The 55530-nt window shown below is 68.9% G+C and carries 60 protein-coding genes and 1 tRNA gene (1 of these 61 only partly in view); 35 read left to right on the top strand and 26 right to left on the bottom strand.

The window, feature by feature from the left end:
• The 3 genes in view from A9X05_RS23210 to A9X05_RS23200 are tightly spaced (at most 5 nt apart) and all read right to left on the bottom strand, a layout consistent with a single transcriptional unit that may run on beyond the window.
• Window positions 1-1539, bottom strand: the 5' portion of a protein-coding gene (locus A9X05_RS23210; protein ID WP_067784270.1) for a GMC family oxidoreductase. It extends 165 nt beyond the left edge of the window; 1539 of the gene's 1704 nt are visible here — the first part of the coding sequence; the start codon lies at window positions 1537-1539; the stop codon falls past the left edge of the window.
• Window positions 1539-2285: a gluconate 2-dehydrogenase subunit 3 family protein gene (locus A9X05_RS23205; protein WP_067784268.1), complete on the bottom strand. Its 747-nt coding sequence runs from the start codon at window positions 2283-2285 to the stop codon at window positions 1539-1541. The genes A9X05_RS23210 and A9X05_RS23205 overlap by 1 nt, the downstream gene beginning before the upstream one ends.
• Before the next feature lie 5 nt (window positions 2286-2290).
• Window positions 2291-2770: a hypothetical protein gene (locus A9X05_RS23200; protein ID WP_067750440.1), complete on the bottom strand. Its 480-nt coding sequence runs from the start codon at window positions 2768-2770 to the stop codon at window positions 2291-2293.
• Between the two features lie 388 nt (window positions 2771-3158).
• Between A9X05_RS23200 and A9X05_RS23195 the strand changes: the two genes are divergently transcribed.
• Complete coding sequence (locus A9X05_RS23195) at window positions 3159-4592, top strand: HNH endonuclease signature motif containing protein (RefSeq protein ID WP_082950277.1); 1434 nt, start codon at window positions 3159-3161, stop codon at window positions 4590-4592.
• Between the two features lie 10 nt (window positions 4593-4602).
• On the opposite strand, the gene A9X05_RS23190 is transcribed toward A9X05_RS23195, so the two are convergent.
• Window positions 4603-5247 carry an MspA family porin gene (locus A9X05_RS23190; RefSeq protein WP_067750468.1) on the bottom strand — a complete coding sequence of 215 codons (645 nt, stop codon included), beginning with the start codon at window positions 5245-5247 and terminating at the stop codon, window positions 4603-4605.
• 225 nt (window positions 5248-5472) lie between these two features.
• The gene (locus A9X05_RS23185) at window positions 5473-6315 is read right to left on the bottom strand and encodes a crotonase/enoyl-CoA hydratase family protein (protein WP_082971048.1); all 843 of its coding nucleotides are present in this window, start codon (window positions 6313-6315) and stop codon (window positions 5473-5475) included.
• 61 nt (window positions 6316-6376) lie between these two features.
• Between A9X05_RS23185 and A9X05_RS23180 the strand changes: the two genes are divergently transcribed.
• The 3 genes from A9X05_RS23180 to A9X05_RS23170 are packed head-to-tail and all read left to right on the top strand — an operon-like array spanning window position 6377 to window position 10042.
• Entirely contained in the window at window positions 6377-6781 is a 405-nt protein-coding gene (locus A9X05_RS23180) for a DUF4189 domain-containing protein (RefSeq protein WP_082971047.1), read from the top strand.
• A 53-nt stretch (window positions 6782-6834) separates the two neighbouring features.
• A complete protein-coding gene (locus tag A9X05_RS23175) occupies window positions 6835-9852 on the top strand; it encodes an acyl-CoA synthetase (RefSeq protein WP_156669976.1) in 3018 nt (1005 codons plus the stop codon).
• Window positions 9845-10042 (top strand): Trm112 family protein, encoded by a 198-nt coding sequence (locus A9X05_RS23170; RefSeq protein ID WP_067784262.1) that lies wholly within the window; start codon window positions 9845-9847, stop codon window positions 10040-10042. Before A9X05_RS23175 ends, A9X05_RS23170 begins: the two co-directional genes overlap by 8 nt.
• Here the strand turns inward: A9X05_RS23170 and A9X05_RS23165 are convergent.
• The 4 genes from A9X05_RS23165 to A9X05_RS23150 are packed head-to-tail and all read right to left on the bottom strand — an operon-like array spanning window position 10026 to window position 13468.
• Entirely contained in the window at window positions 10026-10649 is a 624-nt protein-coding gene (locus tag A9X05_RS23165) for a TetR family transcriptional regulator (RefSeq protein WP_067784275.1), read from the bottom strand. The genes A9X05_RS23170 and A9X05_RS23165 overlap by 17 nt on opposite strands.
• Complete coding sequence (locus A9X05_RS23160) at window positions 10649-11467, bottom strand: ABC transporter permease (protein WP_197499178.1); 819 nt, start codon at window positions 11465-11467, stop codon at window positions 10649-10651. The genes A9X05_RS23165 and A9X05_RS23160 overlap by 1 nt, the downstream gene beginning before the upstream one ends.
• On the bottom strand, window positions 11401-12156 hold the full coding sequence (locus tag A9X05_RS23155) for an ABC transporter ATP-binding protein (protein ID WP_067784258.1): 756 nt from the start codon (window positions 12154-12156) through the stop codon (window positions 11401-11403). Before A9X05_RS23155 ends, A9X05_RS23160 begins: the two co-directional genes overlap by 67 nt.
• Window positions 12157-12187: 31 nt before the next feature.
• Window positions 12188-13468 (bottom strand): ammonium transporter, encoded by a 1281-nt coding sequence (locus tag A9X05_RS23150; protein ID WP_067784257.1) that lies wholly within the window; start codon window positions 13466-13468, stop codon window positions 12188-12190.
• 71 nt (window positions 13469-13539) lie between these two features.
• Here A9X05_RS23150 and A9X05_RS23145 point away from each other — a divergent pair, with 71 nt between their 5' ends.
• Window positions 13540-14151 (top strand): DNA-3-methyladenine glycosylase, encoded by a 612-nt coding sequence (locus A9X05_RS23145; protein ID WP_067784255.1) that lies wholly within the window; start codon window positions 13540-13542, stop codon window positions 14149-14151.
• Here the strand turns inward: A9X05_RS23145 and A9X05_RS23140 are convergent.
• The gene (locus A9X05_RS23140) at window positions 14148-15038 is read right to left on the bottom strand and encodes a bile acid:sodium symporter family protein (protein WP_067784253.1); all 891 of its coding nucleotides are present in this window, start codon (window positions 15036-15038) and stop codon (window positions 14148-14150) included. The genes A9X05_RS23145 and A9X05_RS23140 overlap by 4 nt on opposite strands.
• A gap of 127 nt (window positions 15039-15165) precedes the next feature.
• On the opposite strand from A9X05_RS23140, the gene tyrS reads away from it, so the two are divergent.
• The 13 genes from tyrS (at window position 15166) to xerD (ending at window position 28181) form a co-directional block, all read left to right on the top strand.
• Window positions 15166-16437, top strand: coding sequence for a tyrosine--tRNA ligase (tyrS, locus tag A9X05_RS23135; protein ID WP_067750360.1), 1272 nt, complete (start codon window positions 15166-15168; stop codon window positions 16435-16437).
• A 76-nt stretch (window positions 16438-16513) separates the two neighbouring features.
• Window positions 16514-16888 carry a DUF732 domain-containing protein gene (locus A9X05_RS23130; protein WP_304442282.1) on the top strand — a complete coding sequence of 125 codons (375 nt, stop codon included), beginning with the start codon at window positions 16514-16516 and terminating at the stop codon, window positions 16886-16888.
• A 28-nt stretch (window positions 16889-16916) separates the two neighbouring features.
• Window positions 16917-17705 (top strand): tetratricopeptide repeat protein, encoded by a 789-nt coding sequence (locus A9X05_RS23125; protein WP_082950208.1) that lies wholly within the window; start codon window positions 16917-16919, stop codon window positions 17703-17705.
• Window positions 17702-18712, top strand: coding sequence for an HAD-IIA family hydrolase (locus A9X05_RS23120; protein WP_067784251.1), 1011 nt, complete (start codon window positions 17702-17704; stop codon window positions 18710-18712). Before A9X05_RS23125 ends, A9X05_RS23120 begins: the two co-directional genes overlap by 4 nt.
• A gap of 23 nt (window positions 18713-18735) precedes the next feature.
• Window positions 18736-18921, top strand: a complete 186-nt coding sequence (locus tag A9X05_RS23115; RefSeq protein WP_067750365.1) for a hypothetical protein — start codon at window positions 18736-18738, stop codon at window positions 18919-18921.
• 8 nt (window positions 18922-18929) lie between these two features.
• On the top strand, window positions 18930-19733 hold the full coding sequence (locus tag A9X05_RS23110) for a TlyA family RNA methyltransferase (RefSeq protein ID WP_067784249.1): 804 nt from the start codon (window positions 18930-18932) through the stop codon (window positions 19731-19733).
• Window positions 19730-20662, top strand: a complete 933-nt coding sequence (locus A9X05_RS23105; RefSeq protein WP_082950209.1) for an NAD kinase — start codon at window positions 19730-19732, stop codon at window positions 20660-20662. The genes A9X05_RS23110 and A9X05_RS23105 overlap by 4 nt, the downstream gene beginning before the upstream one ends.
• Entirely contained in the window at window positions 20663-22420 is a 1758-nt protein-coding gene (recN, locus tag A9X05_RS23100) for a DNA repair protein RecN (RefSeq protein WP_067784247.1), read from the top strand.
• A gap of 195 nt (window positions 22421-22615) precedes the next feature.
• On the top strand, window positions 22616-23797 hold the full coding sequence (gene steA / locus A9X05_RS23095; RefSeq protein WP_067784245.1) for a putative cytokinetic ring protein SteA: 1182 nt from the start codon (window positions 22616-22618) through the stop codon (window positions 23795-23797).
• Window positions 23798-23805: 8 nt separating this feature from the next.
• A complete protein-coding gene (locus A9X05_RS23090) occupies window positions 23806-24750 on the top strand; it encodes a copper transporter (protein WP_067784243.1) in 945 nt (314 codons plus the stop codon).
• Between the two features lie 122 nt (window positions 24751-24872).
• Window positions 24873-26627 (top strand): CTP synthase, encoded by a 1755-nt coding sequence (locus A9X05_RS23085; protein WP_067750373.1) that lies wholly within the window; start codon window positions 24873-24875, stop codon window positions 26625-26627.
• A complete protein-coding gene (locus tag A9X05_RS23080) occupies window positions 26620-27243 on the top strand; it encodes an NUDIX hydrolase (protein WP_067784241.1) in 624 nt (207 codons plus the stop codon). Before A9X05_RS23085 ends, A9X05_RS23080 begins: the two co-directional genes overlap by 8 nt.
• Window positions 27240-28181, top strand: coding sequence for a site-specific tyrosine recombinase XerD (xerD, locus tag A9X05_RS23075; protein ID WP_067750376.1), 942 nt, complete (start codon window positions 27240-27242; stop codon window positions 28179-28181). The genes A9X05_RS23080 and xerD overlap by 4 nt, the downstream gene beginning before the upstream one ends.
• Window positions 28182-28255: 74 nt before the next feature.
• Here the strand turns inward: xerD and A9X05_RS23070 are convergent, their stop codons facing one another.
• A complete protein-coding gene (locus A9X05_RS23070; RefSeq protein ID WP_067750378.1) occupies window positions 28256-29008 on the bottom strand; it encodes an O-methyltransferase in 753 nt (250 codons plus the stop codon).
• Window positions 29009-29279: 271 nt separating this feature from the next.
• Here A9X05_RS23070 and A9X05_RS23065 point away from each other — a divergent pair, with 271 nt between their 5' ends.
• The 10 genes from A9X05_RS23065 to A9X05_RS23020 all read left to right on the top strand — a co-directional run bounded on the left by A9X05_RS23065 (window position 29280) and on the right by A9X05_RS23020 (window position 37163).
• Window positions 29280-30143 (top strand): ParA family protein, encoded by an 864-nt coding sequence (locus A9X05_RS23065; protein ID WP_067281774.1) that lies wholly within the window; start codon window positions 29280-29282, stop codon window positions 30141-30143.
• Window positions 30140-30955, top strand: a complete 816-nt coding sequence (locus A9X05_RS23060) for a segregation/condensation protein A (RefSeq protein WP_067750380.1) — start codon at window positions 30140-30142, stop codon at window positions 30953-30955. The genes A9X05_RS23065 and A9X05_RS23060 overlap by 4 nt, the downstream gene beginning before the upstream one ends.
• Window positions 30955-31650: an SMC-Scp complex subunit ScpB gene (scpB, locus tag A9X05_RS23055; protein WP_067750381.1), complete on the top strand. Its 696-nt coding sequence runs from the start codon at window positions 30955-30957 to the stop codon at window positions 31648-31650. Before A9X05_RS23060 ends, scpB begins: the two co-directional genes overlap by 1 nt.
• Window positions 31650-32393 carry a pseudouridine synthase gene (locus A9X05_RS23050; RefSeq protein ID WP_067750383.1) on the top strand — a complete coding sequence of 248 codons (744 nt, stop codon included), beginning with the start codon at window positions 31650-31652 and terminating at the stop codon, window positions 32391-32393. Before scpB ends, A9X05_RS23050 begins: the two co-directional genes overlap by 1 nt.
• The gene (gene cmk / locus A9X05_RS23045) at window positions 32390-33076 is read left to right on the top strand and encodes a (d)CMP kinase (RefSeq protein WP_067784239.1); all 687 of its coding nucleotides are present in this window, start codon (window positions 32390-32392) and stop codon (window positions 33074-33076) included. Before A9X05_RS23050 ends, cmk begins: the two co-directional genes overlap by 4 nt.
• On the top strand, window positions 33073-34473 hold the full coding sequence (der, locus tag A9X05_RS23040) for a ribosome biogenesis GTPase Der (protein ID WP_067750385.1): 1401 nt from the start codon (window positions 33073-33075) through the stop codon (window positions 34471-34473). Before cmk ends, der begins: the two co-directional genes overlap by 4 nt.
• A gap of 187 nt (window positions 34474-34660) precedes the next feature.
• Window positions 34661-35449 (top strand): SDR family NAD(P)-dependent oxidoreductase, encoded by a 789-nt coding sequence (locus tag A9X05_RS23035; RefSeq protein WP_067784237.1) that lies wholly within the window; start codon window positions 34661-34663, stop codon window positions 35447-35449.
• A gap of 11 nt (window positions 35450-35460) precedes the next feature.
• Window positions 35461-36291: a cyclase family protein gene (locus A9X05_RS23030; RefSeq protein ID WP_067750428.1), complete on the top strand. Its 831-nt coding sequence runs from the start codon at window positions 35461-35463 to the stop codon at window positions 36289-36291.
• Complete coding sequence (locus A9X05_RS23025) at window positions 36288-37031, top strand: IclR family transcriptional regulator (RefSeq protein WP_067750389.1); 744 nt, start codon at window positions 36288-36290, stop codon at window positions 37029-37031. Before A9X05_RS23030 ends, A9X05_RS23025 begins: the two co-directional genes overlap by 4 nt.
• 58 nt (window positions 37032-37089) lie before the next feature.
• Window positions 37090-37163 (top strand) — tRNA-Pro (locus A9X05_RS23020).
• Window positions 37164-37290: 127 nt separating this feature from the next.
• Here the strand turns inward: A9X05_RS23020 and A9X05_RS23015 are convergent.
• From A9X05_RS23015 to A9X05_RS23005, 3 genes are all read right to left on the bottom strand, one after another.
• The gene (locus A9X05_RS23015) at window positions 37291-38112 is read right to left on the bottom strand and encodes an SDR family oxidoreductase (RefSeq protein WP_067750391.1); all 822 of its coding nucleotides are present in this window, start codon (window positions 38110-38112) and stop codon (window positions 37291-37293) included.
• Between the two features lie 87 nt (window positions 38113-38199).
• Window positions 38200-38874, bottom strand: a complete 675-nt coding sequence (locus A9X05_RS23010; RefSeq protein WP_067750393.1) for a TetR/AcrR family transcriptional regulator — start codon at window positions 38872-38874, stop codon at window positions 38200-38202.
• The gene (locus A9X05_RS23005; protein WP_067750395.1) at window positions 38867-40120 is read right to left on the bottom strand and encodes a cytochrome P450; all 1254 of its coding nucleotides are present in this window, start codon (window positions 40118-40120) and stop codon (window positions 38867-38869) included. Before A9X05_RS23005 ends, A9X05_RS23010 begins: the two co-directional genes overlap by 8 nt.
• Before the next feature lie 601 nt (window positions 40121-40721).
• Between A9X05_RS23005 and A9X05_RS23000 the strand changes: the two genes are divergently transcribed.
• Window positions 40722-40919 carry a hypothetical protein gene (locus A9X05_RS23000; RefSeq protein WP_067750399.1) on the top strand — a complete coding sequence of 66 codons (198 nt, stop codon included), beginning with the start codon at window positions 40722-40724 and terminating at the stop codon, window positions 40917-40919.
• A gap of 9 nt (window positions 40920-40928) precedes the next feature.
• Here A9X05_RS23000 and A9X05_RS22995 read toward each other — a convergent pair whose 3' ends face one another.
• Complete coding sequence (locus tag A9X05_RS22995) at window positions 40929-41351, bottom strand: DUF4189 domain-containing protein (protein ID WP_067750401.1); 423 nt, start codon at window positions 41349-41351, stop codon at window positions 40929-40931.
• 258 nt (window positions 41352-41609) lie between these two features.
• On the opposite strand from A9X05_RS22995, the gene A9X05_RS22990 reads away from it, so the two are divergent.
• The gene (locus A9X05_RS22990) at window positions 41610-42512 is read left to right on the top strand and encodes an alpha/beta fold hydrolase (RefSeq protein ID WP_067750403.1); all 903 of its coding nucleotides are present in this window, start codon (window positions 41610-41612) and stop codon (window positions 42510-42512) included.
• A gap of 15 nt (window positions 42513-42527) precedes the next feature.
• Here the strand turns inward: A9X05_RS22990 and A9X05_RS31790 are convergent, their stop codons facing one another.
• The 3 genes from A9X05_RS31790 to A9X05_RS32555 form a co-directional block, all read right to left on the bottom strand.
• Entirely contained in the window at window positions 42528-42686 is a 159-nt protein-coding gene (locus A9X05_RS31790; RefSeq protein WP_197499177.1) for a hypothetical protein, read from the bottom strand.
• Between the two features lie 26 nt (window positions 42687-42712).
• Window positions 42713-43396, bottom strand: coding sequence for a DUF2510 domain-containing protein (locus A9X05_RS22985; protein WP_067784235.1), 684 nt, complete (start codon window positions 43394-43396; stop codon window positions 42713-42715).
• A 95-nt stretch (window positions 43397-43491) separates the two neighbouring features.
• On the bottom strand, window positions 43492-43626 hold the full coding sequence (locus tag A9X05_RS32555) for a hypothetical protein (RefSeq protein WP_255369262.1): 135 nt from the start codon (window positions 43624-43626) through the stop codon (window positions 43492-43494).
• 145 nt (window positions 43627-43771) lie between these two features.
• On the opposite strand from A9X05_RS32555, the gene A9X05_RS22980 reads away from it, so the two are divergent.
• The 3 genes from A9X05_RS22980 (at window position 43772) to A9X05_RS22970 (ending at window position 45869) form a co-directional block, all read left to right on the top strand.
• Window positions 43772-44080 (top strand): hypothetical protein, encoded by a 309-nt coding sequence (locus A9X05_RS22980; RefSeq protein ID WP_231969347.1) that lies wholly within the window; start codon window positions 43772-43774, stop codon window positions 44078-44080.
• 76 nt (window positions 44081-44156) lie between these two features.
• Window positions 44157-44921 carry a cutinase family protein gene (locus A9X05_RS22975; RefSeq protein ID WP_067750412.1) on the top strand — a complete coding sequence of 255 codons (765 nt, stop codon included), beginning with the start codon at window positions 44157-44159 and terminating at the stop codon, window positions 44919-44921.
• A 111-nt stretch (window positions 44922-45032) separates the two neighbouring features.
• The gene (locus A9X05_RS22970) at window positions 45033-45869 is read left to right on the top strand and encodes an isocitrate lyase/phosphoenolpyruvate mutase family protein (RefSeq protein WP_067750430.1); all 837 of its coding nucleotides are present in this window, start codon (window positions 45033-45035) and stop codon (window positions 45867-45869) included.
• Here A9X05_RS22970 and A9X05_RS22965 read toward each other — a convergent pair.
• From A9X05_RS22965 to A9X05_RS22930, 8 genes are all read right to left on the bottom strand, one after another.
• A complete protein-coding gene (locus A9X05_RS22965) occupies window positions 45866-46300 on the bottom strand; it encodes a DUF4383 domain-containing protein (RefSeq protein WP_067784233.1) in 435 nt (144 codons plus the stop codon). The two genes, A9X05_RS22970 and A9X05_RS22965, sit on opposite strands and share 4 nt — an antisense overlap.
• An 81-nt stretch (window positions 46301-46381) precedes the next feature.
• Window positions 46382-46960 (bottom strand): cyclic nucleotide-binding domain-containing protein, encoded by a 579-nt coding sequence (locus tag A9X05_RS22960; protein ID WP_067784231.1) that lies wholly within the window; start codon window positions 46958-46960, stop codon window positions 46382-46384.
• A gap of 97 nt (window positions 46961-47057) precedes the next feature.
• Complete coding sequence (locus tag A9X05_RS22955) at window positions 47058-48614, bottom strand: succinic semialdehyde dehydrogenase (RefSeq protein WP_067784229.1); 1557 nt, start codon at window positions 48612-48614, stop codon at window positions 47058-47060.
• Window positions 48615-48803: 189 nt separating this feature from the next.
• Window positions 48804-49271, bottom strand: coding sequence for a GreA/GreB family elongation factor (locus tag A9X05_RS22950; protein WP_067784227.1), 468 nt, complete (start codon window positions 49269-49271; stop codon window positions 48804-48806).
• Window positions 49268-49804: a GreA/GreB family elongation factor gene (locus A9X05_RS22945; RefSeq protein WP_082971046.1), complete on the bottom strand. Its 537-nt coding sequence runs from the start codon at window positions 49802-49804 to the stop codon at window positions 49268-49270. The genes A9X05_RS22950 and A9X05_RS22945 overlap by 4 nt, the downstream gene beginning before the upstream one ends.
• A gap of 270 nt (window positions 49805-50074) precedes the next feature.
• Window positions 50075-50671: a hypothetical protein gene (locus tag A9X05_RS22940; protein ID WP_067784225.1), complete on the bottom strand. Its 597-nt coding sequence runs from the start codon at window positions 50669-50671 to the stop codon at window positions 50075-50077.
• 126 nt (window positions 50672-50797) lie between these two features.
• Window positions 50798-52321 (bottom strand): CdaR family transcriptional regulator, encoded by a 1524-nt coding sequence (locus A9X05_RS22935; protein WP_067784223.1) that lies wholly within the window; start codon window positions 52319-52321, stop codon window positions 50798-50800.
• A gap of 95 nt (window positions 52322-52416) precedes the next feature.
• On the bottom strand, window positions 52417-53199 hold the full coding sequence (locus A9X05_RS22930) for a GAP family protein (RefSeq protein ID WP_067784221.1): 783 nt from the start codon (window positions 53197-53199) through the stop codon (window positions 52417-52419).
• 636 nt (window positions 53200-53835) lie between these two features.
• Here A9X05_RS22930 and A9X05_RS22925 point away from each other — a divergent pair.
• A complete protein-coding gene (locus A9X05_RS22925; RefSeq protein WP_067784219.1) occupies window positions 53836-54057 on the top strand; it encodes an MbtH family protein in 222 nt (73 codons plus the stop codon).
• Between the two features lie 52 nt (window positions 54058-54109).
• The coding region (locus A9X05_RS22920) for a condensation domain-containing protein (protein WP_231978456.1) at window positions 54110-55530 on the top strand (1421 nt) is incomplete at its 3' end.

Below are 55530 nucleotides of genomic sequence, written 5' to 3'. Positions count from 1 at the left end.
CGGCACGCCCCACACCCGGTGATCGGAGTCCACCACCGAGTTGTCCGGGCGGGTGCCCATCCGGGCGCCGCCGATCAGGTGGGCGAAGCGCTGGATGGTGAGCACGTCCTGGGCGCCTGCGGCCTGCAGGATGTCGCCGATCACCTCGGTGGAGTAGGCCATATTGGCCTTGTCGTTGTCGCACAACGTGTAATCGAACCGTGCCACCGGGAGGCCGTAGCGGTCCGTCTCTTCGACGAGGGTGACCCGGTTTTCCGGCAACGGCAACAACTCGTTGAGCACGCCGATGGTCGCCCAGTGGTTGTAGTCGCGCATGTACTCCCGCAACGCGCGGCCCCAATGCCCGTCGGCCAGCACGTGTTCGGCCCATCCGATGGGCAGCGGCGAGACGGTCTGGATGGAGAAGCCGCGGGCGAACCCGCGCGACGCGTCGGTCTCGTAGAACTGCTCCGAGGACACCTCGGGGGGCGGGGCCTTGTACATCCGGATTTCTTCGGGCCACCGGCCCGCCGACTGCGTGGCGCCCTGCACCATCACATAGCGGCCGACCTGGTCGTCGTTGTTGCCCAATCCATTCGGGAAGCGTTCGCTCGCCGAGTTCAGCAGCAGGCGTGGCGTTTCAATGGAATACCCGGCGATCGCGACGGCCTTGGCCCGCTGCAGCCGTTCGGTGCCGCCGGCCTCGTCGTAGTAGACGACCCCGCGGGCGGCGCCGGTCTCGTCGAGCTCGACGCGCGCGGCCATGCAGTTGGCGCGGATCTCCACCGCGTGGGCCAGCGCGTCGGGCAGGTGCGTGACGTACGGGCTGGCCTTGGCGTTGACCTTGCAGCCCTGCAGGCAGTAGCCGCGGTAGATGCAGTGGGGGCGGTTGCCGAAGGTGCCGTTGACGATGCCGACGGGCCCGACCCGCATCTCGATGCCCAGCTGCATCGCGCCCCGCCACAGCTTGGCGGCGGCACCCGAAATGGGGTGTGGCGAGAAGGAGTAACGGTGCGGGTAACCCCACGGCCAGTTCTGTCCGGCCACCGGCAACTCGAGTTCGATGCGCTCGTAGTGGCGGCGGATGTCCTCGTAGCCGATCGGCCAGTCCGCCCCGACCCCGTCGAGGGTGTGGGTGTGAAAGTCGCTGGGATGGAACCGCGGGGTGTAGCCGGCGTAGTGGACCATCGAGCCGCCCACCCCGCGCCCGGAGTTGTTCTTGCCCAACTCGATCGGGTCGTCGCCGCCGATGATGCGCTTCTGCGTCCAGTACAGGGAATGGGAGCCCGCCTCGTCGGACACCCAGTCCTCGTCCGGGTGCCAGAACGGGCCCGCCTCGATGATCACCACCCGCCAGCCGGCGCGCGCCAGCCGTTGCGCCAGCACCGATCCGCCGGCGCCCGCCCCTACGACCACCAGGTCGACCTCGTCGTCGTCGCGGTAGCGCCGCATCGTCTTTTCGCCGGGCAGGTCGCGCGCGTGCACGTCGAGCAGGAACCGTGATTCGTTGTCCTTCGGCCCGATCGCCCCCCTCAGCAGCCCACGGAGCCGGTCGCCCATCACACCTCACCCCGCTGAACCACGCGGACCGGGTCCTCGTCGGTGGCGCCCGGGGTCTCGAAGGGCTCGCGAGCGGCGGCCGGGCCGGTGGCGCCGCCGAGGCGCATGAACCCTCGCGGGTAGGCCGGTCCGCCGAACCCGATCTCGTTCCACGCCCACGGATGGGAGTAGAAGCCGGACAACACCATTCGCATGCACACCGACCAGGCGCGTTTGACGTTCATGCGCTCCCAGACCCCGCCGTCCAGGGCGCCCTGGGAGAATTGGTCGACGATCTCTTCGCGGGTGTCGGGCTCGGCTTCGGCGAACGACGCCTTGCCGTAGCGGCTGGACGCGGTCTCGTCGAGCCCCCGCAGCACCAGTCGCCAGGCGTCGCGGTCGTCGGGCATGTCGGCGTACTGGTAGCCGTCGAGGCGCCCGTCGGCGAGCTTGGAGTCGACGGATTCGGCCACCGGCACGCGCGGCTCGCGGTCCTGCGCCAGCACCGTGTCGCAGAACGCGCGCAGGCACGGCTCCTCCTCGGCGGTGAAAAACCGCAGCGGCCCGGGCGGCTCCAGCCGCGCCAGCACCACCTTCTTGGTGGCCTCGTCCCAGGTGTCGGTCGTTTCCAGCACGTCGAAATCCGGGTAGCGGCCGATCATTTGGGGTGTGACACCCCGGCGCTGCTTGGGTAGCCACGACGGGTGCGGGGGCTTGCGGTCCGCACGCAGGTTGGGCAGGTGATCCGGGCGTGAGGTGTCGGCCATCGCGCTCAGCCCCGGAACCGCTCGCGCCGCAGGATCGAGGCCAGCAGCCCCATCGCCCCGACCATGCACATCAGTCCGGGGGCCGCGATCGGCGGGCCCATGGGCACGTTGTACGACGCGTTCTTCCACCCGCCCGGCTTGCGGGCGACCCCCCGCGCGTGCAGATATTCGCCCATCAGGCCGTTGGCGGTGTAGACGCCCGCGGTGATCGGCAGCCAGAGTTTGGCCCAGCGCCGCGAGAACACCCCGCCGATTCCGGCGACGACCACGGGCGGTGTCACCACGATCGGGCTCCACATCCACTTGTTGCCGAAGCTGGCCTTGTAGTGCTCGAAATAGATTTCCGCCGTCGTGACGACGGCCGCGATCGCCGTCAACCCGGACAGCGAGCGTTCGAAGCGACCGTGCGCGACGTTGTACAACGCCCGCTCGGCGAGGTGTTCGGCCTCGCCTGTGCGTCGACCGCCGTTGCCTGACAACAACATTGGGTTCCCTTCCTCGCTCGTTGGTTCATGAATTAGCCGACTGGCTGCGCGCGCGGATCCACGCGGGTATCCGGGACATATTGCGCGGCAAGCTGATCGGGTAGCCGCGCGCGGAGAAAGCATGCCGCCGTTTTGCTCATGCGTCACCTCACTCCTGAAACGAAACACGCTCAGGCGGCCACCGCGAAGAAGGCTCGCGATGACTGCCCAGATCTGGCATGCGCCCAGCTGCGTGTTTCAACCGAGGTGGTCCCGACGGCGCGTCGTGACCGAAGCGCATCCGCTGCGTACCCGATTCCCGTCGGCGTAAACAGTTCGATCGGTGTCGGGTTGACGGCCCATCGCGCCGCCCATCTAGTTGTCGGAGGGCTGTCCTATGATCGAACACATGTTCGAGTACGTGCTGGCATCCCGTTCGACGCCGGAATCGGCGGCGTTGCTGGATCGGATGCGTGAGGCGGGGCGTGCGGAGGCACGGGCCGCCGCCGAACGTTTGGTAGCGGTGGGGGACCTGCTGGTGCTGCGCTGCCGCGATTCGGGGGAGCAGGCGGACTGGGCGGCCGACGCGTGGGAGGCGGTCGCCGCGCAGGTCGGTGCGGCGCTGGGGTGCAGTGTGGCGATGGCGCACAGCTATCTGCGGTACGCGATGGCGATGCGCGAGCGGCTGCCGCAGGTCGGCAAGGCGTTCCAGGCCGGTGATATCGACTATCGCGCGTTCCAGACGATCGTGTTTCGCACCGATCTGATCACCGATGCCGACGTGTTGGCGCGGGTGGATGCCCGACTTGCGGCGTTGCTGTCACGGCGCCCCTCGCTGACCCGGGGCGGGTTGAGCGCGGCGGTGGATCGGGTGGTGGCGCTGGTGGATGCCGATGCGGTGCGCCGGGCCAGGGAGGCGATCAACGATCGGTTCGTGGACGTGCAAGCCAACGAGTCGGGCATGGGCTGGCTGACCGGCAGCGTCTTGGGCGCCGACGGACATGCGCTGGACCGGCGGCTCGATGAGCTGGCCCGCAGCGTGTGTGGCGCCGATCCGCGTACCCACCGACAGCGGCGCGCCGACGCGCTGGGGGCGCTCGCCGCCGGGGCGGAGCGGTTGCGGTGCCAATGCGGAACGCCCGAGTGTGCAGCCACCGAGCGCACCCCGAGCGCTGTGGTGATTCACGTCCTAGCCGAGCAGGCCACCGTCGCCGGCCACGGAGCCGCCCCGGGTGTCCTGCCCGGGTTTGAGGGACTCCTGCCCGCCGAGGTGATCGCCGAGCTGGCCGGCTCGGCCAAGCTCGTGCCCCTGGGCGCCCCGGCCGAGGCGGAGCCGCGCTACACCCCGTCGAGGGGACTGGCCGATTTCGTGCGGTGCCGGGACCTGACGTGTCGGGCGCCGGGGTGTGACCGCCCGGCCGTCGACTGCGACATCGACCACACGATTCCCTACTCCGAGGGCGGTGCGACGCACCCATCGAACCTCAAATGCCTTTGCCGCCAACATCATTTGCTGAAAACTTTTTGGGGCTGGCGCGACGAGCAATTGGAGGACGGCACCCTGATCTGGCGGCTGCCCGACGGACACACCTATGTCACCACCCCGGGCAGCGCGCTGCTGTTCCCCGGCCTGTGCGCCCCCACCGGCGACGCCCCGGTCCTCCCGGCACCCGAGTGCTGCGGCGAACGCACCGCAATGATGCCGCGTCGCAAGAGAACCCGCGCCCAGAACCGGGCCCACCGCGTCTCCAGCGAGCGCCGGCACAACCGCCAAGCGCGGTTGGCCACCCAATCGACGTCCGCGGGTCCCGCACCCCCCGACGACGAACCCCCGCCGTTTTGATCCGGAGAGCTCAGACGGATTTGGTGACGCCGACGTAGGACAGCACGACGTCGGATTCGTCGGTCACCTGGGTCAGGGTCGCGTAGGACCGGATGAACGACTGCCCGACGCAGCCGTCGATCTTGACGTGGAACCCGGTAACGATGACCCGGGGATTGGCGCCCTTGAAGTCTTTCTTGGCCACCGGTACGACGATGACGACGCCGGGCTTGAGCCCCACGGTGACCACGCCGTTCAGCGGTGTGGTGATCAGCGGGACGGCCACTGGCGTGCCGGCTCCCAGGCCCGCGATGCCGAGGCCCGGGCTGACGCCGGCGCTGCCCGCGATGGTGACACCGTTGGAGGTGCTCATATCGATCCCGCAGCCGATCTCGTAACCCACCTCGAGCACCCCGCGAGGCTGTTCGAGCCCGTCCAACGAACCGAAAAACGTTCCGCGGGCGAGGTATTCGCGGGACGAGACCGCGGTGGTCAACGGCGCGATGGGGGTTTGTGACTCGTCCCTGGCTGCAAGGGTCAGGGTCCAGCCTTCGGGCGTCGTGTAGGTAACCGGATCGGACGACGGCACCCGCCCTTCGTCCGGTGCGCCCGCGGTGGCCGCGGCGTTTTCGGCGTCGGGATCGGCGGCCGCCGGTGGCGCCGAGTTCACCGACATGACGACGCACAGCGCGAGAATCGCAGCGCGACGGACGTTGACGGCTACCGGCCACACGACCGATACCGTATGCGCGGCCGGATCCCGGGCCCGAAATTTGCCGGCCGACCGGCCGAAGTCGTTTCGCGTTCGTGACCGTTATGGAACATCGGTGCGCAACTCTTACGGTAACCAGTGTTCCGGCGACCACGGAAAGGGTGGCGATGAATTCTCACTGTCGGACCATCACGTGCTGGAGCCGTGTCGGCCCGCCCCGTCCACGAACCGCATTGCGCCTGACTGCAATTCGGATTCCGAACGCGCCAAACTGTCGAACTCGAAGTCCATGGCCTCGGCCTCGCTTCGTCCCCATTGGTAGAGCGTCGACAGGCGGTCCGAGCGCAGGCATGTTTGCGGCAGCGCCGAGAGTTCGGCTGCCAGCTCCTCTGCTGCCTCACGGGCTGTGCCAGTGGGTACGACGCGATTCGCCAACCCGATAGCCAGCGCCTCGGTCGCGTCGACCGAACGTCCGGTGAGGATCAGATCCATTGCCCGACCGTGTCCGATCAGTCGGGGCAGTCGGACGGTGCCGCCGTCGATGAGAGGCAATCCCCAGCGTCGGCAGAACACTCCGAAGACGGCATCCGCCTCGACTACTCGCAAATCGCACCACACCGCCAGCTCGAGGCCGCCAGCGACGGCATAGCCACTGACAGCGGCAATCACCGGTTTGGACAGGGTCATCCGGCTAGGACCCATCGGACCTGGACCGGTTGGACTCACCGGGTTGAAGTCACCCGTCTCGGCTCCCTTCAAATCCGCGCCAGAGCAGAAACTCCCCTGATATCCCCACAGCACGGCCACCGACGCGGACTCGTCATTGTCGAACTCTTCGAACGCGGCAAGGAGCGCGGCGGCAGCAGATCCGTTGACCGCGTTGCGGGCCTCCGGACGATTCATGATCACGGTGGTGACGGGTCCGTTCTTCTCGACCCGAACACCGCCCTTGCCCTTGGGTTCAGTCGTCGCGCCCACGGCCTCGACGTTATCCGCACCAACCGCTGCGCCGATCGCGATCTGAACCCCCATTTCTAAAGGGCCTCATGGCCGGTTCTCACCTCGCTGAAAGCAAGGGCCGCGACGCTGAGTTATGCCAAGCAGGACGGCCGGGCCGGCGGCGGTGGTGAGTGCTCTCGTCGTCGCCGGATGGCAAGTGGCGACCCCGGTGGCCCGGGCCGACGTCGACTTCTACTGCAGGCCGGGCTGCTGGGGTGCGATCGCGGCGTCGCCGTCGACCGGAGAAGAGTCCATCCGCCTCAACTACCGCACCCGGCAGCAGGCCGAGGACGCCGCCGTGTTGTGGTGCGACGTCATGGGCAAGACCAACGACTGCCAGGCCCTCACGTCGGGGCTGGGGTGTCTGTCGATCGCCGAAGCCGGGGACGGGAACGCGTTGGCGGCGCGGGTCGCGCCGACCCTCGACGCGGCCGACGCGGCGGCGCTGGAGGGTGCGGGCCCCGGGGCCAAGATCGACCTGCACGACTGCAACGGTTGACCGCCCGGAGCAAATTACCTGGCCAGGACCGCCGAGCCCGCCGATGTGCCATGATGTCGGAGCTGTCAAGACACAAGGGAGCGGCCGTGGATCTCAACTTGTCGATTGTCACGCGACCGGTCGAGCGCCTGATTGCGACGGCGCAGAACGGGCTGGAGGTTGTCCGGCTGGGGGGCTTGGAAACAGGTAGCGTCCCATCGCCGTCGCAAATCGTCGAGAGCGTACCGATGTACAAGCTCCGGCGTTACTTCCCGCCCGACAGCCGGCGCGAGAAGCGGGTGGGTCCGCCGGTGCTGATGGTGCACCCGATGATGATGTCGGCGAACATGTGGGACGTCACGCGTGAGGAGGGCGCGGTGGGCATCCTGCACGCCAACGGCCTGGATCCCTGGGTGATCGACTTCGGGGAGCCCGACAAGGTGGAAGGCGGCATGCGCCGCACCCTCGCCGACCACATCGTCGCGCTGAGTCAGGCCATCGACACCGTCAAGGACGTCACCGGCAGCGACATCCACCTGGTCGGCTATTCGCAGGGCGGCATGTGGTGTTACCAGGTCGCCGCCTACCGGCGGTCGAAGAGTCTGGCCAGCATCGTCACCTTCGGTTCTCCGGTGGACACCCTGGCCGCGCTGCCGATGGGCATCCCGGCAAACTTCGCCGCGCCCGCCGCCAACTTCATGGCGGACCACGTCTTCAGCCGGCTGGCCATCCCCAGCTGGATGGCGCGCACGGGCTTCCAGATGCTCGATCCGCTCAAGACCGCCAAGGCGCGCGTCGACTTCGTGCGCCAGCTGCACGACCGCGAGGCGCTACTCCCGCGCGAGCAGCAGCGCCGCTTCCTCGAACGCGAAGGCTGGATCGCCTGGTCGGGCCCGGCGATCTCCGAACTGCTCAAGCAGTTCATCGCCCACAACCGGATGATGACCGGCGGCTTCGCCGTCAACGGCCAGATGGTCACGCTCACCGACATCACCTGTCCGGTGCTGGCCTTCGTCGGCGAGGTGGACGACATCGGGCAGCCGGCCTCGGTGCGCGGCATCCGGCGCGCCGCACCCGACGCCGAAGTCTACGAATCCACCATCCGCACAGGCCATTTCGGCTTGGTCGTGGGATCGAAAGCGGCGCAACAGAGTTGGCCGACCGTCGCCGCCTGGGTGAAGTGGCTGTCCACCGGCGGCGACAAGCCGGAGGGCATCGATCTGATGGCCGACCAGCCCGCGGAGCACACCGACAGCGGCGTCGCGCTGAGTTCCCGGATCACGCACGGCCTGGGCGAGGTCTCCGAGGCGGCGCTGGGCATGGTGCGCGGCGCGGCCAACACGGTGGTCGCGGCCAACAAGTCGATGCGCACCCTGGCCGTCGAGACGGCCCGCACCCTGCCGCGCCTGGTCCGCCTGGGGCAGATCAACGACCACACCCGCATCTCGCTGGGCCGCATCATCGAGGAACAGGCGCACGACGCCCCGCAGGGCGAATTCCTGCTCTTCGACGGGCGCGTGCACACCTACGAGGCCGTCAACCGGCGCATCAACAATGTCGTCCGCGGCCTGATCGAGGTCGGCGTGCGGCAGGGCGACCGGGTGGGCGTCCTGATGGAGACGCGACCCAGCGCGCTGGTCGCCATCGCCGCCCTGTCGCGCCTGGGCGCGATCGGGGTGGTGATGCGACCGGATGCCGACCTGGCCGCGTCGGTCCGGCTCGGCGGGGTGACAGAGCTGCTCACCGACCCCGCCAATCTGGAGGCGGTGCTGGCGTCGGACCGCCAGGGGCTGCGTCAGGTGCTGGTGCTCGGCGGCGGCGAGTCGCGCGATCTGCACCTGCCCGACGACAGCGACGTCATCGACATGGAGCAGATCGACCCGGACGCCGTCCAGCTGCCCGGGTGGTACCGCCCCAACCCGGGGCTGGCCCGCGACCTGGCGTTCATCGCGTTCAGCGCGGCCGGCGGCGAGCTGGTGGCCAAGCAGATCACCAACTACCGCTGGGCGGTGTCGGCCTTCGGGACCGCCTCGACGGCCGCCCTGGACCGCCGGGACACCGTCTACTGCCTGACCCCGCTGCACCACGAGTCGGCGCTGCTGGTGAGCCTCGGCGGCGCGGTGGTCGGCGGCACCCGCATCGCGCTGTCCCGCGGCCTGGACCGCGACCGGTTCGTCCAGGAGGTGCGGCAGTACGGCGTCACCGTGGTGTCCTACACCTGGGCCATGCTCCGCGAGATCGTCGACGATCCCGCGTTCGTGCTGCACGGCAACCACCCGGTGCGGCTGTTCATCGGTTCCGGCATGCCGACCGGCTTGTGGGGCCGGGTCGTCGACGCGTTCACGCCCGCGCACGTCGTCGAATTCTTCGCCACCACCGACGGACAAGCGGTGTTGGCCAACGTTTCCGGCGCGAAGACCGGCAGCAAGGGTCGTCCGCTGCCCGGCGCCGGACGCATCGAGCTGGCCGCCTACGACGCCGAGCACGACCTGATCCTGGAGAACGAGCGCGGCTTCGTCCAGGTCGCCGAGCCGAAACAGGTCGGGGTGCTGCTCGCCGCGTCCAACGGTCCGATCGATCCGACGGCGTCGGTCAAGCGGGGAGTGTTCGCCGCCGGCGACACCTGGATCTCCACCGAGTACCTGTTCTACCGCGACGACGACGGGGACTACTGGCTGGCGGGCCGGCGCGGCTCGGTGGTCCACACCGCGCGGGGCCTGGTGTTCGACGAGCCGGTCACCAACGTGCTGGGCTGCATCAACGGTGTCGACCTCGCGGTGACCTACAACGTGCCGCTGGGCGACCGGGAGGTCGCGGTGTCGGCGGTGACGCTGCTTCCCGGGGCCAGCATCACCGCGGCGGACCTGACGGACGCCGTCGCGAAGATTCCGATCGGGGTGGGGCCCGACATCGTCCAGGTCTGCCCGGAGATGACGCTGAGCGCGACCTACCGCCCGACCGTCAGCGCCCTGCGCGCGGCGGGAATTCCCAAGCCGGGCCGCCAGGTGTGGTACTTCGACGCCGACGGGCAGCACTTCCGAAAGCTGACCCCCGGCATCCGGTCCGAACTGAAGGGGCGCGCCGATGGTTGACGATTCGCTGCTGAGCATCCTGGTGTGCCCGGCCGACCGGGGTCCGTTGCTGCTCGTGGACGACGAATTGCTGTACAACCCGCGGCTGCGGCGCGCCTATCGCATCGAGGACGGCATTCCGGTGCTGCTCGTCGACGAGGCCCGAGATGTCGACGATGACGAGCACGCGCGCCTCATGGCACGAGGCTAGGCGGCAGATCCCCGGTGAGGTAGCGCTGCAGGTTCGGTGCGATGGTCGCCGCGACCTGCTCGGCCGGCAACGAAGCGAACGGCTCCAGCTTGAGGATGTAGCGCGCCATCACCACGCCGACCAGTTGCGACGCGACGAATTGGACGCGGATGTGTCCGCTTCCGGGTGGATTGTCAACGCGCGGGCCGACTTCCACGGCGATCACGTCCTGGATGAAGGTGCGGAACAGGCTGACTTCCGAGCCGGCGATGATGGAGCGCAGGGCGGCGACGAACGCGGTGCCGACCTCGGAATCCCACAGCGGCAACAACATCGACGGCAGGGTGTGGCCGAGCTCGTCGACGGGTACCTCGCGCAGTTGGCCGATCACCTCCATCGGGTCGATCGGGATGTGGACGGCGGCGGCGAAGAGCTTTTCCTTGGTGCCGAAGTAGTGGTGCACCAGGGCGGAATCCACCCCGGCCGCCGCGGCCACCGCGCGTATCGAGGTATTGCGAATGCCGTTCCGGGCGAACAGCTCTCGCGCGCTGGAGAGGATTCGCTCACGGGTGTCGGAGCCGCCGGCCGGCCGGCCGGGCCGCCTGCGCTGGCTGTTGGTGATCGCCACTAGGCCGTCCGCCGTCGCAGCGTGGCCGCGGCCAGGCACAGCGCCGCGAGGGCGAAGCCCAGGACGACGACGATGTCGCGCACCGCGATGTAGGTCAGCTCGGGGTGCGCGCCCACCTGTTGCAGCGCCTCCAGCGCGTAGCTCGCCGGCATCACGTTGCTGACCCACTGCAGCCAGTGCGGCATCAGCGCCCGCGGCACGATGATGCCGGCCAGCAACAGCTGCGGCACCATCACCAGCGGGATGAACTGCACCGCCTGAAACTCGGTGCGCGCGAACGCACTACACAACAGCCCCAGGCCCACGCCGAGGACGGCGTTGACGATCGCGATCACGAACACCCACGCCGGGCTGCCTGCGGTGTCGAAGCCGAGCAACCAGAACGACACGACGCACGCCAGCACCGCCTGCGCCGCGGCGGCCACCGAGAAGGCGCTGCCATAGGCGATCAGCAGGTCGAACCGGCGCAGGGGAGTGGTCAGGATCCGCTCCAGCGTCCCGGAGGCCCGTTCGCGCTGCATCGTGATGGCCGTGATGATGAACATGACGAACAGCGGGAACAGGCCCAGCAGGATCAGGCAGGCGTTGTTGAACGGCGCAGGCGTGCCGGGCCGATGCGGCGCGTTCTGAAACATGTAGTACATCAACGTGATCACCAAGACCGGCACGAACAGGATCATGGCGACGCTGCGGTGGTCGGCCGCCAGCTGGCGCAGGATTCGCGTCGTGGTGGCGGTGTAGCCCTTGAGCCCTAGCCGGCCTGGCGCATGGTGCTGCGCTTGATGATGGACAGAAACGCGTCCTCCAGTGACGTGCATCCGGTGTCCTCTCGTAGTTGGGCCGGGGTGGTGTGGGCAAGCAGGTGACCGTCGCGCATCAGCAGCAGGTCGCCGCAGTGGTCGGCTTCGTCCATGACGTGGCTGGAGACCAGCAGCGTGGTTCCGCCGCGGGCGAGCTCGGCGAACTGCTCCCAGAGATCCGCGCGCAGAACCGGGTCCAGGCCGACCGTGGGCTCGTCGAGCACGAGCAGGTCGGGCCGGCAGACCAGCGCGCAGGCCAGCGACACCCGGGTGCGCTGGCCGCCGGAAAGGTTGCCGCAGAACGCGGTTCGGTGGTCGGCCAGCCCGACCCGTTCGATCGCGTCGTCGGCGGCCTGGTGCTCGAAACCGTACAGCGCGGCGAAGTAACGGACGTTGTCGACGATCCGCAGGTCGTTGTAGATCGTCGGGTCCTGGGGGAGGTAGCCGACCCGGCGGTGCAGCGGCGCCGACCCGGCCGGGTGGCCGAGCACCTCGACGGTCCCCAAGGTCACGATCTGAGTGCCCACGATGCAGCGCATCAGGGTGGTCTTGCCGCAGCCGGACGGGCCGAGCAGGCCCGTGATGCTGCCCCGCCCGATCTGCACCGAGAAGTCGTGCAGGGCGGGGCGTTTCCCGCGGACCACCCGCAGGTGTTCGATGCGGACGGCCGGAGTCGTGATTAATTCATCACGGGATGAAGTCATCATGTGATGAATATCGTCCTCCGGCGAGGAGTTGTCAAGGGTTGGGGCGCTCGTCCAATCCGGGGCGGCGCAGCGGGAGGTGCCCGTGCACGCCCTCGGCGTAGGCGGTCTCGGCGTGCTGCGTGAGGTCGACGCCGGTGGTCTCGTCTTCCGGGCTGAGCCGGAAACCCATCACCCGGTCGATGACCTTCGCGAGCACGAACGACACCGTGAACGCGTACAGCGCCACCACGACGATCGCGAGCAGTTGCCTGCCCAACTGGGTGAAGCCGCCCCCGTAGAACAGGCCCCGCGGGCCCGCCGTCATGACCGCCGTGGCGAGCAACCCGATCAACGACACCCCGACGACGCCGCCGACGAAGTGCACACCGACCACGTCCAGCGAATCGTCATAGTTGAAGCGGAATTTCGCGCTCACCGCGAACGAGCACACGACCCCGGCCGCGAGCCCGACGACCGCCGCGCCCAGCGTGTTGACGGTGCCGCAGGACGGCGTGATGGCGACCAGCCCGGCCACCACACCGGACGCCGCGCCGAACGTCGTCGGCCTGCCGTCGCGGATTTGCTCGACCGACAGCCAGCCGAGCATGCCGAGGCACCCGGCGACGAGCGTGTTGAGGAAGATGGCCGCGGCGGTCCCGTTGACGGCCAGGGCGGAACCGGCGTTGAACCCGAACCAGCCGAACCACAGCAGGCCGACCCCGAGCAGCACGAGCGGCAGGTTGTGCGGCCGCATGGCGTCCTTTTTGAAGCCGATGCGGGGGCCGAGCGCCAGCGCCAGCGCCAGCGCGGAGGAACCGGACACGATCTCGACGACGAGGCCGCCCGCGTAGTCGAGCACACCCAGTTTGGCCAGCCAACCGCCTGGCCCCCACACCCAGTGCGCCACAACCGAATACACGACGACCGTCCAGACCGGGACGAACACCATCCAGGCCGCGAACTTCGCGCGGTCGGCGATCGCGCCGCTGACCAGTGCGGCCGTGATGATCGCGAACGTCACCTCGAAGGTGGCGAAGAGCAGCTCGGGAACCGTCCCGTGGGCGGTCTCCGGGGTGATCCCGAGCATCCCGAGGTGGCGGAGGTTGCCCAGGAACCCGCTCGCGCCGTCCTCGGAGAACGCGATGGTGTAGCCGACCAGCAGCCACGCCACCGTGACCAGCGGGATGGAGATGAAGCTCATCATGATCATGTTGAGCACGCCGGTGGTGCGGACCATCCCGCCGTAGAAGATCGCCAGGCCGGGGGTCATCAGCAGGACGAGTGCCGTGCTGGCCAGCAGCCACGCGGTGGCGGCGGGGTCGATCGGATGCATGACGTGCGCTCCTTCACTGGTCCCAAGACACCGGGATATTGCCACGGCAGCGCCGCCGGTAGGTTCGGTGGGTGGCCGCAAGCCAGCTGTTAGTCGACCCCGTCGCGGCCGCCCATCGGCTCCTCGGCGCCACGCTGACCGGCCGGGACGTCAGGGCCGTCGTCGTCGAAGTCGAGGCTTATGGTGGCGTCCCGGACGGCCCGTGGCCGGACGCCGCGGCCCACTCGTACCGCGGCATCAGCGGGCGCAACGCGGTGATGTTCGGGCCTCCCGGACGGCTGTACACCTACCGCAGCCACGGGATCCACGTCTGCGCCAACGTCTCGTGCGGACCGGACGGCACCGCCGCGGCCGTCTTGCTGCGGGCGGCCGCGCTCGAGGACGGCACCGACGTCGCGCGCGCCCGGCGCGGCGAGCTGGTCCGCGGGGCCGCCCTCGCCCGGGGACCGGGCAACCTGTGTTCGGCGCTGGGAATCACCATAGACGACAACGGGATCGACCTCTTCGATCCCGCCAGCCCGATAACGCTGGAACTCAACGAGCCGCTCACCGCCGCGTCCGGCCCCCGCGTCGGGGTCAGCCAGGCCGCCGACCGGCCCTGGCGGTTGTGGCTCGCGGGCCGGCCCGAGGTCTCGGCCTACCGGCGCAGCCCGCGGGCGCCCGCCCCGGGCACCAGCGACTAGGCGCGCGCCGGCTCGTCCGGGCGCGCCGCCGCCCGGAAGGCGGGGTCCACGCGGCGCGCGAGCACGATGAACGTCACGGCCAGCAGGGGCGCCACGGCGCTGTACAGCGCGGCGGGCGTGGCCATCTCGGCGCTGTTCAGCAGCTGGGGGCTCAGCGCGACGCCCATCGCCACGACGGCGTTGTGCATGCCGACCTCCAGGCTGACCGCCACGGCCTGCCGCGGAGCCAGCCGCATCAGGCGCGGCGCCAGGTAGCCGACCGTCAGGCTGACCGCGCAGAACGTCACGACGGCTGCCGTGAGCACCCCGATGTTGTGCCACAGCGTCTTTCGCCCTCCGGCGATGGCACCCAGGACCGCGACGATCAACAGCGCGATGGCCAGTATTCGGACCGGTTTCTGCAGGCGCCGCGCCAGCTCGGGGAAGCGGTGCCTAAATGCGACGCCGATCGCGATGGGGACGAGCACCAGGCCGAAGACCGTGAAGAACTTGTCCAGCTGAAGCGGCAGAAACCGACCCCCGCCGAGAAACCAGGTCATCGACACCGCCAGGATCGCGGGCAACGCGACGATCGACAGCACGGCATTGATTGCGGTCAGCGTCAGGTTGAGCGCCAGGTCGCCGTTGAACAGGTGGCTGAGGATGCTGGACATCGTCCCGCCGGGGGTGGCGGCCATCAGCATGAGCCCGACCGCCAGGTGGGCTTCGAGATGGAAGGCCTCGGCGATGACCAGGCACAGGGCCGGGAGCAGCAGCGACTGACAGATCAGCGCAACCACCAAAGGCCTCCGCAGCGTGGCGGCCCGCTTGAAATCGTCGATCGTGAGCGTCAGCCCGAGGGCGAGCATCACGACCACGACGACCAACGGCCAGTATCGGTTGTCCATAACGCTCCGCGTTGTCGGTGCACTTACCGCCGAAGGCGACGGCGCGACGCTGCGCCGCGCATGAGCTTGCCTTATCGGGCGGCGCAAGGGCGAATCGTGGCCGCGGGAGCGACTAAAGTCGCTGGCGATGTCTTCCGGGATCCTTGACGAGCTGGGCTGGCGCGGGCTGATCGCGCAGTCCACCGACCTCGACGCGCTGGCCGCCGAGGCGCAGCGTGGGCCGATGACGGTGTACGCCGGCTTCGACCCCACGGCCGCCAGCCTGCACGCGGGCCACCTGGTGCCGCTGCTGGCGTTGCGGCGTTTTCAGCGCGCCGGCCACCGTCCGATCGTGCTCGCCGGCGGGGCCACCGGCATGATCGGTGACCCGCGCGACGTCGGGGAGCGCACCCTCAACGAGGCGGACACCGTCGCCGAATGGACCGAGCGCATCCGCGGGCAGCTGGAGCGCTTCGTCGATTTCGACGAGTCGCCGACGGGCGCGGTCGTCGTCGACAACCTGGACTGGACCGCCCCGTTGTCGGCCATCGAGTTCCTGCGCGACCTCGGCAAGCACTTCTCGGTCAACGTCATGCTGGATCGCGACACCGTCCGGCGGCGGCTGGAGGGCGAGGGCATCTCCTACACCGAGTTCAGCTACATGCTCCTGCAGGCCAACGACTACGTCGAATTGCACCGCCGGTACGGCTGCACGCTGCAGATCGGCGGCTCCGACCAGTGGGGCAACATCATCGCCGGGGTCCGGTTGGTCCGCCAGAAGCTGGGCGCGACGGTGCACGCGCTCACCGTCCCGCTGGTGACCGCGGCCGACGGCACCAAGTTCGGCAAGTCGACCGGCGGCGGCAGCCTGTGGCTCGACCCCGCGATGACCACGCCGTACGCCTGGTACCAGTACTTCTTCAACACTGCCGACGCCGACGTGATCCGGTACCTGCGGTGGTTCACCTTCCTGTCGGCCGACGAGCTGGCCGAACTGGAAGAGGCCACCCGAGAGCGCCCGCAACAGCGGGCCGCGCAGCGCCGGCTGGCCCGGGAACTGACCGCGCTGGTGCACGGGGAGGCGGCTACCGAGGCGGTCGAGCACGCCAGCCGGGCGCTGTTCGGGCAGGGCGAGCTGGACCGGCTGGACGAGGCGACGCTGGCGGCGGCGCTGCGCGAGGCCTCGGTCGCCGAGCTCAAGCCCGGCGGCCCGGACGGGATCGTCGATCTGCTGGTGGCCAGCGGTCTGTCCGAGAGCCGCAAGGCCGCGCGCCGCACGATCGGCGAGGGCGGGGTGTCGGTCAACAATGCGCGCATCGACAGCGAGGACTGGTCGCCGCAGCCGTCGGACTTCCTGCACGGCCGGTGGCTGGTGCTGCGCCGCGGCAAGCGCACCGTCGCGGGGATCGAAAAGGTCTGAGGGACGCACCCGCAAAACGCCCGGATGGCCAAATCTTTACCGCACCGTGTTGCGGCTGTGACCCACATTGGCCAGGGTGGTCACGATGACATCCCTCAGGCGTGTGGAGTGGGCCCTGCTGCGTCTCGTGGGAGTGGGCGCCTGCGTTGCGGGCCTGGCCGCCCCGCTGGCCGCGCCCGTGCGCGCCGACATGCGGGGAAACGCCTTCCTGATGGCGCTGTCCAACGCCGGGATCACCTATCCCCACCCGGCCAGCGCCCTGGCGCTGGGCGAGTCGGTGTGCCCGATGCTGGTCATGCCGGGCCAGTCCTTCGACTCGGTGGCCGCCGAGATGTCCAAGCGCAGCGGCCTGGGCTACGAGTCGGCCGGCCTGTTCACCATCGTCGCCGTCGCAAACTACTGCCCGGCCGTGATCGCGCCGCTGCTGCAGAACCGGCTCATGGCGTACTAGCCGGCGGCGCCCCCGTATCCTCGGCTGCGTGGTCGACGACAGGCAGCGGCAGCGGGGTGAACGGCGCCCGCGCGCATCCGGCGCCTGGTCGGGGCCCGGCCGGGCGCGACCGGCCCAGCCGCAGCAGCCCGACGGCCACCGCACGCCGGACGCCGGACCGCCGATACCCCCGGGCGTCGAAGCCCGGCAGCTGGCGCCCGAGATCCGCGGCGAGCTCAGCACACTGGACCGCGCCACGGCGGACGCGGTGGCGCGCCACCTCGTCGCCGCCGGCGAGCTGCTCGACGAGGACCCCGAGGCCGCGCTGAGCCACGCCCGCGCGGCGCGGGCCCGGTCCAGCCGGATCGCCGCGATTCGCGAGGCGGTCGGTATCGCCGCCTACCACTGCGGCGACTGGGCGCAGGCGCTGGCCGAATTGCGCGCCGCCCGCAGGATGGGCAGCAAGTCCAACCTGCTCGCGCTGATCGCGGATTGCGAACGCGGGCTTGGCCGCCCGGAGCGGGCGATCGAACTCGCGCGCGGGCCCGAGGCGGCCCAGCTCGCGGGGGACGACGCCGACGAGCTGCGCATCGTCGCCGCCGGCGCCCGCGCGGACCTCGGGCAGCTCGAGCAGGCGCTGACCGTGTTGTCGACGCCGCAGCTGGACCCCGGCCGCCAGGGCTCGACGGCGGCGCGGCTGTTCTACGCCTACGCCGACACGCTGCTTGCGCTGGGCCGCAATGACGAAGCGCTGCAATGGTTTTTGCGCTCGGCCGCCGCCGACGTCGACGGCGCCACCGATGCCGAAGACCGGGTCAGCGAGCTGGGCTCCGGATGACAAGCGTTGCGCGCCAATATGATTGCCTGCTGCTCGACCTGGACGGAACCCTGTTTCGTGGCCGCCGGCCCACCGAGGGTGCGGTCGAGGCGCTGGCCGAGGTGCAAAGCCGCGCCTTCTTCGTCACCAACAACGCCTCGCGCAGCGCCGCCGAGGTGGCGGCGCACCTGACCGAGCTCGGCTTCACCGCCACCGCCGACGACGTCGCGACCAGCGCCCAGAGCGCAGCCCGCCTGCTGGCCGACCGGTTGCCGGCGGGGTCGCCGGTGCTGATCGTGGGCACGGACGCGCTGGCCGACGAGGTGGCCGCCGTCGGCCTGCGCCCGGTGCGGCGCTATGGCGACGACCCGGTCGCCGTCGTCCAGGGCCTCTCGATGACCATCGGCTGGCCGGACCTCGCCGAGGCCGCGCTGGCCATCCGGTCCGGGGCCCTGTGGGTGGCGGCCAACATCGATCCGACCCTGCCCACCGAGCGGGGCCTGCTGCCCGGGAACGGCTCCTTCGTCGCCGCGTTGCGGGCGGCCACCGGCGCCGAGCCGCAGGTCGCGGGCAAGCCGGCGCCCGGGCTGCTGACCGACGCGGCGGCCCGCGGCGAGTTCCGCGCGCCCCTGGTGGTGGGCGACCGGCTGGACACCGACATCGAGGGCGCCAACGCGGCCGAGCTGCCCAGCCTGATGGTGCTCACCGGCGTCAGCTCGGCGCGGGACGCGGTGTACGCCGAACCGGCGCGCCGGCCGACCTACATCGGCCACGACCTGCGCGCGCTGCACTCCGACGGCGAGCAACTCGCGGTCGGCCCGCAGCCGGGCTGGCGCGTCGACGTCGACGAGGACGCGGTGACCGTCAGCGGCGCCCGGCCCGACGACGGCGACGGGCTCTCGATCGTGCGGGCGGTCGCCAGCGCGGTATGGGATGCGCGGCCGGACGGGCGCCCGGTGGATATCCGGGCCGCCGATGACAACGCCCGCGCCGCGTTGCGGCGCTGGTCGTTGGTGCGCGGCGACTGACGGGTGACTAGCGTAAGAGCGCAATGACTATCGATCCTGAAGAAATCCGCGCCGAAATCGACGCCCTGCTGGCCAGGCTGCCCGAGCCCGGGGCGCCGGACGATCCCGACAACGAGCCGTCGCTGACGGAGCTCGAAGACATCGCCCGCCGCCTCTCCGAGGCGCACGACGTGCTGATGGCCGCGCTGGAGTCGGCGGAGAAGGGCTGAGTGCGCGCATGTCTCGCCGCGCCCGCGTCGACGCCGAACTGGTCCGGCGCGGCCTCGCGCGATCGCGTCAACAGGCCGCGGAGTTGATCGGCGCCGGCCGGGTCAGCATCGACGGGCTGCCGGCGCGCAAGCCGGGCACCGCCGTCGCGGTCACCGCGGCCCTGACCGTCGCCGACGACGGGGAACGGGGCTGGGTGTCGCGCGGCGCGCACAAGCTGATCGGCGCCCTGGACACCTTCGGGATTCCGGTGGCGGGCCGTCGCTGTCTGGACGCCGGCGCGTCCACCGGCGGGTTCACCGAGGTCCTGCTGGACCGCGGGGCCGCGGAGGTCGTCGCCGTCGATGTCGGCTACGGCCAGCTGGCGTGGTCGCTGCGCTGCGACCCGCGGGTCGTCGTCGTCGAGCGGACCAACGCCCGCGACCTGACGCTCGAGGCGATCGGGGGACCCGTCGACCTGATCGTGGCCGACCTGTCGTTCATTTCGCTCGCCACCGTGTTGCCCGCGCTGGCTGGATGTGCTTCGCCCACTGCGGATATCGTTCCCATGGTGAAGCCGCAGTTTGAGGTGGGCCGGGGCCAGGTCGGCGCCGGCGGGGTGGTGCACGACCCCGGCCTGCGCGCCGATGCCGTGCTGGCCGTGGCGCGCCGCGCCGGCGAGCTGGGCTGGCATGCCGCCGGCGTCACCGCCAGCCCGCTGCCCGGCCCGTCGGGCAATGTCGAATATTTCCTCTTGCTTCGCGGGCAGCCGGGATTGGCGGATGACGAGTTGGTGGCGGCGGTGCGCCGCGCGGTAGACGAGGGTCCGCAGTGACGTCGGGGACCGAGCAGCGCACCGTGCTGATGGTGGTGCACACCGGCCGCGAGGAAGCCACCGAGACGGCGGCCCGCGTGCAGAAGGTGTTGGGCGCCAACGACATCGGGCTTCGCGTGTTGTCCGCCGAGGCGGTCGACCGCGGCTCGCTGCATGTGGCCCCCGACGACATCCGGGCGATGGGCGTCGAGATCGAGGTGGTGGACGCGGATCCGCAGGCGGCCGACGGGTGCGAGCTGGTGCTGGTGCTCGGCGGGGACGGCACGTTCCTGCGTGCGGCCGAACTGGCCCGCAACGCCGGGATCCCGGTCCTGGGCGTCAACCTGGGTCGGATCGGCTTCCTGGCCGAGGCCGAGGCGGAGGCCATCGACCGGGTGCTGGACCACGTGGTCGCCAAGGACTACCGGGTCGAGGACCGCCTGACGCTGGACGTGCTGGTGCGCACGGGCGGGCGCGAGATCGCGCACGGCTGGGCGCTCAACGAGGTCAGCCTGGAAAAGGGCCCGCGGCTGGGCGTGCTGGGGGTGGTCGTCGAGATCGACGGGCGGCCGGTCTCGGCGTTCGGGTGCGACGGGGTGCTGGTGTCGACGCCCACCGGGTCCACCGCCTATGCGTTCTCCGCGGGCGGCCCGGTGTTGTGGCCGGACCTCGAGGCAATCCTGGTGGTGCCCAACAACGCTCACGCGCTGTTCGGCCGGCCGATGGTCACCAGCCCCGACGCCACCATCGCCATCGAGATCGAGGCGGACGGTCACGACGCGCTGGTGTTCTGCGACGGCCGCCGCGAGATGCTGATCCCGGCCGGTAGCCGGATCGAGGTAAGGCGTTGCGACACACCGGTGAAATGGGCGCGCCTGGACAGCGCGCCGTTCACCGACCGGTTGGTGCGCAAATTCCGGTTGCCGGTCACCGGGTGGCGTGGGAAGTAGATGCTGACCGAAATCCGGATCGAGTCGCTGGGCGCCATCAGCGCAGCGGTCGGGGAGTTCGACCGCGGCCTGACCGTACTGACCGGCGAAACCGGCACCGGCAAGACGATGGTGGTGACCGGGCTGCACCTGCTCGGCGGCGCCCGCGCCGACGCCACCCGCGTTCGGTCCGGCGCCGACCGTGCGGTCGTCGAAGGCCGTTTCACCACAACCGATCTCGAGGACGCCGCGGTCGCCCTGCTGGACGGGATGCTGGACGCCTCGGGCGCCGAACGCGACGAGGACGGCAGCGTGATCGCGCTGCGCTCGGTCAGCCGCGACGGGCCGTCGCGGGCGTACCTCGGCGGTCGCAGCGTGCCCGCCAAGTCGCTGGGCGACTTCACCGCGGAGCTGCTCACGCTGCACGGGCAGAACGACCAGCTGCGGCTGATGCGGCCCGAGGAGCAACGCGGCGCGCTGGACCGCTTCGCCAAGGCGGCCCCCGCGCTCGAGCGCTACCGCAAACTGCGCGACGCCTGGCTCACCGCGCGGCACGACCTCATCGACCGCCGCAACCGCATGCGCGAGCTGGCGCTGGAATCCGACCGGCTGACATTCGCGCTCAACGAGATTGACACCGTCGACCCGCAACCGGGCGAGGACGACGCCCTGGTCGCCGACATCGTCCGGCTCTCCGAGCTGGACACCCTGCGCGAGGCCGCGGTCACCGCGCACGCGGCACTGAGCGGCGCGGCCGACGACGCCGGCGCCGACGGGCACAGCGCCGCGGACTGCCTGGGGCGCGCCCGGGCCGCCCTCGAGTCGAGCGACGACGCGAAGCTGCGCTCGCTGGCCGGGCAGGTCGGCGAGGCGCTCACCGTCGTCGCCGACGCGGCCGGCGAACTGAGCGCCTACCTGGACGAGCTGCCGGTCGACGCCAGCGCGCTGGAAGCCAAGCTGGCCCGGCAGGCCGAGCTGCGCACGCTGACCCGCAAGTACGCCGCGGACGTCGACGGCGTGTTGCGGTGGGCCCGGGAGTCGCGGGACCGCCTGGCCCAGCTCGACGTCTCCGAGGAGGGCCTGCAGGCTCTCGCGACCCGGGTCGATGAGCTGGCACGCGAATTGGCCGAAGCCGCAATCGATCTCAGCGGCATCCGGCGCAAGGCCGCCAAGCGGCTCGCCAAGGAGGTCACCGCCGAGCTGTCCGGGCTGGCGATGGCCGACGCCCAGTTCGGCATCGACGTGAGCAACGACGTCGCCGCCGACAAGGACGACCCCGCCGCGCTCGCGCTCCCGTCGGGCGACCTGGCCCGCGCGGGCGCCGACGGCGTCGATCAGGTCGAGTTCGGTTTCGCCGCGCACCGCGGGATGGATCAGCTTCCCCTGGCCAAGAGCGCCTCCGGCGGCGAGCTGTCCCGGGTGATGCTGGCGCTGGAGGTGGTGCTGGCCGCCTCGGCCGCGGGAACCACCATGGTGTTCGACGAGGTCGACGCCGGCGTCGGCGGCCGGGCCGCGGTGCAGATCGGGCGGCGCCTGGCGCGGCTGGCGCGCACCCACCAGGTCATCGTGGTCACGCACCTGCCTCAGGTCGCGGCGTACGCCGACGTGCATCTGGTGGTGCATAGCGCCGGGCCCAAGGGGACCAGCGTGGTGCGGCGGGTCACCGGCGACGAGCGGGTCGCCGAACTGGCGCGGATGCTGGCCGGGCTGGGCGAGTCCGACAGCGGCCGGGCGCACGCCCGCGAACTGCTCGATGCGGCTCAGAAGGACGAGATTTAACGCCCAGGAGCCTTCTCCGCCGGCGCGAGCGTGCGTGTTTGCACAGCGACACGCCGCTGAAGCCGTGCAACTGTGCACCCTCGCGCGATCAACCCGTTAGCGGCTTGTGACTAATGGGGCTCTAGTCAACTTCTGGGGCTGATGTTACGGCGCGCCTCCACGCCTCCTCCACGCATCACCGACAGAATCGCCCCCATGAAGATGTCAGGCCTGCTTACCCGTAACACCGCCCGACCCGGCCTCGTCGGCACCGCCCGGGTGGACCGGAACATCGACCGATTGCTGCGCAGGGTGTGCCCCGGCGACATCGTGGTGCTCGACGTCCTGGATCTGGACCGCATCACGGCGGACGCCTTGGTGGAGGCCGATATCGCCGCGGTCGTCAACGCCTCGCCCTCGGTGTCCGGCCGCTACCCGAACATGGGGCCGGAGGTGCTGGTCAACAACGGGGTCACCCTGATCGACGAGACCGGACCCGACATCTTCAAGAAGGTCAAGGACGGCGCCAAGATCCGTCTGCACGAGGGCGGGGTGTACTCGGGCGACCGGCGGCTGGTCCGCGGCACCGAGCGCACCGACCACGACATCGCCGACCTGATGCGGGAGGCCAAGAGCGGGCTGTCCGCGCATCTGGAGGCGTTCGCCGGCAACACGATCGAGTTCATCAAGAGCGAGAGCCCCCTGCTCATCGACGGCATCGGGATCCCCGACATCGACGTCGACCTGCGCCGGCGGCACGTGGTGATCGTCGCCGACGAACCCAGCGCCGAGGAGGACCTGAAGTCCCTCAAGCCGTTCATCAAGGAGTACCAGCCGGTGCTCTTCGGTGTGGGCAGCGGCGCGGATGTGTTGCGCAAGGCCGGGTATCGGCCGCAGGTGATCGTCGGCGACCCCGACCAGATCAGTGCCGACGCCCTCAAGTGCGGCGCGCAGGTGGTGCTGCCCGCCGACGCCGACGGCCACGCGCCCGGCCTGGAGCGCATCCAGGACCTCGGCGTCGGGGCGATGACGTTCCCGGCCGCGGGTTCGGCGATCGACCTGGCCCTGCTGCTGGCCGATCACCACGGGGCCGCGCTGCTGGTGACCGCCGGCCACACCGCCAACATCGAGACCTTCTTCGACCGGACCCGCGCGCACAGCAACCCCTCGACCTTCCTGACCCGGCTTCGGGTGGGGGAGAAGGTGGTGGACGCCAAGGCCGTGGCAACCCTGTACCGCAATCACATCTCGGCGGGCGCCATCGCGCTGCTGGCGCTGACGATGCTGATCGCCGTCATCGTCGCCCTGTGGGTGTCGCGTACCGACGGCGTGGTGGTGCACTGGGTCACCGACTACTGGAACCACTTCTCCCTCTGGGTTGCCCACCTGGTGAGCTAGGGCCGGAAATGATCTCGCTCCGCCAACACGCGTTATCGCTGGCTGCCGTCTTCCTGGCCCTGGCCGTGGGAGTCGTGCTCGGCTCCGGCTTCCTGTCCGACACCCTGCTGTCCAGCCTGCGTGACGAGAAGCGGGATCTGCACACCCAGATCAACGGGCTCAACGACCAGAAGAACGTGCTGAACGAAAAGCTCAGCGCGGCAAACAATTTCGACACCCAGCTGGGCGGCCGGATGGTGCACGACGCGCTCGCCGGCAAGTCGGTCGTGGTGTTCCGCACCCCGGACGCCAACGACGACGACGTCGCCTCGGTCTCGAAGATCATCGGCCAGGCCGGCGGCGCGGTGACCGGAACCGTGTCGTTGACAAGCGAGTTCGTCGAGGCCAATTCGGCGGAGAAGCTGCAGACCGTGGTGAACTCGTCGGTTCTGCCCGCCGGTCAGCAGTTGAGCACCAAGCTCGTCGACCAGGGCTCGCAGGCCGGCGACCTGATGGGTATCGCGCTGCTGATCAACACCAATCCGGCGGTCCCGCCCGTCGACGAACCGCAGCGCGACACCGTGCTGGCGGCGTTGCGGGAAACGGGATTCATCACCTATCAGCCCAGCGACCACCTGGGCGCGGCGAACGCCGCGCTGATCGTCACCGGCGGCTCGCTGCCCCAGGACGCCGGCAACCGGGGCGTCAGCGTCGCCCGGTTCGCCGCCGCGATGGCGCCGCACGGCTCGGGCACCCTGCTGGCCGGCCGGGACGGCTCGGCGACCGGCGGGGCCGCCGTCGCCGTGACGCGCGCCGACGCTCCGATGAATTCCGCGGTCAGCACCGTCGACGACGTCGACACCGCGCCCGGCCGGATCACCGCCGTGCTGGGCCTGCACGACCTGATCAACGGCGGGCACCCGGGCCAGTACGGCACCGGTCACGGCGCCACGTCGATCACGGTGCCCCAGTAGCGGGCGTGTTCGCCGCGACACGTCGGTCGTGGATGTTAGGGTGGGTTTCCGTGGGTCGGCAGGCCCAACTAGTTATTCGCTAGCAAAATTCGACGCCCTGCCCGTCTTCACGGAGGTCGCCTGTGCGAAAGCACCCGCAATCCGCAACCAAGCACCTCTTCGTCAGCGGGGGCGTGGCGTCCTCGTTGGGTAAGGGTCTCACCGCCAGCAGCCTCGGTCAGTTACTGACGGCCCGCGGGTTGTACGTGACGATGCAAAAGCTCGACCCATACCTCAACGTCGATCCGGGCACGATGAACCCGTTCCAGCACGGCGAGGTGTTCGTCACCGAGGACGGCGCCGAAACCGATCTCGATGTCGGCCACTACGAGCGGTTCCTGGATCGCGACCTGTCCGGATCGGCGAATGTCACGACGGGACAAGTGTATTCGACCGTCATCGCCAAGGAACGGCGCGGCGAATACCTGGGCGACACCGTGCAGGTGATCCCGCACATCACCGACGAGATCAAGAGCCGGATCCTGGCGATGGCACAGCCCGACGCCGAGGGCAACCGCCCCGACGTGGTCATCACCGAAATCGGCGGCACCGTGGGCGATATCGAGTCGCAGCCGTTCCTGGAGGCGGCGCGCCAGGTACGTCACGACCTGGGCCGGGAGAACGTCTTCTTCCTGCACGTGTCGCTGGTGCCCTACCTGGCGCCCTCGGGCGAGCTCAAGACCAAGCCCACCCAGCACTCGGTGGCGGCGCTGCGCAGCATCGGTATCACCCCGGACGCGCTGATTCTGCGCTGCGACCGCGACGTCCCCGAAGCGCTGAAGAACAAGATCGCGTTGATGTGTGACGTCGACATCGACGGCGTCATCTCCACGCCCGACGCGCCGTCGATCTATGACATCCCGAAGCGACTGCACCGCGAGGAGCTCGACGCGTACGTGGTGCGCCGGCTCAACCTGCCGTTCCGCGACGTCGACTGGACCGAGTGGGACGACCTGCTGCGCCGGGTGCACGAGCCGCACGAGACCGTGCGAATCGCGTTGGTGGGCAAGTACGTTGAGCTCTCAGACGCCTACCTGTCGGTCACCGAGGCGCTGCGCGCCGGCGGCTTCAAGCACCACGCCAAGGTGGAGATGCAATGGGTGGCCTCCGACGGGTGCGAGACCGCGGCGGGCGCGGCGGCGGCGCTGGGTGACGTGCACGGCATCCTGATCCCGGGCGGCTTCGGCATCCGCGGGATCGAGGGCAAGATCGGCGCCATCCGGTACGCCCGGTCGCGCGGGCTGCCGGTCCTGGGCCTGTGCCTGGGGCTGCAGTGCATCGTGATCGAGGCGGCGCGCTCGGCGGGGCTGGACGGGGCCAATTCGGCCGAATTCGACCCCGCCACACCGGATCCCGTCATCTCCACGATGGCCGACCAGGTCGACGCGGTGGCGGGCCAGGCCGATCTGGGCGGCACCATGCGCCTGGGCGCGTATCCCGCGGTGCTGCAGCCGGATTCAATCGTGGCCCAGGCGTACGGGACGACGCAGGTCTCCGAGCGGCACCGGCACCGCTATGAGGTCAACAACGCCTACCGGGACAAGATCGCCGAGAGCGGCCTGCGGTTCTCCGGGACCTCGCCCGACGGGCATCTGGTGGAATTCGTCGAATACCCGCCCGAGGTGCACCCGTTCGTCGTCGGGACCCAGGCTCACCCCGAACTCAAGAGCCGGCCCACCCGCCCGCATCCGTTGTTCGTCGCGTTCGTCGGGGCGGCCCTGGACTACCAGTCGGGCGAGCTGCTGCCGGTGGAGATCCCCGAGCACGCCTCCAACGGCAACCAGCAGCAGCGGGACAGCGTCGGCCAGTCGCTACCTGAGCCCGCCACCCGTGGCTGAGCACGAATTCGAGACGGCGTCATCCGAAACGCTGTACACGGGCAAGATTTTCGCGTTGCGCAGCGACGAGGTGCGAATGCCGGGCGGCACCACCGCCGTTCGTGAAGTCGTCGAACACTACGGGGCGGTTGCCGTCGTTGCGCTGAACTCCGACAACGAGATCGCGATGGTCTACCAATACCGCCACGCGTTCGGCCGCCGGTTGTGGGAGCTTCCGGCCGGGCTGCTCGACGTGGCGGGGGAACCGCCACAGCGGACGGCGGCCCGGGAGCTCCAAGAGGAAGCGGGATTGAAGGCCGACGACTGGCTGGTGCTCGTCGACCTCGATTCCACTCCCGGATTCAGCGACGAATCGGTGCGGGTGTACCTGGCCACCGGCCTGACCGAGGTGGAGCGCCCGCAGGCGCATCACGAGGAAGCCGACATGACGATGCGCTGGTATCCGCTCGAGGAGGCCACCGAGATGGTGCTTCGCGGCGAGATCGTCAACGCCATTGCGGTGGCGGGCATTCTGGCTGCCCAGGTCGTCACTACCCGACTCATGCCGACCCGCCCCGCGGACAGCCCCTGGCCCGACAAGCCGACGGCGTTCGCCGCGCGAAAGGCCGCGCGATGACGACGGCGGCCCTGGACACCCAGCTGCAGGGCTACCTCGACCACCTCACGATCGAGCGGGGCGTCGCCGCGAACACGCTCAGTTCCTATCGGCGGGACCTGCGCCGCTACACGAAGCACCTGTCGGACCGGGGAATCCACGACCTGGCCAAGGTGGGCGAGGACGACGTGAGCGAGTTCCTGGTGGCGCTGCGGCGCGGCGATCCCGACTCGGGGACGGCGGCGCTGTCCGCGGTGTCGGCGGCGCGGGCCCTGATCGCAGTGCGCGGCCTGCACCGGTTCGCCGCCGCCGAGGGGCTCGCCGAACTCGACGTGGCGCGCGCGGTCCGCCCGCCGACCCCGGGCCGGCGGCTCCCCAAGAGCCTGACCATCGACCAGGTGCTGGCGCTGCTGGAGGGCGCAGGCGGCGACGGCGCGTCCGACGGCCCGCTCACGCTGCGCAACCGGGCGCTGCTGGAACTCCTGTACTCCACCGGGGCGCGGATCTCCGAGGCCGTCGGCCTCGACGTCGACGACGTCGACACCAAGGCCCGGTCGGTGTTGCTGCGCGGCAAGGGCGGCAAGCAGCGGCTGGTGCCGATCGGGCGCCCCGCCGTGCAGGCCCTCGATGCCTATCTGGTGCGCGGGCGCCCCGACCTGGCCCGCCGCGGCCGCGGGACACCGGCCATCTTTCTCAACGTGCGCGGCGGGCGGCTGTCGCGGCAAAGCGCGTGGCAGGTGCTGCAGGACGCCGCCGAACGCGCCGGCATCACGTCCGGCGTCTCACCGCACATGCTGCGGCATTCGTTCGCGACCCACCTGCTCGAGGGCGGCGCCGACGTGCGCGTGGTGCAGGAGTTGCTGGGGCACGCCTCGGTGACGACGACGCAGATCTACACGATGGTCACCGTGCACGCGCTGCGCGAGGTGTGGGCGGGCGCCCACCCGCGCGCGCAGTAGTTGGCGCGAGCAGACACAAAATCGCGTGCTTTCGACCCGGAATGGGCGATTTTGCGTCTGCTCGGCGGGAGAATTCAGCCCAGGTACTCGGATTCCAGCACCAGATCGGAGACCAGCGACTGGTATTCCAGGTGCGCCTTGTGCTCGACGGTGTTCCACTGCTTGCCCTGCTGCTGGCGCATGTACTCGCGATACTTCGGCGCGCCCGGCACCCGGACGTTGTCGGCGACCACGATCGCGCCCGGGCGCAGCCAACCGCGGGCCATGATGCTGCGCAGGTCGTCGAGATAGGCGTCCTTGTCGTGGTCCAGGAACGTGAAGTCGAGGCCGCCGGGCGCGAAGCCGTGCTCGTCGGCCAGCGCGTCCAGGGTGCGCCCGCCGTCGCCGATGGTGCCCACGACGCACGTCACCCGCTCGGCGACGCCGGCGTGGGCCCAGATCCGCCGCGCGTTGGCGGCGTTGGCCTCGGCGAGTTCGACGGAGTACACGTGCGCGCTCGGGGCGGCCCTGGCGATGCGCAATGCGCCGTATCCGACGTAGGTGCCCAACTCCAGCGCCACCGCCGGGTCGGAGCGGCGGACGGCCGCGTCGAGAATTTGCCCCTTTTCGTCGCCGACGTTGATCAGCATCGACTTCTCGTAGGCGAACTTGTCGATGGTGGCCAGCACGTCGTCGATGTCGCCGGCCCTGGCGTTGCGCAGGACGTAGTCCACGGCCGCGGCCTCGCGGCCGTCGCCGATCTGACCCGTCGTGGTGATGTTGCGCGCCCCGGTCGCCATCCGCCAGACCGACCATCGCAGCAGGGGAATCCGTCGCTTGAGGTCCATGCCGCCACAGTAGTGCGGGCGGCGAGATTGCCACCAAGGTCGTCGGGGCGCCGGAATCGCAACCACCACGGCAATCTCGGCGCGCACCGGCGCCGCTCGACCCGTTCCAGTGATGCTGGTGTGACTGCTGTTGCAGATGACCGCCGTTACGCCCGCTACCTGCGCAAATCCGGCGAAATTGGCTGCTGAATTGCCTGCGGGTCGCCCGGCTTCCGCGCGCGAACCCGTTAGACTTTCGGTCGATGTTCACCTCCCGAACACCCCCGCCATGATGACTGAGCAGCCGGACAGCGGCGTCGAGCTCGGTCTGACCGGGCGGCCGCCGCGGGCGATCCCGGAACCGCAGCCGCGCACCTCGCACGGCCCGGCGAAGGTCGTCGCGATGTGCAACCAGAAGGGCGGCGTCGGGAAGACCACGTCGACGATCAACCTGGGCGCCGCGCTCGCCGAATATGGCCGGCGGGTGCTGCTGGTGGACATGGACCCGCAGGGTGCGCTGTCCGCGGGCCTGGGCGTCCCGCACTACGAGCTGGAGAAGACGATTCACAACGTGCTCGTCGAGCCGCGGGTGTCGATCGACGACGTGTTGCTGCAGACCCGGGTCAAGCACATGGACCTGGTGCCCAGCAACATCGACCTGTCGGCCGCCGAGATCCAGCTGGTCAACGAGGTCGGCCGCGAGCAGACCCTGGGGCGGGCGCTGCACCCGGTGCTGGACCGCTACGACTACGTCCTGATCGACTGCCAGCCGTCGCTGGGCTTGCTCACCGTGAACGGGCTGGCGTGCGCGGACGGCGTCGTGATTCCCACCGAGTGCGAGTTCTTCTCGCTGCGCGGGCTGGCGCTGCTGACCGACACCGTCGACAAGGTGCGCGACCGGCTCAACCCGAAGCTGGAGATCAGCGGGATCCTGCTCACCCGGTACGACCCGCGCACCGTCAACTCGCGCGAGGTGATGGCGCGGGTGGTGGAGCGCTTCGGCGACCTGGTGTTCGACACCGTCATCACCCGCACGGTCCGATTCCCGGAGACCAGCGTGGCCGGCGAGCCGATCACCACCTGGGCTCCGCGGTCCACGGGCGCCATCGCCTACCGCGCCTTGGCCCGCGAGTTCATCGACCGATTCGGCGCGTGACGGCCAGCGCGAACGGTGAGGCGCCACCCAACAACGGCTTTCAAGTCCGCCTGACCAATTTCGAGGGGCCGTTCGATCTGCTCTTGCAGCTGATCTTCGCCCACCGCCTCGACGTCACCGAGGTGGCGCTGCACCAGGTGACCGACGACTTCATCGCCTACACCCGTGAGATCGGCTCCCAGCTGGACCTCGAGGAGACCACCGCGTTCCTGGTGGTCGCCGCGACCCTGCTCGACCTAAAGGCCGCCCGGCTGTTGCCGGCCGGGCAGGTCGACGACCAGGAGGATCTGGCGCTGCTGGAGGTGCGCGACCTGCTGTTCGCCCGGCTGCTGCAGTACCGCGCGTTCAAGCACGTCGCCGAGATGTTCGCCGAGCTGGAGGCCACCGCGCTGCGCAGCTACCCGCGCGCCGTGTCGCTGGAGGACCGGTTCACCGAACTGCTGCCCGAGGTGATGCTGGGCGTTGACGCCGAACGCTTCGCGCAGATCGCCGCGATCGCGTTCAGCCCGCGCCCCGTGCCGACGGTGTCCATCGGGCACCTGCACGAGGTGGCGGTGTCGGTGCCCGAGCAGGCCAAGAAGCTGCTGGCTTTCCTGCAGTCGCGCGGCACCGGCCAATGGGCGACGTTCTCCGAGCTGGTCGCCGACTGCGAGGCGCCGATGGAGGTCGTCGGGCGCTTCCTGGCGCTGCTCGAGCTGTATCGGAGCCGGGCGGTAGCATTCGACCAGTCGGAGCCGCTGGGCGTGCTCCAGATTTCATGGACCGGGGAACGTCCGGCCAGCGAAGCCTTGGTAGAAGTGCGGGACGAATGATGAGCGAATCTGAGCCCGACGTCGACTTGGACGTCGGTATCCCGGACATCGCCGAAGCCGCGCCGATGGAGCCCGAGGAACTCGCTTCCGTGCTGGAGGCGCTGCTGCTGGTGGTCGACACCCCGGTCACCGCCGAGGCGCTCGGCGCGGCCACGCAGCAACCCGTATACCGGGTCGCCGCCCGGCTGCAGCAGATGGCCGAGGAACTCACCGAACGGGACAGCGGCATCGACCTGCGGCAGAACAGCGAGGGCTGGCGGATGTACACCCGCGCCCGGTACGCGCCGTACGTGGAGAAGCTGCTGCTGGACGGCGCGCGGTCCAAGCTCACCCGGGCCGCGCTGGAGACCCTGGCCGTGGTGGCCTACCGGCAGCCGGTGACCCGCGCGCGGGTCAGCGCGGTCCGCGGCGTCAACGTGGACGCCGTCATGCGCACGCTGCTGGCGCGCGGCCTGATCACCGAGGCCGGGGTCGACGACGACACCGGCGCGGTCACGTTCGCCACCACCGACCTGTTCCTGGAGCGGTTGGGCCTGACGTCGCTCGCCGACCTGCCCGACATCGCTCCGCTGCTGCCGGACGTCGACACGATCGAGGACCTGAGCGAATCCCTGGACAGCGAGCCACGTTTCATCAAACTCGCCGGCGGTCAGGCGCCCGACCAGGCGCTGACGTTCGACGTGGACCAGGATTGATGGTCGAGACCGAAGGGATCCGCCTGCAGAAGGTGTTGTCCCAGGCCGGAATTGCGTCGCGGCGGGCCGCCGAGAAGATGATCATCGACGGCCGCGTCGAGGTCGATGGGCGGGTGGTGACCGAACTCGGCACCCGGGTGGACCCGGACGCCTCGGTGATCAAGGTCGACGGCGCCAGGGTCGTCCTCGACGAGTCGCTGGTCTATTTCGCGCTGAACAAGCCGCGGGGCATGCACTCCACCATGTCGGACGACCGCGGCCGCCCGTGCATCGGCGACCTGGTGGAACGCCGGGTGCGCGGCAACAAGAACCTCTTCCACGTCGGCCGGCTGGACGCCGACACCGAGGGGCTGATCCTGCTGACCAACGACGGCGAGCTGGCGCACCGGTTGATGCACCCCTCGCACGAGGTGCCCAAGACGTACCTGGCGACCGTGACCGGGACGGTGCCGCGCGGCGTGGGCAAGACACTGAAGGCGGGAATCGAATTGGATGACGGCCCCGCGCGCGTCGACGATTTCGCGGTGATGGACGCCATTCCGGGCAAGACGCTGGTGCGGGTGGTGTTGCACGAGGGCCGCAACCGCATCGTGCGCCGGCTGCTGGGCGCCGCCGGGTTCCCGGTGGAGGCGCTGGTGCGCACCGACATCGGGCCGTTGTCGTTGGGCAAGCAACGCCCCGGCAGCATCCGGGCCTTGAGCCATGGCGAGATCGGCCAGCTGTACAAGGCGGTCGGGTTGTGAGCTCAGATGTGGTGGTGGCCATCGACGGGCCCGCGGGAACCGGAAAGTCTTCGGTGTCAAAGCAATTAGCGCGCGCGTTGCGGGCCCGCTACCTGGACACCGGCGGGATGTACCGGATGGTGACCCTCGCGGTGCTGCGTGCCGGTATCGATCCCGCCGACGCCGACGCGGTGGCGCGGGTCGCGGAAACCGTGCGGATGTCGGTGGACTACCAGCCCGATGGTGATGTGTTTTTTCTTGGGGGAGAGGATGTCTCGGCCGAGATCCGCGGTGACCGGGTCACCGGTGCGGTGTCGGCGGTGTCGTCGGTCCCCGCCGTGCGGACCCGGCTGGTGGCGTTGCAGCGTGAAATGGCCGGCGGCCCCGGCTGCGTCGTGGTCGAGGGCCGCGACATCGGGACCGTCGTCCTGCCCGACGCGCCGGTGAAGATCTTCCTGACCGCGTCGGCCGAAACCCGCGCGCGGCGGCGCAACGACCAGAACGTCGCGGCCGGGTTGGCCGACGACTACGACGCGGTGCTCGCCGATGTGCGCCGCCGCGACCATCTGGATTCCACCCGCGCGGTGTCGCCGCTGCGCGCCGCCCCGGATGCCGTGGTCGTCGACACCAGCGAGATGACCGAGGCGCAGGTGATCGATCACCTGCTGGAGCTGGTCAAGCAGCGAAGCGGGGCGGTCCGATGACCCAGGACGGCACCTGGACCGACGAAAGCGATTGGGAGTCGGTCGAATCCGAGCTCGAGGAGCAGGCCGAGGCGGGCCCCGCCCCCGTCGTGGCGGTGGTCGGACGGCCCAACGTCGGCAAGTCGACCCTGGTGAACCGGATCCTGGGCCGGCGCGAGGCGGTGGTGCAGGACATCCCGGGCGTGACCCGCGACCGGGTGTCCTACGACGCGCTGTGGACCGGCCGCCGGTTCGTCGTGCAGGACACCGGCGGCTGGGAGCCCGATGCCAAGGGCCTGCAGCAGCTGGTGGCCGAGCAGGCGTCGGTGGCGATGCGCACCGCCGACGCGGTGATCCTGGTGGTCGACGCGACCGTCGGCGCAACGGCGGCCGACGAGGCGGCCGCCCGGATCCTGTTGCGCTCGGGCAAGCCAGTCTTTTTGGCCGCCAACAAGGTTGACAGCGAAAAGGGTGAGGCGGACGCGGCGGCGCTGTGGTCGCTGGGGCTCGGCGAGCCGCACGCCATCAGCGCGATCCACGGCCGCGGGGTCGCCGACCTGCTCGACGAGGTGCTGGCCGCACTGCCGGAGGTGTCCGAGGCGGCGCCCGCGCCGGGCGGCCCGCGCCGGGTGGCGCTGGTCGGCAAGCCCAATGTGGGCAAGAGCTCGCTGCTGAACAAGCTGGCGGGCGATCAGCGGTCGGTGGTGCACGATGTCGCGGGGACCACGGTCGACCCGGTGGACTCGCTGATCGAATTGGGCGGCAAGGTATGGCGGTTCGTCGACACCGCGGGCCTGCGGCGCAAGGTGGGCCAGGCCAGCGGTCACGAGTTCTACGCCTCGGTGCGCACCCACTCGGCCATCGACTCGGCCGAGGTGGTGGTCGTGCTGATCGACGCCTCGGAGCCGCTGACCGAACAGGACCAGCGGGTGCTGTCCATGGTGATCGAGGCCGGCCGTGCGTTGGTGCTGGCGTTCAACAAGTGGGACCTGGTGGACGAGGACCGGCGCGAGCTATTGGAGCGTGAGATCGACCGCGAGCTGGTGCAGCTGCGGTGGGCGCAACGGGTCAACATCTCGGCCCGGACGGGCCGCGCGGTGCAGAAGCTGGTGCCCGCGATGGAGACGGCGTTGGCCTCGTGGGACATGCGCATCCCGACGGGCCCGCTGAATTCGTGGCTCAAGGAGGTGGTGGCGGCGACGCCGCCGCCGGTGCGCGGGGGCAAGCAGCCGCGCATCCTGTTCGCCACCCAGGCCACCGCCCGCCCGCCGACGTTCGTGCTGTTCACCACCGGCTTCCTGGAGGCCGGGTACCGGCGCTTCCTGGAGCGGCGGCTGCGCGAGACGTTCGGGTTCGAGGGCTCGCCCATCCGGATCAACGTGCGGGTGCGCGAAAAGCGGGGGACCAAGCGGCGCTGAGCGGGTCTCTCCCGGGCCAATCGGCGATTCGCGAAAGTGATAGCGCCCGCATATCACTCTACGCAAAATCCCGCGATACGGAATCTGAAAGCTACATCACAGGAGAAGTCCGTTGACTTCGACCCTGGATGCTGCCTACGTTTCTTGTCTAACGGGCGATTCAACCCGTATCGCGGGAATTGGAGGCATGGTGAACATCGCACAGGAAGCGCCCACCGCCGCGCGCTTCAGCGTCGAGGACAAGTCGCTTTTGATCACCGGCGCCACCGGCGCTTTGGGCAGCGTCGCGGCCCGGGCGCTCTCCGAAGCCGGCGCCCGGCTGACGCTGGCCGGTGGCAACGCCGCGGGCCTCGACGCACTCGGCATCGACGACGCCGCGGTGGTCGCGCGCCGGCCCGACACCCCGGCCGACGCCCGGGCCATGGTGGAGGCGGCGGTCGCCCGGCACGGGCGCCTCGACGGGGTGCTCGTCGCCTCGGGCATGAACCACGTCGCCCCCATCACCGAGATGGCGGTCGAGGACTTCGACAAGGTGATGGACGCCAACGCGCGCGGCGCCTGGCTGGTCTGCCAGGCGGCCGGACGGGTCCTGCTCGACCAGGGGAGCGGCGGCAGCGTCGTGCTCGTCTCGTCGGTGCGCGGATCCCTGGGGCACGCCGCGGGCTACAGCGCCTACTGCCCGTCGAAGGGCGCCACCGACCTGCTGGCCAAGAGTTTGGCCGCCGAGTGGGGTCCGGCCGGCATCCGGGTGAACGCGCTCGCCCCAACGGTTTTCCGCTCGGAGCTCACGGAGTGGATGTACGCCGACGACGAGAAGGGCCGCGCGACCCGCGAGGCGATGTTCGCGCGAATCCCGTTGCGCCGCTTCGCCGAACCGGAGGACTTCGTCGGGGCACTGATCTATCTGCTGAGCGACGCGTCCAGTTTCTACACCGGCCAGGTGATGTACCTGGACGGCGGATACACGGCGTGCTGAAAGGAACCGACATGAGCATCACGTGGCCGCTCGGCGAGGCCGAATCGAAGCTGGAGTTCTACGACCTGTCCCACCCGTGGGGTCACGGCGTGCCGGCCTGGCCGTACTTCGAGGACGTCAAGATCGATCGTCTGCACAACATGGCCAAAAGCCGGGTGCTGACCCAAAAGATCACCACCGTAATGCATTCCGGCACCCACATCGATGCGCCCGCGCACGTCGTGGAGGGCACGCCCTTCCTGCACGAGATCCCGCTGAGCGCCTTCTTCGGCACCGGGGTCGTGGTGTCGATTCCCAAGGAGAAGTGGGGCGTGGTGACCGCCGACGACCTGGAGAGAGCCACGCCCGAAATCCGGCCCGGCGACATCGTCGTCGTCAACACCGGCTGGCATCACAAGTATGCCGACAGCGCGGAGTACTACGCCGACTCCCCGGGTTTCTACAAGGAGGCCGGCGAGTGGTTCGCTGCCAAGGGCGTCAAGGCCGTCGGCACCGACACCCAGGCGCTCGACCACCCGATGGCGACCTCGATCGCGCCACACGGACCCGCCGAACACACCGGCGGGCTATTGCCCTGGGCGGTAAGGGAATACGAGGAGCAAACCGGCCGCCGGGTGCTCGACGACTTCCCGGAATGGGAGCCGTGCCACCGCGCGATCCTGTCGAAGGGCATCTACGGCTTCGAGAACGTCGGCGGCGACCTGGACCAGGTCACCGGCAAGCGCGTCACCTTCGCGGCGTTCCCGTGGCGCTGGGTCGGCGGCGACGGCTGCATCGTGCGGCTGGTGGCGATCGTCGACCCCACCGGCAGCTACCGCATCGAGACGGGCCGGGCGGCGTGAGTTCCGACGGGGCCGGGATTCAGGTCATCGCCCGCGCGGCGGAGATGCTGCGGCTGCTGCAGGCGCACCCGGGTGGGCTCAGCCAGGCCGAGATCGGCGACCGGCTGGGCATGGCGCGTTCCACGGTCAGCCGGATCCTCAACGCGCTCGACGACGAGGGCCTGGTCGCCGCGCGCGGGGGCCGCGGCGGGTATCGGCTGGGGCCGGAGATCGCGCGGATGGCCGGCACCGTGCGCCTGGGCGTCGTAATGGACGTACACCCGTTCATGGAGGAGCTGTCGCGCGAGCTTGGGGAGACCGTCGACCTGTCGATCCTCGACGGGGACCGCGCGACCTTTGTGGACCAGGTGGTCTCGCCCCACCGATTGCGGGCGATCAGCGCGGTGGGTGAGTCGTTTCCGTTGCACTGCTGCGCCAACGGCAAGGCCATGCTGGCCGGCCTGCCGCCCGAGCACCTGCCGAGCCGACTGGCCCGGCTGACCCCTAACACCATCAGCGGCCCCGCGGCGCTGCGCAAGGAGCTCGAGCGGGTGCGGACCGAGGGCGTCGCGTACGACCGCGAGGAGCAGACCGAGGGCGTCTGCGCGGTGGGCGCGCTGCTCAAGGGCGCGACGGCGGACACGGTCGCGGTCAGTGTGCCCGTGCCGGCGCAGCGCTTCTACGGCCGCGAAGCCGAGCTCGCCGCGGCCCTGTTGGCCTGGGTCGAGAGGGTGGACGCCGCGCTGGGGAAGGTCGATTAGGAAGGTGGCCGGTCGGCTGCGGTAGGCTTTCGACCTGCTGCCGGTGATCCGGCGGCTCCGGGCTGTGGCGCAGTTTGGTAGCGCACTTGACTGGGGGTCAAGTGGTCGCAGGTTCAAATCCTGTCAGCCCGACTTCAGGAATACTTTGCCCGAAGCGTGGCTAGCAGAAACGTATGGCTGCATGCCCGGCGGCAAGATCACCCACCGTACCGGCCCACGCGAGTTTCAGACCCGGTGTGCCTAGCCATGAGACAGCAGATCAGGCGGCGGTGGACTGCATCCGGCGTTTTTGCTTAAGCATGGCTTTTGCGACGAGCATCGACAACGCGGGCGAGAACCGCTCCAGGTACCAGAATGCCTTCCACCACGTCGGCAACACAATGATCGCGTCCCCCCGCAACACGGCACGAAGGGCGCGCTCGGCGAACCGTTCGGGTTTTGAAGTTTCTAGAAAGCGTTGTATTGGTCCCGGTGCCATCCCCCGATGTCTGTCCGTTAGCACCATCGGAGTCGAGACCATGCCAGGACAAAGCACCGATACCTGCACGCCGTGGCGCTCGGCCTCGATGCGCAACGACTTGGAGATCCCGACAATGGCGTGCTTGGTGGCGGCGTAGCTGGCCGGCACTGCGCCGGTGGCGAGACCGGCGATCGAGGCTGTGTTCACGATGTGGCCGGAGTGCTGCCCGATCATGATCGGATAGACCGCCTGGATGCCGTGCACCACGCCGCGCAGGTTCACATCGAACACGTCGTTCCAGTCATCGAGCGTGTACGAGTCGACCTCACGGTCAACCAAAATGCCTGCGTTGTTAAACAGGTAGTCGATCCGCCCGGACTGCCCTACCGCCTCGGCGACGGCACGCTCAAACGATGGGTAGCAGCGCACATCCAGCTCAATCGCGTGCGCCTTTGTGCCACCCCCGCTGAGGCGTTGCGCCAGATCCTGCGCGGGGCCGATCTGACGATCGGCGATCCAGACCTCGGCGCCCCCATCGACCAAGTTGGTCGCCAACGCGGCGCCAATGCCGGACGCCCCGCCGGTAACGAATGCAACCTTGCCCGACACGGTCGATGCCATTGGCGAAAGATGATCGCTCGCCCTTGCAGGGTAATTGCCAGCCTGTCGGTCAGATAGTGGCACCGTCGGCGGCCTCTCGTCCGAAGTTCACGATTCAGCGCACCTGTCCGGGTCGATGTGCTCATCCGATGATGCGTGCCGTTCGTGGACCGGCAAGGACGTCATCCGTGGATAGAGGATCGCTGGACCGAGCCATCGCGCAACAAAGCGGCGCAGTGCGCTTCCGTCGCGCTGCCGCTTTCCGGGATCGGTCAGGAGCGAATGCACTGTGCGCAAGGTCATTTCGGCAAGCTCATTGAGCGCGGTGGCGTCGAAACCGTGAAGCTGCCAATCGACGTCGAGGCGGTGGAAGGCCGACAAGCAGAAAATGATCGCTGTATCGGAGGTGAGCGAGGTGGCAGCTTCGCCCCCGGGTGGCCGGGTAAGTAGCTTCTCCAACTGCGGATCGCCGGTAAGGTTCTCCACTGCGAACGAGATGATTTCGACGATCGCAGTGACCGGGTCGTTGAGGCCGCTGACGTGGTCTACAACTTGGTCGATGAAACCGTTGACCGCACGCATCGCGCTGGCGATGAGCAGCGCGTCGGCGTTGGGAAAGTACCGGTATACCGTCTGACGAGTGACTCCGAGCCTTCGGGCGACGTCGGCAAGCCGTATCGCCGATCCGTGTTCAGCGATCACCTCGTCTACCGCATCCAGAATGCGGGCGATTGCCTCCTCGTCCGAGGCGGGTGTGACACCCGCCCAGCCGCGACTACGCATCCGCTGCCACAAGCATTTCGCTGTCGAACTCGATCTCAAGTGTCGTGGGGCCGGTCATACCGAGCAGGGATTTCCACGGCGCCGGAGCGGTCCGATGGGGTGCGGTGAGACGTCGGGTGAGGACTATAAGTGCTTCCGCCAATTCCCGGCGTGCGAGGTTCGCCCCCAGACAGTAGTGCGCGCCACCACCGAAAGTCAGAATCGCGGGCAGGTCCTTACGCGCGATGTCGAACCGATCCGCATTCTCATAAATCGCCGGATCACGGTTGGCGGCAAAGGTGTTTACGACGACCAAGGTGCCCGCCGGGAACGTGTAACCACCGAACTCGGCATCCTCGGTGGCGGCTCGCACTGCGATACAGACCGCGGGCGAGTGCCGCATGCTCTCCTCAACGGCCTGCATCGCAAGCTCTGGTTGCTCACCGAGCTTCGCCCATTGATCCGGATGCTCGCACAGCACCTGCACCGAAGCGGCCAGTTGGTTTCGCGTCGTGTCCGTCCCCGCCATCAAGAAGCCAGCCACCAGCATGCGCAGCTCATCCAGATTGAGCCTGTCGCCCTCGCTTTCGGCGCGTATGAGCTCAGACAACAGATCATCAGTCAGATGCCTCCGGCGTGTGGCGACCATGTCATCCACGTAGGCGTCCAGTTCGCTCCACGACCGCATGATCGCGGCTTCATCGAAGGTGACGTCGGGCTGAAAGTTGAAAGCCTTGAAGATCTGGTCGGTCCACTGTGCGAAAAGATGCCAGTCTTCCCGAGGCGCACCGATCAGCGCACACATGATCGGGGTGGGATAGGGCCGCGCGATGTCGGTCACCACGTCGCAACGACCGGCCTCTACCACTTGATCGATCAGCTCGTTCACCACCTCATGGATGGTGTCCTGAAGGCGTGAGGTCGAGCGGGGAGTGAACGCCCTGGACACCAGCTTGCGTAAGCGAGTATGTGGCGGACCGTCGAGACCGAGAAGGCTGCTCATCATCTTGTCGTAGAGCGGACCTGAGGTGACGCCCTGCGCTGCCAGTGTGAGTCCGGGTGGCAACCGAAACTTGCTGTCGCGCAGGATATCCCTTGCCAAATCGTAAGTCAGTATTTCCGGACCGAGCGGGCCAATGGCGATGGGCGCACGCGATTGCGCAATTCGCACGTCTTCGAGGATGTCCTGCGGAGTGGCGGTGAAGTCGTAGCTGAACGTGGGCAGGCCAGCTTCGAAGACGTTGGCAGCGGCGCTACTTACGTTCATCGCGATATCTCACATTCCATTGATGCCCCGACGGGCCAAGGCGCGGACAATTGCGCCTAAAGTGTATGACCATGACGCTGAGCTCGTCAACGCACAATGGTGTCCTCGCAGCTCATCATCCCTGCTGCCCGGCGAGGTCATACGGATTGTCGCCTGACGTCCGCGTCGCTGCGAGGGCAGTAGTTCGTCGAGACCCTCGGTGCGGTCCGTCTCGCGCCAGACTGCCCGACGCCCACTTTCGCATCAGTCTCAAAGCGGTCGCGGCGACGTCGAGCGTCGTCCGACGCGAGTCGCGAACGCACCTCGGCGTGCAAGGTGCCCGTACCGCCATTCGGTAATTTGACCGTGAATTTCCGTGCTTGTTCGTAGCTGTGCTTGGAAACGTTAATCCGTTGTGGCACAACGCTTAAGTAATACGCCCCCAGACGCCTACGGATACTGCCGTTACGTCTGGGGGTCAGGTGGTCGCAGGTTCAAATCCTGACAGCCCGACAACACATCAGGAGTCAGCCACTCCGTTTCGTCAACCCTCGCCGGACGAATTCGGTTGCCGCGTGGATGATGGCAACTGTGGGGACAAAACCGTGCGCGGCGTTGATGGGTGAGCGTGCCGCTTAAGCGCGTCGACGAACTCAAGCCCGGCGACCGGATCCGGATGAAGATCGGGCACGCCACCGTCGTCGCCACCGAACCGCTGGGCGATGACCAGACTCTGCTCACGTTCCTCTATGGGACGAAGAGGCCCGCGGACAATGCCGTCACCGTGGACGTCCTCGACGATGACGAGTGGGGCTGGTAAATGAGGCGGCTACTGCGTGGCCACGAACGAGAAACTCCCGGTGGAGATCAGGTCCGGGTCGACGACGCAGCGGGTGCCGTCGACGTTCGGCTGTCCCGACGCCACCTTGGCCGCCGCCGCGGCACCGGCGGCATTGCGGGTGGGACCCCAGCCCCCGACCAAGCCGTGACCGTTGTCGGAGAGGGCCACACAGCCGCCGCGGCCTTCGGCGAGAACGTGGCAATCGGTTGCGCCGTGCTTCTCGGCGCAATGGCTGACCGCGTACGACTCGACGTCAGCCAGGCTGGCGTGACTGCCGCCGACGGTGACATCGACGGCGTGGGTGGAGTCCGACCCCGCGATCACGATGAAGCCGCCCTGGGCCTGTGCCGGCGCGGCCAGTCCGACGGCACAAACAGCAAGGATCACCGCGGGAACAAGAGGCTTGAACACATGCTTCCTTTCACATCGTGTTCCGGCAGAAGGCGTGCCGTACTCCTACGGTGCGGGTTCGACGGCGGGTGTGCGTCGTCATTAACAAGGCCTTGACACGGACGTAGCAAATCTTCACAGTGACCGGTCGGCGACCGCTGAGGCGCGAGGCGGCGCCGGCAGGCGACCGTTCCGCTGATGCTTTGCTGTGGCAACATTCCACGCCGTAAATGCGGAGAAGGTCGGGCGAACGCCCTAGGCGCCAAGGATGATGACGTCATGGACGCTGAACTGGGAGGCTGGCTGGCCGCCGGCGAATACTTCGACTACCTGGGCTTCAACATCTTCTACCGCGTCGAGGGCAGCGGACCCCCGCTGCTGCTGATCCACGGGTATCCGTTCAATTCCTTTGACTGGGCATCGATCTGGCCGAAACTCACGCAACGGTTCACCGTCATCGCGCCCGACATGATCGGCATGGGGTTTTCCGAGAAGCCGGTGGCCTACCAATACGCGGTGACCGACCATGCCGACATGCATGAGGCTTTGCTGGCGCACCTCAACGTCGGCAACGCGCACATCCTGGCCCATGACATCGGCGATTCGGTGGGCCAGGAGATGCTGGCTCGGCACGAGTTCGGTCAGCAAAGCTACGGCGCGCTGCGCATCGATTCGATCACGTGGCTCAACGGTGGAATGTTCATCGAGGCCTACACGCCCAGGACGGCGCAGAAGCTGATGTCCGGCACCCCGTTGGGCGACGTCTTGAGTCGCGTCCAGAACAGTCCCGTGTCCCGTCGGCTGCTGGAACCGACGCTGCGCGAGATGTTCGGTCCGAACACCAAGCCGACCCGGCACATGATGGAGGTGTTCAACCAGATCCTGGACTACAACGACGGCCGCCGCGTCCTGCACAAGGTCGGCCGGTTCATCAACGATCGCTACACCCACCGCAACCGCTGGGTGCGCGCCATGCGGCAAACCGCGGTTCCGATGCGGTTGATCGACGGGCCGATCGACCCCAACTCCGGGGCCCACATGGCGCGCCGCTACGCCGAGGTCATTCCCGAACCCGACGTGGTGATGCTCGCCGACGACATCGGGCACTGGCCACAGATCGAGGCGCCCGACGCGGTGGTGACGCACTTCCTCGCCCACGTCGACCGCGTCGCCGCCGGCTGAGCCAGAAGCGGTGGGCTAGCCGTGATGCGGCGGTCGCTCGTCGCGGAGCCGGCCCTCGTCCGACGCCGCGCGCATCTGCTCCTCGTCACCGAACCTCTCCAGATCCTCGGGCGTGACGCGCGCCCGCGGGGGCTTCGGCGAGGCCGGCGGCCGGGTTGGGGGTTCGGTGGGCACGAGGCGATTATCCGCGCCCCGGCCGACTACTGGAAAGCCGGGAGAATGGTGCCCGAATCCCGAATCTCCCAGATGCTGGCTTTGGTGATGCCGTCGAAGTTGATCTTGTTCAGCGTTGCCCGCGAATACGTGAGGTCGATCGCGACGTGCGTCGCGGTGTTGCCGTACGGGTCGGTCATCGGGAAGGTGCCCTGCACGTTCACCGCGGACGCGTCGGGATAGGTCGCCCTGGCGTATCTGAGGATGTCGATAGTGTCCGTCCGGGCGCCGTCCTTGATCATCTGCTCGGTGTAGTTGTCGCGGATGGCAAATCGCGCGTCGACCACGTCGCCGTCCGGGCCCGGGGTGGTGGTGAAGGTGACGCCATCGGGCTTCTTGGGACCGGCCGGTGTCGACGGCGCGGCCGCGGTCGATTCCGGCGGTCCCGCCGCGGCCGAACTGCTCGGAGGGGGCGATTGACCGTCCTTCTTCGGGTCGAAAACCCAGCTCTTGCCGACGATGACGAGGAGGACCAGGGCGCCCAGCGCCGCCAGGGCCAGGGCCGCCTTCCCGCCGGGGGAGTCCTTCTTCGGCGGTTCGGTGGAGAACGCCCACTCGGTGGTCCAGTTGGTGCCGTCGAAATACCGTTGCAGCCCGTGGCCCACCCCCGCGGGATCGGGATACCAGCCCGGCGCCGACTTAGGCGGGGGCGGCGCCTGTTCAGGTGGCATCTATCCATTTTCGTCGTGACGGGGGCATCTCGGCGACCGGCAGTCCTGACCTTTGGAAACGGGTCCGTTTCCTAAGCTGTCATGCTCGCACGCTTTCAGTCCTCGCGGTCGGGCTCGGTGAGTTCCGGCGCATTCTCACGGGTCGCCATCCCGCCCTCGCGGCCGTGATCCGCCGGACCCGGGGGGTCACCGTTCGGCCCGTCGTCGTCCTTCTTCGAATGCTTGCCCATCGCAACTCCCTTCGTCGACCGAAGGACTACCCGCGCCGCGCACCGTCGACGCGACGTGAACCCGAGATGGCCCGGGCGTGACGGTTCGGCGTGACGTCCGACGTTCGACGCGTCGGTGTGCCCGGTTCGGGCTATGAATCTAGGAGTGAGCAGCCACGTGAACCTGACCCAGCAGGAAAGTTCCTTGATCGGCGAGAGTCACCCCGAGGCCCTGACGCGCATGGACGAGCAGTCGCTGAAGGACTTGCAGAGCCGCCTCAGGCAAGCGCGGGAGAAGAACTTCAGCTTGTTGCGGCGGCAGGGTGCGGCCCGGGTGGAGGCCGAAGGCGCCCGCGGCGCGGTCCAGCCGGCCAGCGAGAAGCGCGGCGAAAAGGTGGAGATCTTCGACGCGGCGCTGGCCCGGGTGAGCGAGCGGCTGGGTTCCATAGCTGACGCCGGGCAGCCGGACAGCTAGACCGCAGCGGCCAAGTAGGCGACCAGCGGGCGAAAATTCATGGTTTAGAAGTGGCATGCGTTGGGCACACAGCGCCATGATTGCGCGTCGCTTTTCCCGCTTCCTCGGTTGTGCGGTGGTCGGGGTGTCAAGCGCTGGCGCTTCGGTCCTTGCTTCCGCGATCCCGGTCGCCTCCGCCGGGCCGTGTCCGGACGTCCAGGTGGTGTTCGCCCGCGGTACCGACGACCCTCCGGGTCTTGGGCCGACCGGACAGGCATTCGTCGATTCCGTGCGCCCGCGCCTCGGCGCCAATTCGCTCGACGTGTATCCCGTCGACTACCCCGCCACCCATGACTGGACAAGCGCGGGGGAGGCGGGCGTCAGGGACGCGGGCGCCCACGTCGTCTCGATGGCCCGCGACTGCCCCAACACCAAGATGGTGCTCAGCGGCTATTCCCAGGGGGCCGCCGTGATGGGCTTCGTGACGTCGGCCGCGGTACCGGCCGGGATCGATCCGGCGAGCGTACCCAAACCGATGGACCCCGAGGTGGCCAACCACATCTCCTCGGTCGTGCTGTTCGCATTGCCCAGCGACAAGGCGATGAGCTTCTTCGGCGAGCCACCGGTCGTCATCGGCCCGCTCTATCAGGCCAAAACCATCCAGGTATGCGCTCCGGGGGACCCGATCTGCTCCGAGGGAATGAATTTCGCCGCGCACGACACGTACTCGACCAACACGGCGATGATTGACCAGGGTGCCGCGTTTGCGGCCGGTCGCCTTGGCGAAGGCCCCCGCGGTCCGGTGGGTGTAAGTCCCGGCGCGCCGACGACCGCCGTCGCGTTCCCGGGCCCCGCCCGTTGACTCGGGCTCGGGTCACGTGAGCCAAATCGAATATCAAGGCGCACAACCGCTTCCGCGTCCAAGTCGGATCGAGCGGCGGTGGGTTCGGACCGGCGCGAGCATAATCGGGTGGTGGACTCACACCGCGACGTCGTAGCGCAATTTCGCCGGCTCCATCAAGAGGGGTGTTTCGTCATCCCGAATCCGTGGGACGCCGGCTCCGCGATCGCGCTCGCCCGGCTCGGCTTCCCGGCGCTGGCCACGACGAGCGCCGGCCTGTGCTTCGCGCGCGGTCTGCCGGACACGGTGACCGCCCTCTCCGTCGACGACGCACTGGACAACATCGCCGAAATCGTGGCCGCGGTCAGCGTTCCCGTCAACGCGGACTTCCAGGCCGGTTACGCCACCGACGCCGGGGAGCTCGCCGACAATGTGGCGCGCTGCGTGGCCACCGGCGTGGCCGGGCTCTCCATCGAGGACGGCACGGGCAGCGACCGGGCGCCGCTCTTCGGACTGGCCGAGGCCACCGATCGCGTTCGCGCCGCGCGTTCGGCGATCGACGACTCGGGCGCCGACGTCATGTTGGCCGGCCGCGCGGAGTGCTTCCTCTACGGCCACCCCGATCCGCTCGCCGAGGCCATCAGGCGGCTGCAGGCCTACGCCGAGGCGGGAGCCGAGGTGCTCTTCGCACCCGGCATTCGTAAGAAAGAGGACATCGCGGCCCTCGTCGACGCGGTGCGGCCGTATCCGGTCAACGTTCTGGTGTCGTCCGACACGGGGTCGACCGTGACCGATCTCGCGCAGCTAGGGGTGCGACGGATCAGCGTGGGCTCGGCCTTCAGCCGGGTCGCGTGGGGTGCGTTCCTGGCCGCCGCGCGAAAGCTGATCGAGGACGGGTCCTTTGGGGGACTGGCAGGAGCCAGCGGCTTCGACGAGCTCAATGGGCTGTTCACGGAACGTTCGAGCTAGGACACCTTCCGGAGATCGGCGAGGGAATTCTTCAGCCCACCGTCCAGCCGGATCTGCACCGCCGCCACCGCGACCATCACCGCGGCGGTCACCAGGTGCACGACGCCGTCGGTGACGTTGTTGGGGAAGGTGAAGACGAAGGCGACCTGGTGCGAAAAGAAGGCCCAAATGCCCGGCAGCGCACCGGCTATCGCGGCGATCAACAGATAGAGCACGGCCCACGACTTGCGCATCGCGAACACCAGACCCGGGGCGAACAGGGCGAGGCCGGCGACGGCGTGCCAGCCGTTGTAATCCATGCCGAGCAGTTGAACGGTCGGCGCCGTTGGCCCCGTGGCGAAGCTGGGATTGATGACGAGGCCGGCCACCGCCTGGATGACATGGAAAGCGCAGATGATCAACAGCCCGACCTGGGCGAAACTCCACCTCACATTGCACCTCCTTGTGCACGGCGGGATAGCCCGAATACTACGCGCGGTAGTAGACCGTGACAACGGGTGCGGCCGCGGCGGCTAGGAAGTGCTGTTCCGTTCGATCCACTGGGTCATCGCGTCTTCGAGCGCGGTCGCGACCTCCACGCCGGCCGCGTCGGCGGCCTGCTCGAACCGCTCGACCAGCTCGGTGTGAATGGACGCGCCCAACTTCGTGCGCTGCGGTTTCGGCTTCGGCGGCAGGTCTACGGGCACGTGTCGCGCGACGGACGCGTCGATGATTTCGCGCAGCGCCGGGATTTCGTCGAGGGCTTTGGTGAGTTCGTCACGCTCGATCCGCAAGACCTCCGCCGGCCCCATCGTCGTCACGGTGGCGGAACGCAGTTTGCCCCGGTGCAGCGCCGATTCGCCGATCACCTCTCCCGGCCCGAGCACGGCGATGCGATCCCGGCCGGCGTAGACGCCCACCTCTCCGCTGAGCAGGATGTAGCAGGAGTCCGAGGGCGTCTGCTCGTGGATCAGCGGCAACGGGGCCGACGTCGAAGTGCGATGAGCCACCCGGGCGAGGCGCTGCAGTTCGGCATCCGAGAACTTCTCGAAGGTGGCGTACTGGCGTAACCGACGAGCGTCTTCCAGATATTGCTTCTCGTCGGCCTTCATAGCGAACTCCTGACGTGCGATGTGACGCTACATCGAGGAGCGTAACGCGGATGTGCGGCGTAACTCTAGATCCGGCCCCCGCCGGAAGGCGTCGCGGTCAGTTCCGCCCGGGAAGCCTCATCACCGCGCGCACTACGGGAACCAGCGACTTCTGCCACAGCGTGCTCGGAATGCCAAGCGGCGGATCGAGATTGAAGACGCGAGCGGTTGCGATCGTCTGCGATTCGGTGTACTTCAGCAGCCCCTCGGGACCGTGCCGCCGGCCCACCCCGGACTGACCCATCCCGCCCATCGGCGCGCTGAGGCTGCCCCAGGCGAACGCGTAACCCTCGTTGACGTTCACGGTCCCCGAGCGCAGCCGGGCGGCGATCTGCTGGCCCTCCGCGGAGGAGCCGGCGAAGACGCTGGCGTTCAGCCCGTACTCGGTGTCGTTGGCCCTCTCGACCGCCTCGTCGACGTCGGCGACCGGGTAGATCGACACCACCGGCCCGAACGTCTCGTTGGCCGCGCACTCCATCTCGGGCGTGACGTCGGTGAGCACCGTCGGCTCGTAGAACAGGGGTCCGATGTCGGGTCGGGCCTTGCCGCCGGCAATCACCTTGGCGCCCTTGGCCTTCGCGTCGTCCACGTGGTCCGTCACGGTGTCCAGCTGCCCCCCGGAGATCAAGCTGCCCATCTCCACCGAGAAGTCATAGGCGGTGCCCAGCTTCATGCTCCGCACCGCGGCGCCGAATTTGCCGACGAATTCGTCGGCGATGTCCTTCTCGACATAGATCCGTTCGATGGAGATGCACAGCTGGCCCGCGTTGGAAAAGCATGCCCGGGTGGCCGCCTTGGCGGCCTTGTCGAGGTTGGCTCCCCGCGTGACGATCATCGCGTTCTTGCCCCCGAGCTCGGCGGAAAACCCGATCAGCCGACGGCCCGCGTGCTCGGCGAGTTGCCTGCCGGTGGCGGTCGAGCCGGTGAACATCAAGTAGTCGCAGTTGTCGATGATCGCGGTGCCGACCACCGAACCCGGCCCGGGGACGATCGCGTAGAGCGCTCGCGGCAGGCCGGCCTGATAGAGCAGCTCGGCGCAGGCCAGGGCGCAATACGGGGTCTGGCTGTCCGGCTTGAGCACCACCGCGTTGCCGGCCAGCAGTGCGGGCACCGAGTCGGACGCCGTCAGCGTCATCGGGTAGTTCCACGGCGAAATGACCCCGACGACGCCCTTGGGCTGGTAACAGACCGTGGTCTTGCCGACGCCCGGGAGCAACGACTGCACCGTGCGCGGCTTGAGCAGGTCGGCGGAGACCCGCACGTAGTAGTTCGCGTTCGCCATCAGGTCGACGATTTCTTCCTGCGCCGCCCAGCGGGCCTTGCCGGCCTCGGCCTGCAGCAGGTCCATCAGGAATTCGCGGTGCTCGACCACCAGGTCGCGATAGCGGCTGATGACGTCGATGCGCTCGGCGACGGGACGGGCCGCCCACTCGACCTGGGCCGCGCGCGCTTCGGCGAACGCGGCCTCGACGTCGTCGGCCGTCCCGATCGGGATCGTGGTCAGGGGTTTACCGGTGAAGACCTCGTCGATCGTCTTCGTCGGGCGCGCGGCGAGATCCTTGATCGCGGCCAGTTGCCGCAAGCGGTCGAACACCTCGGCTGACGGTGCGGGCATGTCGTTACCTCCCCAATGAGCACGGCGGCCAGGCCACCAGCCTATCCGTCTGGAACGCCGCGGCGGCCGTCACATGCGCCCGTACGCGAGCGCCATGACGAGGAAGAGCGCTGCGAACAGAAGCAACATCATTGCCAACGGGTCGATCAGCTCGAACAGCATGCGATCACAACCCCCCGATGCCGGGCACTAGTTGGTGCTCGCGAGGTAGGCCCCGTACGGCACCGCGTCCAGCAGCGTGACCGTCAGCCCGACGCCGCTGGGCAGTAGGTAGGCGCGCCGCTCACCGGGACGCGCGCCCGCGATCGCGGAGCCGAGCGGGGAATTGGTCGAGTAGACCTCCACGTCGCCGTGCTCGGCGCCGCGGGCACCCAGCAGGAAGGTCTCGACGTCGCCGGTGTCGTCGTAGCGCACCGTCAAAACCATGCCGGGTTCGGCGATTCCGTCGTCGGGGGGATCCTCGCCGACTACGGCGTCGGCCAACAGGTCCTGAATCCGTTGCATCCGCAGCCACCACGCGCGCCGCACCGCGACAGCGTTCCCGTCGGCGTCATCGCCGACCGCGTTGCCGTCGCACAATTCGCGCAGGGTGGCCAGTTCTTGCCGAAGCCGCACGTAGGCCTGCTGCGTAAGCCAAGTGGGTTGCACGCTGGTCATGTTCTTTTTCCTTTCTCATGCGTCAGCGGGGACCAATGGTTCCCTGCGGGAAGTGTTGCGCGCCTTGGAGTTCGTGACGGGCCGCCGTAGGGAGTCGCCTTGAGCAGCGTCACGAGCCGGCCCGTCTCGTGGGGGATCGCGTAGATGCGTTGCTCGCCGGGGCGGGCGCCGGCGATGCACCGGCCCAGCGGCGACGCCATCGAATACACGTTGATGTCGGCGTCCTCGGCGCCGCGGCGGCCGAGCAGCATCGTCTCCGTTTCACCGCTGGCGTCGTAGCGAATGGTCAGCACCATGCCCGGGCCAGCGGTCCTTTCGCGCCCGGGATCGTCGCGGACGGCGGCGGTGGCCAACAGGTCTTCGATCTCGCGGATGCGTTCCCGCCGCGCCGCGGGTCGCGCCGCGCGATCACCGCCGTAATCCATGGCGTCGTCGGGGACTTCGATGCCGCGCTGGGAGCGCAACGCGGCGAGTTCGTCCTGTAATCGGCGGCGCTGCTGCGGAGTGATGTAGGCCGGTGTGAGACTGGTCATCTCTTATTTCCTTTCGCAAGTAGGGGTGTCGTCAGGGACGGGCCGTCGGGTGGCAGCCGTCCCTGACGACGCGAAGCCCTTGCCGGGCGGGTCTTAATGAGGCCGTGCTGCGCCAGATATGCTGTGCGTCAACCAATCTCCGCTTCTGGCCTCGACTCTTAACTCCATGGTGACCCACGTGGCGGTCGGGGCGCTTGCCCGAATCGGACAATGCCGGAGTGGGCCATTGTCGAGGGCCGACAACACGGTCGCCGTGCCAGCGACCTCAGCTCACTGTGGGCCGACGAGCCGGTCGAAGTCGTGTTGCCATCTGGCGTAACGGATTCGGTCGAGGGCGTAGCGGGCGCCGGCGACGGACGCCGCGACGGGCAGGGTCACGGCGAGCCAGATCGCCACGGCGATCGCGACCGCCTCGTCCCCCGGCGACATCTTCGGCCGGGTAACCGGCGCGCCCCGGTCGTCGACCCAAATGTCTATCTGGTCACCGACTTTCACCGCGAGCGGTGCGGCGATGTCCCCGGTGCGCTCGGCGCCGGCGAAATCCCATCGGGCGGGCACCATGACCGTCGGGCTTCCGAGATCGGTGCGGGGATGGCTGTCCCCGACGACCGTCGCGGTGGCCGGGCGCCGCGTCTGCACCTGTTCGGCGTAGACGCGGCTACGGTCCTCATGGATTGCGGTGCCCACGGCGGCGGCGATCGGTACGGTGACCAGCGACACCGCGATGGCCAACACCAACAGCAGCGCCTCCAGCCGGTCGGTCGACCGGACCAGCGGGCTGCGGCGAAACAGCCGAGCGAGCAGTCCCCGCGGCAGGGGAACGGTGAACGTCTCCAGCTCGGGGTGATCGTGTCGGGGGGTGGTCATCGGATGTCCTCGTCGAGTGGGTGGCGACCGTGGTTGGTCACCTAATCTTGGCTCGGCCGGGCACCGCGCGGCTTGCGCCGATCCGACAAGGGAGCCGGCGCGCGTTGTCGGATTCCGACAGCGCGATCAATCGATGTCGGTGGCCGCGAGTTCGATCATCATGGCGAGCCGCTTCCTGGCGTCGTCCAAGGGAAGATTGCTGATTTCGGCCATCTTTCGGAGCCGGTAACGGACGGTGTTCTCGTGCACACCGAGACGCTCACCGGCCTCGACCGGATCGCCCTGGGCCTCTAACCATGCCCGCAGCGTGGCGAGGTAGTCGGTGCCGTTGGCGCGGTCGTGCCGGCGCAGCTCGGCCACCGGTCCACGGGTCGGGGCCCGGCCGGCGCGCGCCGCGGTGCGCAACCGCTGCAGCAGGATGTCATCCCACGATTCGTCGTAGGCGGGCGGCGCGCAGGTGGGCGACGCCTCGTGCAAGGCCAGGCATTCGTCGGCCTCCTGCCGGGCCGCGGCGAGCTCGGCCACGTCGGCCGGCCCACTGATGCCGGCCAACACGGTCACCCCTTCGGGCAGGGCCGCCGCCAGTGCGGTCACCCAGTGGCGGGCCGCGGTGGCCTGATCCGCGGGAAGCAGGGTGTAGACGGTGTTGCCCGCCAGGGCGCTACGCCCCGGCCGCGACCACCCGAAGCCGGTGGTGGCGCGCTCGAAGGCCAGCAGCAGGGCCGCGTCGCGTTCGGCACCCACCGACGCCTGCAGCGCGATCACCCGTAAGCCGCTCTGGGGCAGGCCGAGCCTGCTCGCCGCCGTGGCGGCGTCGGCGCTGCCCTCGAGGAGCCGGATCGCCAGCTCGGATTCCACCTGACGCTCCAGGTCGGCGCTGGCCTGGGACCGCAGCACGTGCATGGCCACCGTGTGCGCGCCCGCAGCCAGGGCGGTGCGCGCCTGCTCGTCGAGCGGCTCGGAACACGCCACCCACACCGACCCCATCAGCTCTCGCCCGGAGCGCACCGCCACCACCATGCGGCCCGTCAACCCGTATGCGGGATCGCCCTCGACGAAAAGCGGCTCTTCGGCGACCGCCAGGTGCGCGAACACGCCCCGGGATTCGAACAGTGCGCGCAGCCGCTCCGGCACCTGTCGGCTCAGAATCGTCTCGACCCGGGCCGGATCGGGGTCCTGCTGCAGCCGTGAATACGCCAGCACGCGCAGCAGCTCATCGTGGATGACGACCGCGCTGCCGATCGCGTCCGCCAGGCTGTCGGCCAGCGCGAAGAGATCGGTCGGACCACGGCCGGCCGCGGTTTCGCGGCCCTCCAGTACCAGCCCGTAGATGACCGCGGCCAGCTCGCTCCACGGCAGCGTCTCCTCGACCAGCAGCACCGCCCCGACCCCGGTGTCCTCGCCTACCGTCAGCGGCTCAGCACCCTCGCGCGTCAACACCACCACCGCTCCCGCCGAGTTCGCCCACTCGACGGCGTCGCTCAGAGATTCGGCGCCGATCGCCAGCAGAACATCACCGACGACGGCCCGCCCGCCCGACATCTCGTGAATGACCACGCTGCGCAGCTCGGTCGACCGAGGCACCGACGACCAACCCAGCCGGACCCCGTGACCACCCAGCACATTCACCAAGCGGTCCAGAGTGATCACGGGGGCTCCCAACGCCGATTATCGAGACGCTGATGCCTTTGTATCCTCCCGCGGTCTCCGGCCGGATGTGATTGCCGGGTTTGTTACCCGACCGCTCAAAGGATGTGCATGCCCTGGGCCAGCTGCGAGACCCCTACCACCGTGAAGACGGTAACCAAGATCCGCCGGTGATAGGCGCGCACCCAGTCGTGCAGCTGCCGCAGCGCGGCCTGGGTCCTTGCCGGCGCGGCGACGTACCCCACCAGGATCACCTCGACGACCGAATACATCAGCAGGACGAACGCGATCGAGGCGCTGACCTGTGTGGCGATCGCGGCCCTCGAGGTGACGATGATCGCCAGGATGAACAGCACCCCGTCGACCGGAACCGACGCCAGCCCGATCACCCATGCGATCCACAGCGACCCCTGCTCCCACGCGCGGTGGGCGCGGTGGAGCCAACGCCGGGGTCCGGAAAGCTCCTCCGGGGGGAGGTCCCCGGCGCGGCTCAAGAATCGCGGCACCGCGATCGGCGCTGCCGTGGGCGTCGAGGTCGCGTCGCTCGATACGCCGGCCTCCGCTCGCTGCCGCGTCGAAAAGCGCACGGCCATCACCGCGGCGATCGACAGCCCGAGCACGCCGAGGCCGATCTGGATGTGCGGAAGTGTGGAGCTGGGGGCCTTGGTGGTCGAGCCGTGGCCGAACGAGCCGAACGTCGACGTGAAGTTGAGCAGCATCAGGGGCGCGAGAAGTTCGGGAACACATACGGTGAGGCCGCCCACCCAGTAGGCGAGCAGGTTCGGCCCGGGCCGCGGTCGGGAGATCATCAGGAGGGCCAGCCCGAGGCGCACGGGATTCAGCGCCGCGAGAATTCCCAGCCCCAGCACTGACCCCCACATTGGCGCATCTCTACCCGCCGTCGCGCGACCCTAAACGCCGAAACTCAAGGCATCGTCCGCCCCGCCACCGATCCGGAGGATGTCGGTTCACCCAGCGAATGTCGGCCTGGCGCAACATGTTCAAGCGATGCTCCGACGCAGGATGACCCGTGAACTGCGGGCCGATCCGGTGTGAGGACGGCCGGTCGGGTGTCGGTGAATTTGGTCACAACGCCGATCGGTTGCGGCTCGCGCTGCCGAATTGTGTTCGTGCATAGGAAATTCACAGGTTTGACCAACCGACCGTCGGGTACTCGGCGGCCCGTGGATTACGACGTTGCAAGTCGTAGTGCCCGCACGCTCGGGGTTCGCTGGTGCGCGAACGGCGGTCCCCGCGAAACCGCCGATCCAGATCCGTGGGCTACCGTTGGTGGTGCGGACGGTATCGCGACTCGGGCCGGGGAACCGATTGGGGCCCGAGACGCAGCCACAACGATCACATCACGACGGGGATCTCCGCGAGGCTCGCCGGCGCAGGCGCGGCGCCGGTGGCCGAGGCGCCACACTGGTCGAAACTGACGGCCAATCATGAAGCGCGGCATCGACTTTGGTGCTGCGCCGGGCGCTTTGCACATGTCAGCTCCGGGAGGTTGTCCATTGCAGCTCAATCCGTTCGACGACGAGGGCGGCAAATTTGTCGTGTTGGTCAATAATGAGGAACAGCACAGCTTGTGGCCGGCCTTCACCGAAGTCCCCGCCGGCTGGCGGGTGGCCTACGGCGAAGCCGACCGGACCGCTTGCCTCGACTTCATCGACGAAAACTGGCCCGACATTCGCCCGAAACCGCTGCGCGAGAGGCTGTCCGCTCCCGGTTTGTGATGTATAGACCGTCTAGGTATGAATGAGTCGGGAAGGGTTTTGGGGGGACTTAGTGGAACGCAGTGACCGGGCACTACCGCTGACGCGAGCGCAGCTGGATATCTGGCTCGCTCAGCAAACGGGTCACTTCGATGTCGCGTGGCAACTCGGCGTGCTCGTCCGGATCGAGGGCGCGGTCGACCGCGGTCTGTTGGAGCAGGCGATGCGCCACGTGGTGGGCGAGGCCGAGAGCCTCAGGGCCCGCTTCTTCGAGGCGGACGGGCAGGTCTTTCAGCGGGTGATCGATGACCCGGACGTCGATCTGGTCTTCTACGACGTGAGCGGGTCCGCCGATCCCGAGGGCGAGGCCCGCGAGCGGGCGTCGGCTATTCAGCGCACGCCGATGCCGCTCACCGGTCCGATGATGAACTTCTATTTGTTCCAGACGGCACCCGATGAGTACTACTGGTTCACCTGCTGTCATCACATCGCGATCGACGGAATGGGCATCGCGCTGATCGGCCGCCGCATCGCGGCCGTCTACTCCGCGCTCGCCTCCGGCACGGCCGTATCGCCGGCCTTCTTCGGTTCGGTGCAAGATCTCGTCAGCGGCGAGTCGGAATACGCGGCATCCGCGGATTATCTTGCCGACGAGGCCTATTGGAACGAGCACCTGCCGACGGGCGCCGAGCCGGACTATCGGGTCACCCAGCTCGCCGGCGACCGGGACCCATACGCCCCCTCACCGCCGGTCCGATTGGACTCGTCGGTGCTCGGCGCGATCAAACAACTGTCCAAGTCGCTGGGCGTCCGCCGGTCGTCGATCCTCACCGCCGCCTGCGCACTCCTGGTGCGCGGGTTCCGCGCCGACAATTCCGACGAAGTGGTGCTCGACTTCCCGGTCAGCCGCCGGCTGGACCCGGAGTCGAAGACCCACCCCGGCATGCTCGCCGGAGTGGTGCCGCTGGTGTTGAACGCGTCGCCCCAAATCACCGCCGCCGAGTTTCTCCAGCAGGTCGATGCGCGGTCACGGGAGGCGTTGCGGCATCAGCGTTTCCCGGTACACATGCTTGGTGGCGACGGCGGCTTCCGTGGCGCACCGCAGGCATCCAACCGGGTCGTCGTGAACTTCGTCCCGGCCCGGATGACCCTCAGCCTCGCCGGCGTGCCGGCGACCGCGACGTACACGACCTTTGGCCCGGTGGGTCACTTCGGGCTGTTCTTCCTCGGCTTCGGGGATCAGCAATTCCTGAGCACGGTGGGTGTCGGACAGCCCTTCTCGAACTTCGACGTCTCGGACCTGGCGGGCCGGCTGCAGCGGCTGCTGGTGGCGATGGCGGCCGATCCGGCGCGGCTGTTGTCGTCGGTGGATGTGCTCGATGAGGCCGAGCGGGCGCGGCTGGATGTGTTCGGAAATCGGGCGGTTCTGAGTGCGCCGGTGCCGGGGTCGGTGTCGGTGCCCGGGTTGTTCGCTGCGCAGGTGGCCCGCGCGCC

Source organism: Mycobacterium sp. E3298 (assembly GCF_001666895.1).
GTDB lineage: Bacteria > Actinomycetota > Actinomycetes > Mycobacteriales > Mycobacteriaceae > Mycobacterium.
Note: the sequence above shows the minus strand (reverse complement) of the source record. Positions and strands in the feature narration are given on the sequence as shown.

Bases quoted from the DNA above. Each gene is read 5' to 3' on its own strand.
- A9X05_RS23205 (WP_067784268.1), bottom strand. From the start codon at position 2,285: ATGGCCGACACCTCACGCCCGGATCACCTGCCCAACCTGCGTGCGGAC.
- A9X05_RS23200 (WP_067750440.1), bottom strand. From the start codon at position 2,770: ATGTTGTTGTCAGGCAACGGCGGTCGACGCACAGGCGAGGCCGAACAC.
- A9X05_RS23195 (WP_082950277.1), top strand. From the start codon at position 3,159: ATGTTCGAGTACGTGCTGGCATCCCGTTCGACGCCGGAATCGGCGGCG.
- A9X05_RS23190 (WP_067750468.1), bottom strand. From the start codon at position 5,247: ATGTCGGTGAACTCGGCGCCACCGGCGGCCGCCGATCCCGACGCCGAA.
- A9X05_RS23185 (WP_082971048.1), bottom strand. From the start codon at position 6,315: ATGGGGGTTCAGATCGCGATCGGCGCAGCGGTTGGTGCGGATAACGTC.
- A9X05_RS23180 (WP_082971047.1), top strand. From the start codon at position 6,377: ATGCCAAGCAGGACGGCCGGGCCGGCGGCGGTGGTGAGTGCTCTCGTC.
- A9X05_RS23175 (WP_156669976.1), top strand. From the start codon at position 6,835: ATGTCGGAGCTGTCAAGACACAAGGGAGCGGCCGTGGATCTCAACTTG.
- A9X05_RS23170 (WP_067784262.1), top strand. From the start codon at position 9,845: ATGGTTGACGATTCGCTGCTGAGCATCCTGGTGTGCCCGGCCGACCGG.
- A9X05_RS23160 (WP_197499178.1), bottom strand. From the start codon at position 11,467: ATGCACGTCACTGGAGGACGCGTTTCTGTCCATCATCAAGCGCAGCAC.
- A9X05_RS23155 (WP_067784258.1), bottom strand. From the start codon at position 12,156: ATGATGACTTCATCCCGTGATGAATTAATCACGACTCCGGCCGTCCGC.
- A9X05_RS23150 (WP_067784257.1), bottom strand. From the start codon at position 13,468: ATGCATCCGATCGACCCCGCCGCCACCGCGTGGCTGCTGGCCAGCACG.
- A9X05_RS23140 (WP_067784253.1), bottom strand. From the start codon at position 15,038: ATGGACAACCGATACTGGCCGTTGGTCGTCGTGGTCGTGATGCTCGCC.
- tyrS (WP_067750360.1), top strand. From the start codon at position 15,166: ATGTCTTCCGGGATCCTTGACGAGCTGGGCTGGCGCGGGCTGATCGCG.
- A9X05_RS23120 (WP_067784251.1), top strand. From the start codon at position 17,702: ATGACAAGCGTTGCGCGCCAATATGATTGCCTGCTGCTCGACCTGGAC.
- A9X05_RS23115 (WP_067750365.1), top strand. From the start codon at position 18,736: ATGACTATCGATCCTGAAGAAATCCGCGCCGAAATCGACGCCCTGCTG.
- A9X05_RS23110 (WP_067784249.1), top strand. From the start codon at position 18,930: ATGTCTCGCCGCGCCCGCGTCGACGCCGAACTGGTCCGGCGCGGCCTC.
- recN (WP_067784247.1), top strand. From the start codon at position 20,663: ATGCTGACCGAAATCCGGATCGAGTCGCTGGGCGCCATCAGCGCAGCG.
- steA (WP_067784245.1), top strand. From the start codon at position 22,616: ATGAAGATGTCAGGCCTGCTTACCCGTAACACCGCCCGACCCGGCCTC.
- A9X05_RS23090 (WP_067784243.1), top strand. From the start codon at position 23,806: ATGATCTCGCTCCGCCAACACGCGTTATCGCTGGCTGCCGTCTTCCTG.
- xerD (WP_067750376.1), top strand. From the start codon at position 27,240: ATGACGACGGCGGCCCTGGACACCCAGCTGCAGGGCTACCTCGACCAC.
- A9X05_RS23070 (WP_067750378.1), bottom strand. From the start codon at position 29,008: ATGGACCTCAAGCGACGGATTCCCCTGCTGCGATGGTCGGTCTGGCGG.
- A9X05_RS23065 (WP_067281774.1), top strand. From the start codon at position 29,280: ATGACTGAGCAGCCGGACAGCGGCGTCGAGCTCGGTCTGACCGGGCGG.
- scpB (WP_067750381.1), top strand. From the start codon at position 30,955: ATGAGCGAATCTGAGCCCGACGTCGACTTGGACGTCGGTATCCCGGAC.
- A9X05_RS23050 (WP_067750383.1), top strand. From the start codon at position 31,650: ATGGTCGAGACCGAAGGGATCCGCCTGCAGAAGGTGTTGTCCCAGGCC.
- der (WP_067750385.1), top strand. From the start codon at position 33,073: ATGACCCAGGACGGCACCTGGACCGACGAAAGCGATTGGGAGTCGGTC.
- A9X05_RS23035 (WP_067784237.1), top strand. From the start codon at position 34,661: ATGGTGAACATCGCACAGGAAGCGCCCACCGCCGCGCGCTTCAGCGTC.
- A9X05_RS23030 (WP_067750428.1), top strand. From the start codon at position 35,461: ATGAGCATCACGTGGCCGCTCGGCGAGGCCGAATCGAAGCTGGAGTTC.
- A9X05_RS23015 (WP_067750391.1), bottom strand. From the start codon at position 38,112: ATGGCATCGACCGTGTCGGGCAAGGTTGCATTCGTTACCGGCGGGGCG.
- A9X05_RS23010 (WP_067750393.1), bottom strand. From the start codon at position 38,874: ATGCGTAGTCGCGGCTGGGCGGGTGTCACACCCGCCTCGGACGAGGAG.
- A9X05_RS23005 (WP_067750395.1), bottom strand. From the start codon at position 40,120: ATGAACGTAAGTAGCGCCGCTGCCAACGTCTTCGAAGCTGGCCTGCCC.
- A9X05_RS22990 (WP_067750403.1), top strand. From the start codon at position 41,610: ATGGACGCTGAACTGGGAGGCTGGCTGGCCGCCGGCGAATACTTCGAC.
- A9X05_RS22985 (WP_067784235.1), bottom strand. From the start codon at position 43,396: ATGCCACCTGAACAGGCGCCGCCCCCGCCTAAGTCGGCGCCGGGCTGG.
- A9X05_RS32555 (WP_255369262.1), bottom strand. From the start codon at position 43,626: ATGGGCAAGCATTCGAAGAAGGACGACGACGGGCCGAACGGTGACCCC.
- A9X05_RS22975 (WP_067750412.1), top strand. From the start codon at position 44,157: ATGATTGCGCGTCGCTTTTCCCGCTTCCTCGGTTGTGCGGTGGTCGGG.
- A9X05_RS22960 (WP_067784231.1), bottom strand. From the start codon at position 46,960: ATGAAGGCCGACGAGAAGCAATATCTGGAAGACGCTCGTCGGTTACGC.
- A9X05_RS22955 (WP_067784229.1), bottom strand. From the start codon at position 48,614: ATGCCCGCACCGTCAGCCGAGGTGTTCGACCGCTTGCGGCAACTGGCC.
- A9X05_RS22950 (WP_067784227.1), bottom strand. From the start codon at position 49,271: ATGACCAGCGTGCAACCCACTTGGCTTACGCAGCAGGCCTACGTGCGG.
- A9X05_RS22945 (WP_082971046.1), bottom strand. From the start codon at position 49,804: ATGACCAGTCTCACACCGGCCTACATCACTCCGCAGCAGCGCCGCCGA.
- A9X05_RS22940 (WP_067784225.1), bottom strand. From the start codon at position 50,671: ATGACCACCCCCCGACACGATCACCCCGAGCTGGAGACGTTCACCGTT.
- A9X05_RS22930 (WP_067784221.1), bottom strand. From the start codon at position 53,199: ATGTGGGGGTCAGTGCTGGGGCTGGGAATTCTCGCGGCGCTGAATCCC.